General features: G+C 63.8%; 57 protein-coding genes (1 of these 57 cut by a window edge). 28 read left to right on the top strand and 29 right to left on the bottom strand.

Annotation, left to right across the window (positions count from 1 at the left end; genetic code table 11):
* The 4 genes from AC2FMN_RS03230 to trkA all read right to left on the bottom strand — a co-directional run.
* Window positions 1-318: HflX-like GTP-binding protein (locus tag AC2FMN_RS03230; RefSeq protein WP_496686223.1), on the bottom strand; the 318-nt coding region annotated here is incomplete at its 3' end.
* The gene (gene hfq / locus AC2FMN_RS03235) at window positions 318-557 is read right to left on the bottom strand and encodes an RNA chaperone Hfq (RefSeq protein ID WP_005982826.1); all 240 of its coding nucleotides are present in this window, start codon (window positions 555-557) and stop codon (window positions 318-320) included. The genes hfq and AC2FMN_RS03230, both read right to left, overlap by 1 nt.
* Window positions 558-679: 122 nt before the next feature.
* Window positions 680-2,218 (bottom strand): TrkH family potassium uptake protein, encoded by a 1,539-nt coding sequence (locus tag AC2FMN_RS03240; protein WP_496686224.1) that lies wholly within the window; start codon window positions 2,216-2,218, stop codon window positions 680-682.
* Window positions 2,218-3,594, bottom strand: a complete 1,377-nt coding sequence (gene trkA, locus AC2FMN_RS03245) for a Trk system potassium transporter TrkA (RefSeq protein WP_496678102.1) — start codon at window positions 3,592-3,594, stop codon at window positions 2,218-2,220. The genes AC2FMN_RS03240 and trkA overlap by 1 nt, the downstream gene beginning before the upstream one ends.
* A 96-nt stretch (window positions 3,595-3,690) precedes the next feature.
* Here trkA and AC2FMN_RS03250 point away from each other — a divergent pair, with 96 nt between their 5' ends.
* Window positions 3,691-4,158 carry a hypothetical protein gene (locus AC2FMN_RS03250; protein WP_496678100.1) on the top strand — a complete coding sequence of 156 codons (468 nt, stop codon included), beginning with the start codon at window positions 3,691-3,693 and terminating at the stop codon, window positions 4,156-4,158.
* A 63-nt stretch (window positions 4,159-4,221) separates the two neighbouring features.
* Here AC2FMN_RS03250 and ntrX read toward each other — a convergent pair whose 3' ends face one another.
* The 5 genes from ntrX to dusB all read right to left on the bottom strand — a co-directional run bounded on the left by ntrX (window position 4,222) and on the right by dusB (window position 11,459).
* Entirely contained in the window at window positions 4,222-5,631 is a 1,410-nt protein-coding gene (ntrX, locus tag AC2FMN_RS03255) for a nitrogen assimilation response regulator NtrX (protein WP_496678099.1), read from the bottom strand.
* Window positions 5,628-7,919, bottom strand: a complete 2,292-nt coding sequence (locus AC2FMN_RS03260; protein ID WP_496686225.1) for a sensor histidine kinase NtrY-like — start codon at window positions 7,917-7,919, stop codon at window positions 5,628-5,630. Before AC2FMN_RS03260 ends, ntrX begins: the two co-directional genes overlap by 4 nt.
* Window positions 7,920-8,015: 96 nt before the next feature.
* Complete coding sequence (locus tag AC2FMN_RS03265) at window positions 8,016-9,383, bottom strand: response regulator (RefSeq protein WP_496686227.1); 1,368 nt, start codon at window positions 9,381-9,383, stop codon at window positions 8,016-8,018.
* 16 nt (window positions 9,384-9,399) lie between these two features.
* Window positions 9,400-10,479 (bottom strand): two-component system sensor histidine kinase NtrB, encoded by a 1,080-nt coding sequence (locus tag AC2FMN_RS03270; RefSeq protein WP_496686228.1) that lies wholly within the window; start codon window positions 10,477-10,479, stop codon window positions 9,400-9,402.
* Window positions 10,476-11,459 carry a tRNA dihydrouridine synthase DusB gene (dusB, locus tag AC2FMN_RS03275; protein WP_496686230.1) on the bottom strand — a complete coding sequence of 328 codons (984 nt, stop codon included), beginning with the start codon at window positions 11,457-11,459 and terminating at the stop codon, window positions 10,476-10,478. Before dusB ends, AC2FMN_RS03270 begins: the two co-directional genes overlap by 4 nt.
* A 185-nt stretch (window positions 11,460-11,644) precedes the next feature.
* On the opposite strand from dusB, the gene AC2FMN_RS03280 reads away from it, so the two are divergent.
* The 17 genes from AC2FMN_RS03280 (at window position 11,645) to AC2FMN_RS03360 (ending at window position 27,511) form a co-directional block, all read left to right on the top strand.
* Window positions 11,645-12,775 (top strand): bifunctional 2-C-methyl-D-erythritol 4-phosphate cytidylyltransferase/2-C-methyl-D-erythritol 2,4-cyclodiphosphate synthase, encoded by a 1,131-nt coding sequence (locus AC2FMN_RS03280; RefSeq protein WP_496686232.1) that lies wholly within the window; start codon window positions 11,645-11,647, stop codon window positions 12,773-12,775.
* The gene (locus AC2FMN_RS03285) at window positions 12,772-13,269 is read left to right on the top strand and encodes a phosphatidylglycerophosphatase A family protein (protein ID WP_496686235.1); all 498 of its coding nucleotides are present in this window, start codon (window positions 12,772-12,774) and stop codon (window positions 13,267-13,269) included. Before AC2FMN_RS03280 ends, AC2FMN_RS03285 begins: the two co-directional genes overlap by 4 nt.
* Window positions 13,266-13,742 (top strand): CinA family protein, encoded by a 477-nt coding sequence (locus AC2FMN_RS03290; protein WP_496686238.1) that lies wholly within the window; start codon window positions 13,266-13,268, stop codon window positions 13,740-13,742. The genes AC2FMN_RS03285 and AC2FMN_RS03290 overlap by 4 nt, the downstream gene beginning before the upstream one ends.
* Window positions 13,743-13,923: 181 nt before the next feature.
* Window positions 13,924-15,105 (top strand): ammonium transporter, encoded by a 1,182-nt coding sequence (locus tag AC2FMN_RS03295; RefSeq protein WP_496686240.1) that lies wholly within the window; start codon window positions 13,924-13,926, stop codon window positions 15,103-15,105.
* A gap of 146 nt (window positions 15,106-15,251) precedes the next feature.
* Entirely contained in the window at window positions 15,252-15,932 is a 681-nt protein-coding gene (locus AC2FMN_RS03300; RefSeq protein ID WP_496686243.1) for an orotate phosphoribosyltransferase, read from the top strand.
* 225 nt (window positions 15,933-16,157) lie between these two features.
* Window positions 16,158-17,648 carry a replicative DNA helicase gene (locus AC2FMN_RS03305; RefSeq protein ID WP_496678081.1) on the top strand — a complete coding sequence of 497 codons (1,491 nt, stop codon included), beginning with the start codon at window positions 16,158-16,160 and terminating at the stop codon, window positions 17,646-17,648.
* A 198-nt stretch (window positions 17,649-17,846) separates the two neighbouring features.
* Window positions 17,847-18,881 (top strand): alanine racemase, encoded by a 1,035-nt coding sequence (alr, locus tag AC2FMN_RS03310; RefSeq protein ID WP_496686245.1) that lies wholly within the window; start codon window positions 17,847-17,849, stop codon window positions 18,879-18,881.
* Window positions 18,878-19,660: an MlaE family ABC transporter permease gene (locus AC2FMN_RS03315; RefSeq protein WP_149774500.1), complete on the top strand. Its 783-nt coding sequence runs from the start codon at window positions 18,878-18,880 to the stop codon at window positions 19,658-19,660. The genes alr and AC2FMN_RS03315 overlap by 4 nt, the downstream gene beginning before the upstream one ends.
* Complete coding sequence (locus AC2FMN_RS03320; protein ID WP_496678076.1) at window positions 19,657-20,403, top strand: ABC transporter ATP-binding protein; 747 nt, start codon at window positions 19,657-19,659, stop codon at window positions 20,401-20,403. Before AC2FMN_RS03315 ends, AC2FMN_RS03320 begins: the two co-directional genes overlap by 4 nt.
* Window positions 20,400-20,960 (top strand): HEPN domain-containing protein, encoded by a 561-nt coding sequence (locus AC2FMN_RS03325; protein WP_496686248.1) that lies wholly within the window; start codon window positions 20,400-20,402, stop codon window positions 20,958-20,960. The genes AC2FMN_RS03320 and AC2FMN_RS03325 overlap by 4 nt, the downstream gene beginning before the upstream one ends.
* Complete coding sequence (locus AC2FMN_RS03330; protein WP_496678072.1) at window positions 20,957-21,409, top strand: paraquat-inducible protein A; 453 nt, start codon at window positions 20,957-20,959, stop codon at window positions 21,407-21,409. Before AC2FMN_RS03325 ends, AC2FMN_RS03330 begins: the two co-directional genes overlap by 4 nt.
* A 150-nt stretch (window positions 21,410-21,559) precedes the next feature.
* Window positions 21,560-22,339 (top strand): DNA repair protein, encoded by a 780-nt coding sequence (locus AC2FMN_RS03335; RefSeq protein WP_496686251.1) that lies wholly within the window; start codon window positions 21,560-21,562, stop codon window positions 22,337-22,339.
* A gap of 129 nt (window positions 22,340-22,468) precedes the next feature.
* Window positions 22,469-23,833, top strand: coding sequence for a DNA repair protein RadA (gene radA, locus AC2FMN_RS03340; protein ID WP_496686254.1), 1,365 nt, complete (start codon window positions 22,469-22,471; stop codon window positions 23,831-23,833).
* Window positions 23,834-23,874: 41 nt separating this feature from the next.
* Window positions 23,875-24,444 (top strand): CvpA family protein, encoded by a 570-nt coding sequence (locus AC2FMN_RS03345; RefSeq protein ID WP_496678068.1) that lies wholly within the window; start codon window positions 23,875-23,877, stop codon window positions 24,442-24,444.
* Between the two features lie 482 nt (window positions 24,445-24,926).
* Window positions 24,927-26,387, top strand: coding sequence for an amidophosphoribosyltransferase (gene purF / locus AC2FMN_RS03350; protein WP_496678066.1), 1,461 nt, complete (start codon window positions 24,927-24,929; stop codon window positions 26,385-26,387).
* Between the two features lie 185 nt (window positions 26,388-26,572).
* Window positions 26,573-26,821, top strand: coding sequence for a hypothetical protein (locus tag AC2FMN_RS03355; RefSeq protein ID WP_496678064.1), 249 nt, complete (start codon window positions 26,573-26,575; stop codon window positions 26,819-26,821).
* Window positions 26,822-26,863: 42 nt separating this feature from the next.
* On the top strand, window positions 26,864-27,511 hold the full coding sequence (locus tag AC2FMN_RS03360) for an SDR family NAD(P)-dependent oxidoreductase (RefSeq protein WP_496678062.1): 648 nt from the start codon (window positions 26,864-26,866) through the stop codon (window positions 27,509-27,511).
* A 58-nt stretch (window positions 27,512-27,569) separates the two neighbouring features.
* On the opposite strand, the gene AC2FMN_RS03365 is transcribed toward AC2FMN_RS03360, so the two are convergent.
* From AC2FMN_RS03365 to AC2FMN_RS03380, 4 genes are all read right to left on the bottom strand, one after another.
* Complete coding sequence (locus AC2FMN_RS03365) at window positions 27,570-28,412, bottom strand: ATP-binding protein (RefSeq protein WP_496686256.1); 843 nt, start codon at window positions 28,410-28,412, stop codon at window positions 27,570-27,572.
* A 115-nt stretch (window positions 28,413-28,527) separates the two neighbouring features.
* Window positions 28,528-29,409, bottom strand: coding sequence for a twin-arginine translocase subunit TatC (tatC, locus tag AC2FMN_RS03370; RefSeq protein ID WP_496686259.1), 882 nt, complete (start codon window positions 29,407-29,409; stop codon window positions 28,528-28,530).
* Window positions 29,406-29,864, bottom strand: coding sequence for a Sec-independent protein translocase protein TatB (gene tatB / locus AC2FMN_RS03375; protein WP_149774519.1), 459 nt, complete (start codon window positions 29,862-29,864; stop codon window positions 29,406-29,408). The genes tatC and tatB overlap by 4 nt, the downstream gene beginning before the upstream one ends.
* Window positions 29,865-29,870: 6 nt before the next feature.
* Window positions 29,871-30,086 (bottom strand): twin-arginine translocase TatA/TatE family subunit, encoded by a 216-nt coding sequence (locus tag AC2FMN_RS03380; RefSeq protein WP_496678054.1) that lies wholly within the window; start codon window positions 30,084-30,086, stop codon window positions 29,871-29,873.
* Window positions 30,087-30,305: 219 nt separating this feature from the next.
* Here AC2FMN_RS03380 and AC2FMN_RS03385 point away from each other — a divergent pair, with 219 nt between their 5' ends.
* Together AC2FMN_RS03385 and AC2FMN_RS03390 are read left to right on the top strand one after the other, a co-directional pair.
* A complete protein-coding gene (locus AC2FMN_RS03385) occupies window positions 30,306-30,611 on the top strand; it encodes a hypothetical protein (RefSeq protein ID WP_480753377.1) in 306 nt (101 codons plus the stop codon).
* Between the two features lie 21 nt (window positions 30,612-30,632).
* Window positions 30,633-31,304, top strand: coding sequence for a helix-turn-helix transcriptional regulator (locus AC2FMN_RS03390; protein WP_496686262.1), 672 nt, complete (start codon window positions 30,633-30,635; stop codon window positions 31,302-31,304).
* 33 nt (window positions 31,305-31,337) lie between these two features.
* On the opposite strand, the gene AC2FMN_RS03395 is transcribed toward AC2FMN_RS03390, so the two are convergent.
* The 7 genes from AC2FMN_RS03395 to AC2FMN_RS03425 all read right to left on the bottom strand — a co-directional run bounded on the left by AC2FMN_RS03395 (window position 31,338) and on the right by AC2FMN_RS03425 (window position 37,608).
* A complete protein-coding gene (locus AC2FMN_RS03395; RefSeq protein ID WP_496678046.1) occupies window positions 31,338-32,489 on the bottom strand; it encodes a peptidoglycan DD-metalloendopeptidase family protein in 1,152 nt (383 codons plus the stop codon).
* Between the two features lie 62 nt (window positions 32,490-32,551).
* Window positions 32,552-33,202 carry a protein-L-isoaspartate(D-aspartate) O-methyltransferase gene (locus AC2FMN_RS03400; protein ID WP_496686264.1) on the bottom strand — a complete coding sequence of 217 codons (651 nt, stop codon included), beginning with the start codon at window positions 33,200-33,202 and terminating at the stop codon, window positions 32,552-32,554.
* The gene (gene surE / locus AC2FMN_RS03405; protein ID WP_496686266.1) at window positions 33,199-33,981 is read right to left on the bottom strand and encodes a 5'/3'-nucleotidase SurE; all 783 of its coding nucleotides are present in this window, start codon (window positions 33,979-33,981) and stop codon (window positions 33,199-33,201) included. Before surE ends, AC2FMN_RS03400 begins: the two co-directional genes overlap by 4 nt.
* A gap of 123 nt (window positions 33,982-34,104) precedes the next feature.
* Complete coding sequence (locus AC2FMN_RS03410) at window positions 34,105-35,190, bottom strand: ABC transporter ATP-binding protein (RefSeq protein WP_496678042.1); 1,086 nt, start codon at window positions 35,188-35,190, stop codon at window positions 34,105-34,107.
* Window positions 35,191-35,275: 85 nt separating this feature from the next.
* On the bottom strand, window positions 35,276-36,388 hold the full coding sequence (locus AC2FMN_RS03415) for a YhaZ family DNA alkylation repair protein (RefSeq protein ID WP_496678355.1): 1,113 nt from the start codon (window positions 36,386-36,388) through the stop codon (window positions 35,276-35,278).
* Between the two features lie 2 nt (window positions 36,389-36,390).
* Complete coding sequence (locus AC2FMN_RS03420; protein WP_496686269.1) at window positions 36,391-37,170, bottom strand: SDR family oxidoreductase; 780 nt, start codon at window positions 37,168-37,170, stop codon at window positions 36,391-36,393.
* Window positions 37,171-37,245: 75 nt separating this feature from the next.
* Entirely contained in the window at window positions 37,246-37,608 is a 363-nt protein-coding gene (locus AC2FMN_RS03425; RefSeq protein ID WP_496678040.1) for a nuclear transport factor 2 family protein, read from the bottom strand.
* Window positions 37,609-37,717: 109 nt separating this feature from the next.
* On the opposite strand from AC2FMN_RS03425, the gene AC2FMN_RS03430 reads away from it, so the two are divergent.
* The 3 genes from AC2FMN_RS03430 to AC2FMN_RS03440 all read left to right on the top strand — a co-directional run bounded on the left by AC2FMN_RS03430 (window position 37,718) and on the right by AC2FMN_RS03440 (window position 42,019).
* Window positions 37,718-39,325: a peptide chain release factor 3 gene (locus AC2FMN_RS03430; RefSeq protein ID WP_496686271.1), complete on the top strand. Its 1,608-nt coding sequence runs from the start codon at window positions 37,718-37,720 to the stop codon at window positions 39,323-39,325.
* A gap of 76 nt (window positions 39,326-39,401) precedes the next feature.
* Window positions 39,402-40,178, top strand: a complete 777-nt coding sequence (locus AC2FMN_RS03435) for a YiiX/YebB-like N1pC/P60 family cysteine hydrolase (RefSeq protein ID WP_496678035.1) — start codon at window positions 39,402-39,404, stop codon at window positions 40,176-40,178.
* Between the two features lie 452 nt (window positions 40,179-40,630).
* Complete coding sequence (locus AC2FMN_RS03440) at window positions 40,631-42,019, top strand: DEAD/DEAH box helicase (protein ID WP_496686644.1); 1,389 nt, start codon at window positions 40,631-40,633, stop codon at window positions 42,017-42,019.
* Between the two features lie 59 nt (window positions 42,020-42,078).
* Here the strand turns inward: AC2FMN_RS03440 and AC2FMN_RS03445 are convergent, their stop codons facing one another.
* From AC2FMN_RS03445 to AC2FMN_RS03455, 3 genes are read right to left on the bottom strand one after another with little or no spacing between them, the layout of a single operon-like run.
* Window positions 42,079-42,981 carry an EamA family transporter gene (locus AC2FMN_RS03445; RefSeq protein WP_496678033.1) on the bottom strand — a complete coding sequence of 301 codons (903 nt, stop codon included), beginning with the start codon at window positions 42,979-42,981 and terminating at the stop codon, window positions 42,079-42,081.
* A 21-nt stretch (window positions 42,982-43,002) separates the two neighbouring features.
* Window positions 43,003-43,905, bottom strand: coding sequence for a fatty acid desaturase (locus tag AC2FMN_RS03450; protein ID WP_496686273.1), 903 nt, complete (start codon window positions 43,903-43,905; stop codon window positions 43,003-43,005).
* Window positions 43,898-44,101: a DUF2061 domain-containing protein gene (locus tag AC2FMN_RS03455; protein ID WP_496686276.1), complete on the bottom strand. Its 204-nt coding sequence runs from the start codon at window positions 44,099-44,101 to the stop codon at window positions 43,898-43,900. Before AC2FMN_RS03455 ends, AC2FMN_RS03450 begins: the two co-directional genes overlap by 8 nt.
* 110 nt (window positions 44,102-44,211) lie before the next feature.
* On the opposite strand from AC2FMN_RS03455, the gene AC2FMN_RS03460 reads away from it, so the two are divergent.
* Window positions 44,212-45,078 carry a helix-turn-helix domain-containing protein gene (locus AC2FMN_RS03460; RefSeq protein ID WP_496686278.1) on the top strand — a complete coding sequence of 289 codons (867 nt, stop codon included), beginning with the start codon at window positions 44,212-44,214 and terminating at the stop codon, window positions 45,076-45,078.
* 90 nt (window positions 45,079-45,168) lie between these two features.
* Complete coding sequence (locus AC2FMN_RS03465; RefSeq protein WP_496686281.1) at window positions 45,169-45,351, top strand: hypothetical protein; 183 nt, start codon at window positions 45,169-45,171, stop codon at window positions 45,349-45,351.
* On the opposite strand, the gene AC2FMN_RS03470 is transcribed toward AC2FMN_RS03465, so the two are convergent.
* From AC2FMN_RS03470 to bcoG, 3 genes are all read right to left on the bottom strand, one after another.
* On the bottom strand, window positions 45,348-46,109 hold the full coding sequence (locus AC2FMN_RS03470; protein ID WP_496686283.1) for an SDR family oxidoreductase: 762 nt from the start codon (window positions 46,107-46,109) through the stop codon (window positions 45,348-45,350). The genes AC2FMN_RS03465 and AC2FMN_RS03470 overlap by 4 nt on opposite strands.
* A complete protein-coding gene (locus tag AC2FMN_RS03475) occupies window positions 46,106-47,569 on the bottom strand; it encodes a carnitine 3-dehydrogenase (protein WP_496686285.1) in 1,464 nt (487 codons plus the stop codon). Before AC2FMN_RS03475 ends, AC2FMN_RS03470 begins: the two co-directional genes overlap by 4 nt.
* A gap of 81 nt (window positions 47,570-47,650) precedes the next feature.
* On the bottom strand, window positions 47,651-48,565 hold the full coding sequence (gene bcoG / locus AC2FMN_RS03480; RefSeq protein WP_496686287.1) for a 3-dehydrocarnitine:acetyl-CoA trimethylamine transferase BcoG: 915 nt from the start codon (window positions 48,563-48,565) through the stop codon (window positions 47,651-47,653).
* A gap of 133 nt (window positions 48,566-48,698) precedes the next feature.
* Here bcoG and AC2FMN_RS03485 point away from each other — a divergent pair, with 133 nt between their 5' ends.
* A complete protein-coding gene (locus AC2FMN_RS03485) occupies window positions 48,699-49,685 on the top strand; it encodes a GlxA family transcriptional regulator (RefSeq protein WP_496686289.1) in 987 nt (328 codons plus the stop codon).
* A 75-nt stretch (window positions 49,686-49,760) separates the two neighbouring features.
* Here the strand turns inward: AC2FMN_RS03485 and AC2FMN_RS03490 are convergent, their stop codons facing one another.
* Genes AC2FMN_RS03490 through AC2FMN_RS03500 form a run of 3 tightly spaced genes read right to left on the bottom strand, consistent with a single transcriptional unit; the run spans window position 49,761 to window position 52,793 of the window.
* Window positions 49,761-50,807, bottom strand: coding sequence for an aldo/keto reductase (locus AC2FMN_RS03490; RefSeq protein ID WP_496686292.1), 1,047 nt, complete (start codon window positions 50,805-50,807; stop codon window positions 49,761-49,763).
* Between the two features lie 47 nt (window positions 50,808-50,854).
* The gene (locus AC2FMN_RS03495) at window positions 50,855-51,316 is read right to left on the bottom strand and encodes a DNA polymerase III subunit chi (RefSeq protein ID WP_496678018.1); all 462 of its coding nucleotides are present in this window, start codon (window positions 51,314-51,316) and stop codon (window positions 50,855-50,857) included.
* A gap of 4 nt (window positions 51,317-51,320) precedes the next feature.
* The gene (locus AC2FMN_RS03500; protein WP_496686295.1) at window positions 51,321-52,793 is read right to left on the bottom strand and encodes a leucyl aminopeptidase; all 1,473 of its coding nucleotides are present in this window, start codon (window positions 52,791-52,793) and stop codon (window positions 51,321-51,323) included.
* Window positions 52,794-53,008: 215 nt separating this feature from the next.
* Between AC2FMN_RS03500 and lptG the strand changes: the two genes are divergently transcribed.
* Both lptG and AC2FMN_RS03510 read left to right on the top strand, forming a co-directional pair.
* Window positions 53,009-54,109: an LPS export ABC transporter permease LptG gene (gene lptG / locus AC2FMN_RS03505; protein ID WP_496686298.1), complete on the top strand. Its 1,101-nt coding sequence runs from the start codon at window positions 53,009-53,011 to the stop codon at window positions 54,107-54,109.
* A protein-coding gene (locus AC2FMN_RS03510; protein WP_496686300.1) for an LPS-assembly protein LptD crosses the window boundary here: on the top strand, window positions 54,109-55,672 show its 5' portion. 593 nt of this gene lie beyond the right edge of the window; only the first 1,564 of its 2,157 coding nucleotides appear in the window; it begins with the start codon at window positions 54,109-54,111; its stop codon lies off the right edge, out of view. The genes lptG and AC2FMN_RS03510 overlap by 1 nt, the downstream gene beginning before the upstream one ends.

Genomic DNA, 55,672 nt, shown 5'->3' on the forward strand with positions numbered 1-55,672 from the left:
GTCGAGAATCTTGACCTTCCAAGCCTTCTCCAGATTGCGCTGCTGAACCGGCGTGACCGGCCCGTCGATCAGGACCAGCTCGATTTCGTTTTCAGCAAAACGCGCGCCCAGTTCCTCGATCTTGCCGCTGCCGAACAGCAGGCCGGGCTGCGCCCGCGGCAGGCGAACGATCTCGGACCCGATCACATCCAGATCGGGCAAAGCGGCAGCCAGTGCCACCGCCTCTTCCAGCGCCGGACCGGGATCGCGGCGCTGGTCATCTGACTTGATATCGGGATGCAGCACCCAAGCCCGGGTGCGCCTCCGGTCATGTTCCATCAAGAGGCGTCTTCGCCCTCATACAGGTTGATCGGCTGTGAGGGCATGATGGTCGAGATCGCGTGCTTGTAGACAAGCTGCGACTGTCCGTCGCGGCGCAGCAGCACGCAGAAATTGTCGAACCAGGTGATGACACCCTGCAATTTCACGCCGTTGATCAGGAAAATCGTAACGGGAACCTTTGCTTTCCGTACATTGTTCAGGAAGGCATCCTGAAGATTCTGTCTGTCCGAAGCCATATTTTGTTATCTCGCCGTTGTTCTTGCTTACGCGCTGCGGACCAACGCGCTCCCTCCGCGCGAGTATGGAGTGACACGAACAGATATTCCAGATGAAAAATCAGGCAGTAACCCGAAGCGCTTCAATCGCGCCACAGGCTGGGCGTGATCAGCGCGATGATCGCCAGCGTTTCCAGCCGCCCGATCACCATCGCGGCACACAGTGACAGTTTGGCCCCCGCCGACAGATCGATCAGCCGCAACGGCACGTCCGTTGCCAGTTCGATCAGCGGGCCCGTCGTGCTCAGCGCGGCGACGCTCAGAACCATGGCCTGCTCGAAGCCCACCCCTTCGGCGGCCAGCAGAACGTCGAAGACCGCCAGCGCCAAGGCAAAGATCATCAGGAAGATCCACGCGATGTAAGCGCCCTGGCTTTGGATGCGGCGATTGCCCGCCCCCGCGCCGCTGACCGAAGACGGATGGATCAGGCGGTCCAACTCGCGCGCGCCGTTCAGATACAGCGCATAGACCCGCAACAGCTTGACCCCGCCCGCAGTCGTGGCCACACCGCCACCGATCAGCGCCAGCCCCATCAAAACCAGCCCCGGCGTCCCCAGGCCCGACAACTGCTGTGCATCGTTCCAATAGGAACTTTCGAACCCGGCGGTCGTCAGGAAGGACAGCACCGTGAACAGCATGCCCCAGATCACGTTCAAAACCTGCAACCCGGTGGCCTGGCCTCCTATCTCGGCCATGCCGGCCAAGGCCCGGAACACCAGCAAGGCCGCGACCGCAACCACGATCAGCAGGCCAATGCGGAACTCGGGGTCCTTGTCGAGACGGCTATGACCGGAAACCGCCGTATCGGTCGAAAAGGTCAACCGCGACAGAGCGAAAAACAGAAACAGGAACAGGATGGCCTCGCCCGTGATCCCCGCGGTTGATCCTTCCAGGCCACCAACGGGTGAAATCCCCGACGTCGCCATGATTGACATCGCATGGCAAATCGCCGTCAGACCCTGTTCGTCCGCGATCAGCAGCAGGATCCAAATCACGGCCGTCAGCCCCGCATAAACGGGTGTCAGGGTCCGAGCCACGCGAAACAGCCGGCCGCGGGGATCGGCCAGTTCGCTCTGCGCCACGCCCGAGACCGGCCGCCCCGGTTCACCGCGTGCGGTGATCTCGAACCCGCCCAGAGACAGAGGTGCAAGGATGGCCGCCGCAGAGACCCACATCAGCAGCCCGCCCATCCAGCCGACCAGCGCACGCCACAGATGCACCGGGGCCGACAGGCGGCCGGGATCACTGAAAAGATCGGCTCCGGTGGTCGTCACGGCACTGACCATGTCGAAATAGGCATTCAGAAAGCGCGTGTTCCCCAGCGCGTCATGCATCGGCACCGCCAGAAAGACCGGCAGCACGGTCAGCGTGGCCAACAGCACCGCCAGTTGGCCCAACGTGCCCCTGCGCGGCCGCCGATTGGACAGGGCCAATCCGATGATCGACACCAGAAACACCCCGATCAGGCCGGAATAGAAAAAGGACTGAGACGTATGATGGTCGTTCAGTGCCAACGCATAGATCGCCGGAATCCACATCGCCAGCGACGCGACACCCCAGATCAGCAGGAACAGGGGCAAGCGTTGAAAAACGCCGATCCGTCCGGTGCGCGCGACAGCCATCAGAAGAAATCGATCGACACCTGCAACAGGCGTTCGACCTCGGGTACGTCACTGGCCATGGCAAAAATCGCAAGCACATCCTTTTCCTCGATCCGCAGAGCGCCGGACGGCCGCAGCACCTCGTCGCCGCGGCGCAAAGCGCCGACCAGTACACCTTCGGGGAAAGCGATGTCGCGCAGTTTCTGCCCGGCAAGCGGCGAGGTCGACAGGACCTCGGCCTCAATCACCTCGGCCTCGGCGTCGCCGATCGAATAGACCTGCCGCACGCGGCCATGCCGGATGTGGCGCAGGATCGAACTGACCGTGGTTGCGCGCGGGTTGATATAGGCGTCGATCCCCAACGGGCCGGTCAAGGCCGCCATGCTGGGATCGTTGATCAGCGCAATCGCCAGCGGACAACCCTCGGCCTTGGCTCGCACCGCCGACAACATGTTGGTCCGGTCGTCATCGGTGACGGCCAGCATGGCGTCGGCCCGCTCGATCCCGGCCTCGCGCAGCAACGCGGCATCCAGACCGTCGCCATTCAGAACGATCGTGCGCTCCAACGCCTCGGCGGCCTTCTCGGCGCAGCGCCGATCGCGCTCGATCACCTTGGCCCGGATCCGACCCTCGCGCTCTTCCAGCGTGCGCGCAACCTCGAGCCCGACATTGCCGCCACCGACGATGACCACGCGGTCCTGCTTTTTCTGCGTTTTGCCGAAGACCTCCATCGTGCGGTCGACGTCCTTGACGTGGGTAAAGACGTAGCATTCGTCGCCCACGAACAGCTGATCTTCAGATTCCGGCGCAAACAGCGTGCCGTCGCGCCGCACCCCCACCACAATCGCGCTGAGAGTCGAGAACAGATCGGTCAACTGACGCAAAGGGGTGTTCACGATGGGGCAGTCTTCATCCAGCCGGATGCCCAGCAGTTGCGCCATGCCGTCCATGAACAGCTCGGTGTCGAAGGCTGCCGGCGCCGACAGGCGCCGCATGGCCGCGGCGGCCACTTCGCGCTCGGGGCTGATCACCACGTCGATGGGCAGATGGTCGCGCCGGTACAGATCGCGGTGAATCGCTTCGAGATAGGATTTCGCACGCAGCCGAGCAATCTTGCGCTGGATCGAGAACACCGAATGCGCCATCTGGCAGGTGACCATGTTCACCTCGTCCGAATGGGTGGCGGCGATGATCATGTCGGCGTCCCGCGCCCCGGCCTGCTCGAGTATGTCGGGATAGCTGGCGAAGCCCGAGACACCCTGCACGTCCAGCGTCTCGATCGCCCGGCGCACCAAATCCGGATTGTTGTCCACGACGGTTACGTCGTTTAATTCGCCCGACAGGTGCCGCGCAATCTGCCAGCCGACCTGGCCGGCGCCGCAAATGATGACCTTCATTCCCTTGGCCCTTCTGCCTGAGCGTTTTGAATGACAGATGCCCCGAATACGGTCAATTGAATTGTCATGACCTTATCCGTGATGCAAGATCGAGGCATGAAGACCGTCTTGCTCAGCTGTCTGATCCTGCTTGCCGTGGCCGCCTGCGGTCCCCTGTCGATGTATTATCGCGAAGGCGCGAGCGTGACGCGTATGCAGGCCGATACCACCGAATGCCAGGTCGCGGCGCTGAACAAGGTGCCCGTGGCCAACCAGGTGCGTCAATCTCCGCCGGTCTACTGGCCGGGCCAGACCTATTGCGATGGCCGCGGACGTTGCTATCGCTCGGCCGGCTGGTGGGAGCCGGGGCGGGTCTACACCGTGGATGCAAACAAGGGCCTACGCGACACGGTCGAGGCGCAATGCATGGCGCGCAACGGATACCGGCCGGTCAGCCTGCCGCCCTGCAAGCAGAGCCAGAAACGCGGAGTTGCACCCCAGCGGACTACCACCCTGCCACCGCTGACCGGCAGCGCCTGCTATGTCAAATTCGACGACGGATCCTTCCAGATCATCACGCCCTGACAGGGACGACACCGGTTCGCGCATGCGCCGCAGGGGCATTCACCCCCGCAGGCAAGCCGCCCGTCACTCGGCCGGTTCGGGTTCATCCACCCGTGCCACCCGGGCGCCGGATTTGCTTGAGGTGACCACACCCAGCGACTTCAGCTTGCGGTGCAGCGCGCTGCGCTCCATCCCCACAAAGCTGGCCGTGCGGCTGATATTGCCGCCGAACCGGTTGATCTGGGTCAGCAGGTATTCACGTTCGAACGCCTCGCGCGCCTCGCGCAGGGGCAAGGTTGCCAGCGCGCCCGACAGCACCACGCGGCCCGGCTCTTCGCTCTTGTCTTCGTCGCTGGGCAGTTCGCGCGCCTCGATGGGACCGCTGCCATCACCCAGGATCAACACTCGCTCGACCAGGTTTTTCAGCTGTCGCACGTTTCCGGGCCAGCTCATGGTCTGCAGCAGCGCCACCGCCTCGTCCGACAACTCGCGAACGGGCAGGCCCTGGGTCTCGTTGCAGATCTGGATGAAATGACGGGCCAGAACCGGGATATCCTCCCGCCGATCTTCCAGCGACGGCACCGCGATCGGAACCACGTTCAGACGGTGGTACAGCTCTTCGCGGAACCGCTCGGCCGCGATCTCGGCCTCGAGGTCGCGGTTGGTCGACGAGATCACCCGAAGATCGACCCGCACCTTGTCGCTGCCGCCGACGCGCTGGAACTGCTGATCCACCAGCACCCGCAGAATCTTGGACTGCGTGCCCAAAGGCATGTCGGCGACTTCGTCGAAATAGATCACACCGCCATGCGCCTGTTCGAGAAGACCGGATTCGATGCCGCGTTCCGGCGACTCGCGGCCGAACAGAACCTCTTCCACGCGCTCGGGTTCGATCCCGGCACAATTCACGGTCACGAAGGGGGCGTTGGCGCGATTGGAATGAGCGTGGATGTAGCGCGCGGCGATCTCCTTGCCCGACCCGGCCGGGCCGCGCAGCATCACCCGACCGTTCGACTTGGTCACCTTGTCCAACTGGGCCACCATAGCGCGGAACGCGGCCGAACTGCCGATCATCTCGGAACTGCTGACCTCATTGCGCTTGAGCGAGGCGTTCTCGCGGCGCAGGCGCGAGGTCTCCATGGCACGGCGGATAACCACCATCAACTGGTCGATGTTGAAGGGCTTTTCGATGAAGTCATAAGCGCCCTGCTTGATCGCGGCGACGGCGATTTCGATGTTGCCGTGCCCCGAGATGATAACCACCGGAATGTCGGGATTGTCGCGCCTGACCGCCTTCAGGATGTCGATGCCGTCCATCCGGCTGTCCTTGAGCCAGATATCCAGGATCAACAAACCCGGCGGCTCGGCGTTGATTGCGTTCATGCATTCGTCCGAGTTTGCGGCCAGCCGGGTGGTGTATCCTTCGTCCTCCAGAATGTCGGACACAAGTTCGCGAATATCGCGTTCGTCATCTACGATCAGAATGTCGCTCATCTTTGGCCTGCTTTCAGTGAGTTGGTTATTATTGCCTGTTTCTGCGGCGCTGCGCCTGGGACCGCGTCGGTCAACGGCAAGCGGATCACGGCCATCGCGCCAAAATGGTCCTGTCCGGCGAACACGGGGGCATCCTCGAGGGTCAGCGAACCGCCGTGTTCTTCAATGATCTTTTTGACGATGGGCAGGCCCAGACCCGTCCCCTCGTCGCGGGTGGTCACATAGGGTTCGAAAAGCTTGGCCCGATCCTCGGGCAGACCGATCCCGTTGTCCGCGATGGTGATCTGAACCCCGTCATCAACCGTTAGCACCACGACTCGGATCTGCGGCATCAGGTTCTCGGGGGCCCCTTTTTCTTTCAGTGTTTCAATCGCTTCGCCGGCATTCTTGATCAGGTTCGTCAAGGCCTGGCTAAGCATGGTCGCATCGACGTCGGCCAGCACCGGCTGATCCGGCAGATCGGCCGTGATCTCGACATCCGGCTGCCCGGCCTGTTGCAGCAAGACCGCCTCGCTGACCAAGTTGACGACATCCTCCTGGCGCCGGTCCGGTTCGGGCATCCGCGCGAACTTCGAGAACTCGTCCACGATCCGGCGCAGGTCGTTGGTCTGGCGCACGATCACGTCGGTCATGGATTCCAGCGTGGCGCTGTCCTCGGGCTCCAGCTTGCGGGCAAACTTGCGTTTGATGCGCTCGGCACTCAGCTGGATTGGGGTCAGCGGGTTCTTGATCTCATGCGCGATCCGACGGGCCACGTCGCCCCAGGCCGCCATCCGCTGAGCGCTGACCAGGTCAGTCACGTCGTCGAACGCAACCACATACCCTTCAAGGCGGCCATCCTCGCCCCGACGCGTGGCCATGCGCACCAACAGGTTCTCCAACCGCCCCTTGCGGATCACCTTGACCTCGCCCTGAACGGCCTCCTGCGCGCCTTCCTTCAATTTCTCAAACAATGGCAGAAATTCAGGCACGGCAATGCCGATCTGCGGATGCTGGTCGCTGCCGGACCAGTCCAGCAGCCGTTCGGCCGACCGGTTCACGAATGTAACCCGCCCGTCAGAATCGACCCCGACGACACCCGACGTGACCGAGCTGAGTACCGAATCGAACAACCGCCGTCTGCTTTCGATCTGGCGGGTGTTTTCCAGCAACGTGTCGCGCTGCGCCTTCAACTGCCTGGTCATCTGGTTGAAATAGCGGCCCAGCATGGAAATCTCGTCATCGCTGGACTCTTCGATGACCTGCACGTCCAGATCACCGGCCCCGACCCGTTGCGCGGCGGTGGTCAGCCGCCCGACAGGCCGCGACAGACGTTCGGCAAACCACATGCCCAGCGACACCGCCGCCAGGATCAGGATCAACGCAAAGCCCAGATACAGCAAGCCAAACTCGAACAGAACCCGGCCCCGCTCGCGTTCGAGCTGTTGGTAGAACTGGGCGGTTTCCTTGGTGTCGTCCAGCAGCGTCAACAACCGTCCGTCCACCGCGCGGCTAACATACAGGTACCGGTCGGGGAAGGCCTCCAACGGGACCAGCGCGCGGAACTCGTTGTTGGGCCAGTCGGCGATGACCAGATGGCCCTGCGCGCGCGCCTGGTCGAACTGCTGCGGAGTCGGTCGTTCATAATTGAACAGATAGGACCGGTCGCCCCGAGCCCGGATCTCGCCGCTGCCGTCGATGACATAAGCTTCGCGTAGGCCGCGTTGGATCTGGGCCTGCCCCTGCGCCAATACCTCGCGCAGTTCGCCATCCGAGATGAAGAAATCCAGCGACCGCGCATTGTCCAGAAACCGGGCCAGCACAAGCGCATCCTGCGTCAGGCCCTGTCGGTGCTCCTGCTCATAGGCTTCGGCCGCCGCCAGCGACGAGCCCACCACCTGCCGCACCCGGTCCGAGAACCAGCCCTCGAGCCCGATATTCACCGTCAAGCCGGCAAAGATCGCCACGATCACCGTAGGCACGAGCGCAAGCAGCGTGAAGGCGCCGATCAGCCGCAGGTGCAGGCGGGACCCCGCCGATTTCGCACGCCGAGCGGCGACCAAGCGGCCCAACTGGCTGAGCACCAGGGCCGCCACGACAAGAACGTACACCAGATCTGCCAGAAGGATCAGCCGCAGCGACGGAGCGGTCGCGCCCAGATCGAACGGCCCGATCACCAGATAGGTCGCCAAGGCCAGGGCCGGCCCCAGAACCACCAAGCCCAACGTGCCGAAATTGCGCAACTTTCGGGACTTCCGCCACCGATCTAGGACAATCATCGGCCGGTTCTGTGCCCGGGTTGCCACCATCTGCCCTCATCCTGATGTGCCGCTTGCGCGACTTACCGCCATATGTCGTGGTCCTTGCCGGGCGCATGCCCGGATGCCACGGTTTGTGTGGCGATATTACATCAGTTTACGGCGACGTGTCACCTGAATATCGAGATCGGTGATTTTTTTGCGCAGCGTATTCCGGTTGATCCCCAAAAGATCGGCGCATTTCGCCTGGTTTCCGCCCGTTGCCTCCAGCGCGATTTCGATCAGCGGCGCCTCGACCTCGCGCAGGATGCGCTGGTACAGGCCCGGCGGCGGAAGCATGTTCCCGTGCAGGTCGAAATACCGCCGCAGATGGCGCGCGACCGACGACGACAGCTTTTCGCGCTCTCCCCCGCCCAACAGAGGCTCGGCCTCGGGCTGGCTGCCTAGAACCGCCTCGACCTCGGCCTTGGTGATCTCGTCAGACCGGCTGGTCAGGCTCAGCCGTCGGATGGCGTTTTCCAGCTGTCGCACGTTGCCCGGCCAGGAATAGCGGCGCACCAGTTCAACCGCCTCGGGCCCAAGCCAGCGTTTCACACCAGTGTCTCGCTCGTCCCGAGCCAGAAAATGCTCGGCCAGCAGCGGGATGTCGTCGACGCGCTCGCGCAGGGCGGGCACTTGGATCGTGGCCCCGCACAGGCGGTAATACAAGTCCTGCCGGATCTGGCCGCGTTCCATCGCCTCAGTCAGGTCGGTCTGGCTGGTGGCCATGAAACGCGGAACGTGATCGCCGGGCGTATCCATCATCCGCACGATACGGGCTTGGATCTCGTCGTCCAGATCGCCGATCTCGTCGAACAGAAGGGTCCCGCCGCGTACCCGCGCCATGACGCGCGCGGGGCCTTCAAGGTCGCTCAGATCCGCGGCGGCAGCCGTTACAAAGGGCAGCGTGCGCCGGTCCGAGAAATCGTGAATAGCCCGCGCGATCAACGATTTGCCGGTGCCGCTCTCGCCCGAGATCAGCACCGACAGATCCGTATTCATCACCCGCGCGACCAGACGGTACAGCGCCTGCATCGCCGGGGTACGACCGACCAGCGGCAAATCGTCGGGGCGCTCTTCGCTCGGCGTATCCGGCTCGGACCGTGCGCGCTGCTTCCGCTCGAGCGCGCGGGCGGTGCGCTTCATCAGGTCCGGCAGGTCGAACGGCTTGGGCAGATAGTCATAGGCATCCGCCTCGGCCGCCTGGATCGCCGTCATGATCGTGTTCTGAGCCGAGATCACGATCACCGGCAGGCCCGGCCGGTCCTGCGCGATCTTGGGCAGCATTTCCAGCCCGTTGCCATCAGGCATGACCACATCCGAGATCACCACGTCGCCCTTGCCCTCGCCGACCCAACGCATCAGCGTTGTCAGGGACGAGGTCGCATGCACCTTGCAGCCCGCCCGCGTCAGGGCCTGGGTCAGAACCGTCCGGATCGTTCTGTCATCATCTGCAACCAGTACCGTGCCATCCATCTGGTGTTCTCCTTGATTATTCTTTGTCCTGCCCTGCCTCGCGCGGCGCGCGGCGCAGCGACAGCCGGAAGACCGTCCGCCCCGGCACCGACTCGGCCGTGATCCAACCGTCGTGGTCGGACACGATCTTGCTGACCAGCGCCAAACCCAGCCCGGTCCCGTTTTCCTTGCCGGATACGAACGGGTCGAAAATGTCGCTGCGGATGTCCTCGGGCAGGCCCGGGCCATCATCGATGATCTCGATCTGCAGCGGCAGCGAGTGGCCCGACCCATCACTGCGCCGCAGACGGAAGGAATGTTCGAAATAAGTGTGCAGGCGGATCGTCCCGCCCTCGGGACCGGCCGCCTCGGACGCGTTCTTGAGCAGGTTCAGAACCACCTGCAGCAACTGATCCGGGTCACCATAAGCCAGTGGCAAGGAGGGGTCGTAATCCTCGATGATGGTCATGTCGGCTCCAAAGCCCAGCAGCGCCGAGCGGCGCGCGCGGTCCAGAACATCGTGGATGTTGACCGGCTTGAAGTCGGGGCGCGAGAGGTTTCCGAACTGCTCGACCTGTTCGAGGAGCTTTACGATCCGGCGGCTTTCAGCCACGATAAGATCTGTAAGTTCAAGGTCTTGTGAGCCGATATTCATGCTCAACAACTGCGCAGCACCGGTGATCCCGGCCAGCGGGTTCTTGATTTCGTGGGCCAGCATCTCGGCCATGCCGATCGCCGACTGTGCCGCCGATTTGACCGTGTTGCCGCGGGTCATGCGGCTGGCCAGTTCGCGCGGCGAGACGATCATGATCATGGACCCCGGATGCCCCAGCAACGGCGCGATCTGCAACGCGCATTGCAGCGGCGCGCGATTGCCCGAACCCACGTCCACATCATTCACGAACAGCGGCGTGCCCTGCTGGCGGGCGCGCGTGAAAGCCTCTTCCAACGGCGCGTCCACGGCGATCTGGTCCCAGACCGGATGCCCGACCACCGATTTGCGTGAGGCGTTCAGGAACCCCTCACCCGAGGAATTGATATCGGCGATGCGATCCTCGGGGTCGATAATGAAGGCCGGAACCGGCAGAGAAGCCCAGATGACCTGATCCGAAATCATGCTGCCACCTCGGCATTTTCCGTCAACGCGTCGCCGATCAGCCGCAGAACCTCGGCCGGATCGCGCGAGGTCAGAACCGCGCGGCGCAGCGACGCCGGCGTTCTGGCCTCGTCCATGTACCAGCCCAGATGCTTGCGCGCGACGCGCAGCCCCAGATCGGCGCCATAGAACCCCAGCATCGCCTCGTAATGCGCCCGCACCATGTCGGCCAGATCGTCACCTTCGGGAACCTCTGGCGCCGGTGTCCCCCACAGCTCGTGCGCGATCTGCGCAAGCAGCCACGGTTTGCCCTGCGCTCCACGGCCCACCATGACGCCATCCGCACCCGACCGCTCCAGCGCTGTCTGCGCACGTCTGGGGCTGGTGATGTCGCCATTGGCCACAACCGGAATGCTGACAGACTCTTTGACCGCGCGGATCGCGGCCCAATCCGCCTCGCCCTTGTAGAACTGACAGCGCGTGCGCCCGTGGATCGTCACCATCTGAACGCCGGCCTCCTGCGCCCGCCGCGCCACGTCCGGCGCGTTCAGCAGCGTGTCGTCCCACCCCAGCCGGGTCTTGAGAGTCACCGGAACGTCCACCGCGCCCACGACCGCCTCGATAAGGGTCAGGGCGTGGTCGGGCGTCTTCAGCAGGGCCGAGCCGGAATAGCCGTTCGTCACCTTCTTGGCCGGGCAGCCCATGTTGATGTCGATCACCCGCGCGCCCCGATCGGCGACCTGCCGCGCGGCCTCGGCCATCCAATAGGCGTCGCGCCCGGCCAGCTGTACGGCAGTGTTTTCCACATCAGCCGACAGCTCGGCCCGTTCGCGCACGCCCGGCTTGGCCTGCACCATCTCCTGGCTGGCGACCATCTCGCTGACCACCATCCCGGCGCCGAACCGCATGACGAGGTCGCGAAAGGGCCGGTCGGTGATTCCGGCCATCGGCGCCAGCAGAACCGGCGGGGTCACAATTTTCTCGGCAATGCGCAGCGTCAACGTGCCTAATCCTTAAGCATTTGCGGTTTTCATATCGAATCCGGCCCGTATGAACAACAAAACCACGGCCCGCAAGCCCGCAAAATCATCATGTGCCCAATTATTAACCAGATTACCGCGAGTGATTGCCTCTGCTTTCACCGCCGCCTAAACACGGGAGCTAAGCGAAGTTCGGAAACACAAACATGACAACCGCCGCCATCATCGTCGCCGCCGGGCGCGGCCTGCGCGCCGGAGGAGGCCTGCCCAAGCAATGGCGCCCTTTGGCCGGGCGGCGTGTGGCCGACTGGACGATCGAACGGATCAAGGCGCAGGTGTCACTGGTCGTGCTGGTCCTGTCTCCCGACGACCCCGCGGCCTGGACGGAATTCGCCGACAGCGGCCTGATCCTTGCGCCCGGCGGCGCCGACCGGGCCGAATCCGTGCGCAACGGCTTGCAAGCACTGGCTGATCGCAGCGTCAGCAAGGTTCTCATCCATGACGTGGCCCGGCCCTGTGTCAGCGCGCGGGTCATTGGTGACGTGCTGGCGGCCCTCGACACCCACGCCGCCGCGGCACCTGGGCTGCCGGTGACCGATGCGCTGTGGACCGGGGCCGACGACCAAGTGACGGGTACCCGAGATCGCGCGGGCCTGTTTGCTGCGCAGACGCCGCAGGGGTTCCGCTATGACGCCATCGTGACCGCGCATGCGGCGCACTCCGGCGGGGCCGCTGATGATGTCGAGGTTGCCCGGGCCGCCGGGATCAACGTGGCCATCGTGCCGGGCGACGCGGACAATCTGAAAATCACACGGCCCGAGGATTTTGCCCGGGCTGAACGGATATTGAGGTCAGACATGGATGTAAGGCTGGGCAACGGATATGACGTGCACCGGTTCGGGCCGGGCGATCACGTTATCCTGTGCGGCGTCGAGGTCCCGCATGATCGGGGGCTGCAGGGCCATTCCGACGCGGATGTTGGCATGCACGCCGTCACCGACGCGATCTATGGCGCACTGGCGCAGGGCGATATCGGCCAGCACTTCCCCCCATCCGACCCGCAATGGAAGGGTGCCGCCAGCGAGATCTTTCTGCGCCATGCGGTGGATCTGGCCACGCGCATGGGCTTTCGCATCTCGAACATCGACTGCACGCTGGTCTGCGAATACCCCAAGATCGGCCCGCACGCCGCGGCGATGCGGCAGAAAATGAGCGAAATCATGGGGCTGGAGGCCGACCGCGTGTCGATCAAAGCCACCACGTCCGAGCGGCTGGGCTTTACCGGCCGCAAGGAAGGCATCGCTGCTATCGCAACCGCCTGTCTGGTGAAACCATGACCTTGGCGCGCCTGATCGGAACCGTCGGCGGGGTCGGATATCTGCGCCCTGCCCCTGGCACCTGGGGCTCGCTGGCCGCACTGCCTTTGGCCTTGGCGCTGCACCTGCTGGGTGGCTTCCCGCTGCTGGCCGTCGCAACCGTCGCCGTCTTTGTGGCCGGCACCTGGGCCACCAGCGTCATGACCGCCGGGCAGGACGATCACGACCCCTCGGAGATCGTCATCGACGAGGTCGCCGGCCAGTTCATCGCAATCTGGGCCGTATCCTATCCGGCTTGGGCACATGACATCGCGGTCACCGCCCTGTGGCCGGGCTGGATCGCCGCGTTTTTGTTGTTCCGCCTATTCGACATCACCAAACCCGGCCCCATCGGCTGGGCCGACCGGCGCGGCGACCCCTTGGGCGTGATGCTGGACGACGTGTTCGCGGGCGTGTTCGCGGCCGTGGGCGTTCTGATCCTGGCCGGGGTCGCACACGGAGTACTGGGCCTATGACAGTCGCCGACCTGCTCGACCGCGCCAAGGCGCTGAACGTCATGATCGCCACCGCCGAAAGCTGCACGGGCGGTATGGTCGCCGCCGCGCTGACCGACATTCCCGGAAGTTCGGCCGTGGTTGACCGAGGCTTCGTCACCTATACCAACGCCGCCAAACAGGACATGCTGGGCGTGCGCGCCGAGACCTTGGCGGCCCATGGTGCCGTCTCTGAAGAGGTCGCCCGCGAGATGGTCGAGGGTGCGCTGGCGCATTCCCAGGCGCAGCTTGCGGTCTCGATCACCGGCATCGCGGGGCCCGGCGGGTCCGAGTTCAAGCCCGAGGGCCGGGTCTGTTTCGGCCTTGCCCTCACAGGCCGCCCTACCCTGACCGAAACCGTAGAGTTCGGCGCCGCAGGCCGCGCCAATGTCCGACGCTCGGCGCGGGATCATGCGCTGAAACTGCTGGAAAACGGCCTTTCCGAACTCGCCTAAATTTTTTGCACTCGCCCGGATACGGCGCACTTTTTGTCACCAATTGGAAAAAGGACGCCAAAACAGGCACCTTTTTCGCACCCTGCCTCTTTTTTCCTCGACGTCCGTTCGGTTGAACCCACGGCACGTCACTCACACCGCGCCCCCTTGGCGCAGCTTCAGGAAAGAGGAGAACGGCCCAATGAACGGAGCCGATACCGCCTGGATCATCGTCGCGACGGCGCTGGTCCTGTTCATGACCTTGCCGGGCCTGGCCCTGTTCTATGGCGGGCTGGTGCGCGCCCGCAACGTGCTGAGCGTTTTCATGCACTGCTTCGCGATCGCCTGCCTGATGAGCATCCTGTGGCTGGTCGCGGGTTACTCGATCGCCTTCGGCGACGGCGGTTCGGGCCTGTGGGGCGGGCTGGGCAAGGCGTTTTTGAACGGCGTCGATGCCGACAGCCTGTCGGGCACCCTGCCCGAGGTGCTGTTCTTTGCCTTCCAGATGACCTTTGCCATCATAACCCCGGCCCTGATCGTCGGCGCCTATGTGGAGCGCGTGGGCTTTGGCTTCGTGCTAGTCTTCTCGGGCCTGTGGATGCTGCTGTGCTATGCGCCGGTGGTTCATTGGATCTGGGGCGGAGGCATCCTGACCGATGGCGGCATTCTGGGTGAAATCGGCGTGCGCGATTTCGCCGGTGGAATCGTGGTGCACGAAACCGCCGGTCTGGCCGCTCTGATCATCGCTTGGGTCCTGGGGCCGCGTAAGAACCGCACAACCCCGCCGCACAACCCCGGATTCGTCATGATCGGGGCCGCGATGCTGTGGGTCGGCTGGTTCGGCTTCAACGGCGGCTCGCAACTGGCCGCGGATGGCGGCGCGGCCATGGCGCTGACGGTCACCCATATCTCGGCCGCCACCGCATCGCTCAGCTGGGCGCTGTGGGAGCGGATCAAGTATGGCAAGGCCTCGCTGGTCGGTCTGGTCACCGGGACCATCGCGGGTCTGGCCTCGATCACTCCGGCCTCGGGTTATGTCGATCCGGTTCAGGCGCTGATCATCGGCGCGGTCGCCGGCATCCTGTGCCAAGAGGCGGTGAACGTGGTCCGCAACGTGCTGAACATCGACGATACGCTGGACGTGTTCGCCGTGCATGGCGTGGGCGGCATTTTCGGCACCATCATGATCGCCGTCTTCGGCCTGGGCGCTTGGACCGCACAGCTGGGCGGGCTGGTGATCGTGGGTGCCTTTACGGCAGTTGTCACATTTGTGCTGATCAAGGTGGTTGCGCTTGTCACCCCGCTTCGCGTAGACGCCGAGACCGAGACGAACGGGCTCGACCTGTCGGTCCACGGCGAACGGGCCTATGACATGAGCAGCTAAGCCCACCTTGGCTGCCTCAACTGCCCATCCGGGCATCAAGCGGACCTCTTGCGAGGTCCGCTTTTCTTTTGCCCCAACCCCTCTCGACATCGGGCCGGTCGGCAGGCTATCAGCCCGCAACGTCATTTCAGCACCGAGGTCCCGCCATGATCCCCAGTTCCTTTCCCGACAGCACGGAAATCGCCCGCCTGACCGCGCGGATGCTGCTGGAGATCAAGGCGGTGCATTTCAACGCACGCGAACCGTTCACGCTGGCCAGTGGCCTGCCCAGCCCCACCTATATCGATTGCCGCAAGCTGATCTCGTACCCGCGCATCCGGTCGACCCTGATGGATTTCCTGACGGTCACAGTCATGCGGAATGCCGGGTTCGAAGCCTTCGACAACATCGCCGGCGGTGAAACCGCGGGCATCCCCTTCGCCGCGATGGTGGCCGAACGCATGGCCCTGCCGATGACCTATGTGCGCAAGAAGCCCAAGGGCTATGGCCGCAACGCCCGGATCGAAGGGACCATGACCGAAGGCCAGCGCGTGCTGCTGGTCGAGGACCTGACCACCGATGGCGGCTCGAAACTGTCCTTCGTGGACGCGATCCGCGAAACCGGCGCCACCTGCGCACATACGGCGGTGATCTTCTATTATGGCATCTTTCCCGAAACCGAAAAGACGCTGGGCGATCACGGCGTGCAGTTGCACCACCTGTGCACCTGGTGGGACGTTCTGGCCGAGGCCAAGGCGCAGCAAGCCTTTGATGCGGAAACACTTGACGGGGTCGAAGCCTTCCTGAACGACCCGCGCGGCTGGCAGGAGGCCAACAAACAGTCTTAGGTCAAATGTGGATGAGATGGGGATAACTGTGAGGGAATCAGACCAGTCACCCCGATATCTGGTGACTTTTTCACCGTTTCCTACATAATAGGCGACAATCAAGATAACATCCAAACGGTCTGGAAAGTTATCCCATGGCTTTACCCGCAGTTAGCCACAGGTATTTCCAGATAGCTTGAACAGCGGGTCTGCGTGTAGAACCTCGGGACAGGCAGCGGGGACGAAATGAACGAAATCAGCAGTATCGAGCAGGCAGCGGCGCAGATTCAGAACGCCGAGACCATGCCGCATTCCATCGAAGCCGAACAGCAGCTTCTTGGCGCGATCCTGACCAACAACGACCTGTATGACAGGGTCGCCTCGATCATCGGGCCCGAGCATTTCTATGACCCGGTCCATGCCCGTATTTATGAAGTCGCCGCCGCGCGCATCGCCAAGAACGCACTGGCCTCGCCGGTGACGCTGAAATCCTTTCTGGCCGAGGACGAAGGCCTTAAGGAGCTGGGCGGTCCGGCCTATCTGGTCAAGCTGGCCGGCGCCTCGATCAGCGCCTTTGCCGTGCATGACTATGCCCAGATGATCTATGACCTGGCGATCCGGCGCGAGCTGATCCGGCTGGGTCGCGACATCTCGGACAAGGCGGCGCGGGTCGATGTGGCCAGCGAACCCAAGGAACAGATCGTCGAAGCCGAGCAGAAGCTGTACCAGCTGTCCGAACAGGGCCAGACCGAACAAGGGTTCAAGTCGTTCCTCAAGGCCGTGACCGAGGCGGTGAACGTCACCAACGAAGCCTATCAGCGCGGCGGCGGCATGGCCGGGATTTCGACCGGGCTGATCGATCTGGACAAGCAGCTGGGCGGGTTGCATCCGTCCGACCTGATCATCCTTGCGGGGCGGCCGTCGATGGGAAAAACCTCGCTGGCGACCAACATCGCCTTCAACGTGGCCAAGGCCTACAAGCGCGGCATCCGTGCCGATGGCACCGAAGGGGCGGTCGATGGCGGCGTCGTCGGCTTCTTCTCGCTGGAAATGAGCGCCGAGCAGCTGGCGGGGCGGATCCTGGCCGAAGCGTCCGAGATTTCCAGCCACAAGATCCGCCAGGGCGACATGACCGAGGACGAGTTCCGCCGTTTCGTCGACGCCGCCAAGGCGCTGGAGGCCTGCCCGCTGTTCATCGACGACACGCCGGCTCTGCCGATCAGCCAGCTGGCGGCGCGCGCGCGTCGGCTCAAGCGAACGCATGGGCTGGACCTGTTGGTCATCGACTATCTGCAGCTGTGCCGCGGCATGTCCGACAATCGCGTGAACGAGATCGCCGAGATCTCGATGGGCATGAAGGCCATCGCCAAGGAACTGAACATCCCCGTCATCGCCCTGTCGCAGTTATCGCGTCAGGTGGAAAACCGTGACGACAAGCGCCCGCAGTTGTCCGACCTGCGCGAATCCGGCTCGATCGAGCAGGACGCCGACGTGGTGATGTTCGTGTTCCGCGAAGAGTACTACAAAGAGCGCGAAAAGCCCGGCGATCACGAGCTGGAGAAGATGGAAGAATGGAAGCAGGCGATGGAGCGCCTGCACGGCAAGGCCGAGGTCATCGTCGGCAAACAGCGCCACGGCCCCATCGGCACGGTCGAGCTGTCCTTCGAGGCGCAGTTCACCCGGTTCGGCAACCTTGTCAAACCCTGGCAGCAGGGCGCCCAGATCGAGGGTTACTGACCCCCTCTACTCAGTCGACCATGTGAACGATCGGGGTCATTCGCTGGCTTTGACCCTGATGGGGGAACAATGCGGGTGGCCGTCGAACGCGCCCCCTTTGGGAGCGGCCCGGCCACATGCTGCCCAAGTCGCGGAGATTCCGCTCATTTGTGGCGCATTCCCCCTTGACCTCGTGCGGCGCGATGTCATGAACGGATCATGAGTACCGCACGTTTGACGATCAACCTTCACGCGCTGGCCGGAAACTGGCGAGCGCTGGACGCCAAAACCGATGCCGAGACCGGCGCCGTGGTCAAGGCCGACGCCTACGGTCTGGGTGCCGGCCCCGTTGCCAGCACGCTGGCCGAGGAAGGCGTCCGCAAGTTTTTTGTTGCCGTGGCCGAGGAAGGCGCCGCCGTGCGCCGGGCGATCGGTCCCGGGCCTCTGATCTTCGTTTTTTCCGGCCACATGGAAGGCGATGCGGATCTGCTGCGCGATCACGACCTGGTGCCGCTGCTCAACTCGCCCGAACAATTCCAGCGCCACATCCAGGCGCTGCCGGTGCATCCGTTCGGCCTGCAACTGGACACGGGCATGAACCGCCTGGGGCTGGAGCCCGCCGACTGGTCCGCCCTGCGCAACCGGGCCGAGGCACTGAACCCGGTGCTGGTCATGTCGCACCTGGCCTGCGCAGACGAACCCGACCACCCGATGAACCGCCAGCAACTCGAGGCATTCCGGGGCATGACCGAGGGCGTCTCGGCCCCCCGGTCGCTGGCCGCCACCGGTGGCATGCTACTGGGCCCTGAATACCATTTCGACCTGTGCCGCCCGGGCATCGGCCTGTATGGCGGCCTGCCCTTCGCTGCGGCCAGGCCGGTCGTCACCGTCGATCTTCCGGTAATCCAGGTGCGCGATCTGGCCGTCGGAGAAACCGTCGGCTATGGCAATACCTGGAAGGCCCGCCGCCCGTCGCGCATCGCCACGGTGGCCGCGGGCTATGCCGACGGGCTCCACCGCGCCATCGGCGGCGGCATCGACACCTTCGCCGGTGACCTGCCCTGCCCGGTCGTGGGACGCATCTCGATGGATCTGATCACCGTTGACGTGACCGACCTGCCGCACACGCCGGAACGTCTGCGCATTCTCAACGGCCACCAGACGGTGGACGACCTGGCCGAGGCCGCGGGCACCATCGGGTACGAGATCCTGACCTCACTCGGCAGCCGCTATTCGCGGGGCTACGTCGAATGAACCCGATCGCATGGCTTGGCGAACTGGGCCGCGCGGTCCTGAACCTGCTGGCCGCCTTCGGCCGCGTGGCGCTGTTTGCTCTGGATGCGGTGTCGCACATCTTTCGCCCGCCCTTCTACCCGCGTGAATTCGGCGTGGCCCTGCTGAACATCGGCTGGCTGTCCTTGCCGGTCGTTGGGCTGACCACCATCTTCACCGGCGGGGCACTGGCGCTGCAGATCTATGCCGGCGGCGCGCGTTTCAATGCCGAGGCCGTGGTGCCCCAGATCGTCGCGATCGGCATGGTGCGCGAGCTGGGTCCTGTCATGGTCGGCCTGATGATCGCGGCGCGCGTCACCTCGTCGATCGCGGCCGAGATTGCCACGATGAAAGTGACCGAGCAGATCGACGCGCTGGTCACCCTGTCGACCCACCCGATGAAATACCTGACCGCCCCGCGCGTTCTGGCCGCACTGATCACCCTGCCGGTACTGGTGGCGGTGGGTGACATCATCGGCATCGCGGGCGGCTATGCCGTGGCCACGCAGAACCTGGGCTTCAACCCGGCGGCCTATCTGAAGAATACGGTCGATTTTCTGGAACCGCTCGACATTCTGTCGTCGCTGGTCAAAGGGGCGGCCTTCGGGGTAATCGCCGCCATCATGGGCTGCTACTACGGCATGCACTCAGGCCGTGGCGCCCAGGGCGTGGGCCGCGCGACCAAAAGCTCGGTCGAGGCCGCGGCCGTGCTGATCCTGGCCGCCAACTTCGTTCTGACAGGGGTGTTCTTCTCGCTATGATCCGGTTGGAGAACGTACACAAGGCCTTTGGCGACAACCATGTTCTGCGGGGCGTGAACCTGGAAATTCCCACGGGCACCTCAATGGTCATCATCGGGGGGTCGGGCACCGGAAAATCGGTGGCGCTGAAATGCATCCTGGGCCTGATCAAGCCCGACAGCGGCAAGATCTATGTCGATGGTCAGGATGCCGAAACCGGCGACCGCGATGCCTTTCTGGCTCGGTTTGGAATGCTGTTCCAGGGCGGCGCTCTGTTCGATTCCCTGCCCGTCTGGCAGAACGTGGCCTTTCGTCTGCTGCGCGGCTCGCTCAAGCGCCCGGCACACGAGGCCCGCGAGATCGCCATCGACAAGCTGCGCCGCGTTGGCCTGCGCGCCAATGTGGCCGATCTGTACCCCTCCGAGCTGTCGGGCGGCATGCAGAAACGCGTGGGCCTGGCCCGCGCCATCGCCGCCGAGCCCGAGATCATCTTTTTCGACGAGCCCACCACGGGGCTGGACCCGATCATGTCGGGCGTCATTAACGATCTGATCCGCGAAATCGTGACCGAGATGGGCGCCACCGCAATGACCATCACCCACGACATGAGTTCCGTCCGCGCGATCGCCGACAACGTGGCGATGCTGCATGACGGGGTGATCCAGTGGACCGGTCCGGTCAGCCAGATGGATTCCTCGGGTGATCCTTTTGTCGAGCAGTTCATCAGTGGGAGTGCGGAAGGGCCGATTGAGGCGGTGCGGTGACTGAGCTGGGGAAGAACCGCGAGTCGACGAGCCCTATCCTTTTTGCTGCTATATCTGAGAAGTATCTGCAGGCAGCAAAAATTCTGTGGGAATCCGAATTCGAAAACAAGAACCGATTCCATTGGGACCTAGCACTAATTTTTCATCCGCTTTCGCAATTGCTGGGCGTAGCTCTTGAAACTTCATTGAAGGGTTTGATTGCTTGTCGTTCAACAGTTCCACCTAAAACTCACAGCATTTCAAAACTCTTTCTGAAACTAGACGACTACGACCTAGAAAAGCGCATCGAAGCCCAACTGCAAAATCTAAGTGTTCCAAAAGAAATCCAGGAAGCAAACAACTCCATGGACATCCAGGAGTTAGCAGAAGCTTATCGGCGGCATCACATTCATGTGGACTTATTTGACCGTGTCTACGATCGACCGTTTATGTCCAGATACCCCATACTCGGCGGCCACAGCCTACCTGACGCAATCGCACTTATCGCTATTGCCGATACTGTTTTGTCCAAGTTGAATGTCGAAAAAAGACGTTGGCAACCGAAGACGAACGAATGACCCTCCGCCTCGCCACCCTCTCGCTGCTGATCCTCTACCCCATCGCGTGGTTCGCCCCGCTGATGCGCGCGGGCCTGCTGCCGATCTTCGGCCTCAGCGAGATCAGCGTCATCACCGGCCTTCAATCCCTCTGGAAATCAGACATCTTCCTCGCGCTGGTCGTTACCGTCTTTGCCCTGTTCGCCCCGTACATCAAAACCATCGGCACCGCGCTGGTCCAATGGGACCTGCTGGACCCACGTGTCCAACCCGCGCTGAACATCATGGGCAAGCTGGCCATGGCCGATATCTTCCTCATCGCGCTTTACATCACCTTGGCCAAGGGCATTTCCTACGCAACGATCGAAACAGCGTGGGGTCTGTACCTGTTCACTGGCTGCATCCTTGCCTCAATCGCGCTGGGCTACGTTACCGAAGTGAAACGTGGTTCACGAAATCCCCGGACCTGATTGATTGAAAACGCATTTCTGGCTATGATGGCCAGCATTCGAGCAGCCAAGTCGTTTTTTGTTTCAGGGTCCGACGCGGACCGTCTTGCACGTTTGATGGATACTCCGCCCGGGCCCGGTTTTGCCGGTTTCAAAAGGAGTAGGACTGCCATGGCCGCCCTCAATTCGATTTCAATTCATTTCCAAAACGTATTCCTTCGACTGACTTTTTTCCTGATCTGCGCCGCCGCCCTGTTTGCCGTATCCGCCACCATGCTTGCCGCCGTGAATGTCTGGCCTTGGCTGACGATGCAGGCTGGATTGGGCGGACAGGACATCCCGAACGCAGGCGCCTACATCCAGATCGGCCTGACCGCTCTGGTTCTGATGCTCGCTTTCTATCTGCCCTCCAGCGCGCGCATGATGGCGTTGGAAAATGCGCATCGGAAGTTCTCGCTGCAGATGCAAGACGTGGTCGATGCCTATCAGATCGCCCATGCCGCCGACCGCAGCGGCGTGTTTGCGCTGGCCTCGGAATTCGACGCGGTCAAGGAACGCATGGCTTTCCTGCGCGACCATCCCGACCTGCAAACGCTCGAGCCCGAAGTCCTGGAACTGGCTGCACAGATGAGCCAGGTCAGCCACGAACTGGCCGAGACCTATGGCGCGGCCAAGGTCGCGCGGGCGCGGGCGTTCCTGCAACAGCGGCAGGAAGAGGTCGCGCAGTTCCAGCAGCGGATCGAAGAGGCCCAGACGATCCAGCACGAGCTGCGCCAGTGGACGCGCGACATCGAGATCGAGGAATCGATAGCCAAGTCCCAGTTGACCCGCCTGCGCGACGAATTGTTCGAACTCCTGCCCGAGCTGTCCGCCCAATTGCAGACCCCACCCGACGACAGCGACCCGACTGCCACGAGTGTCATCGCCATGCCCCCGCGGGCTGCTGAATAGAACGCCCCCCAAGTGCACCAGCACCCGCCGTGAAGGATGGCCCGCCGGGCCTGACGCCGCGGCTCGCCCGTTCGGCTTTCGGGCCACGGGGGCTTGAAGAACCTTCCATCCTCGGGCACCAAAGGTTCCATGGCAAAGATGACGACGTTTACCTGCTCGGCCTGTGGCGCCTCGCATACCCGCTGGTCCGGGCGCTGCGACGGCTGTGGCGAGTGGAACACCATTGTCCAGGAAACCCCGCTGTCGGCTGGCCCAGCCAAAAAATCTCTGGGCGGCAAGCGCGGCCAAGCTGTAACCCTGACTGACCTCTCTACCGAGGAGGCCCCGCCCCCCCGCACAGTCTGCGGTGTCGAGGAACTGGACCGTGTCTTGGGCGGCGGGCTGGTCCCGGCCTCGGCACTGCTGGTGGGCGGCGATCCGGGCATCGGCAAATCCACCCTGCTGCTGCAGGCTGCCGCGCGCTTTGCCCGGTCGGGGCTGAAAACCATTTATGTCTCGGGCGAGGAAGCCAGTGCGCAGGTCCGCATGCGCGCGCGCCGTCTGGGGCTTGAAGACGCGCCGGTGCAACTGGCCGCCGAGACCAACCTGCGCAACATCCTGACCACGCTTGAGGCCGAGAAACCCGGCCTTGCCATCATCGACTCGATCCAGACCATGTGGGCGGACAATGTCGACAGCGCGCCTGGATCGGTCAGCCAGGTCCGCGCCGCCGCGCATGAACTGACCAGCTTTGCCAAGCGCCACGGCGTATCCATCATCATGGTCGGCCACGTCACCAAGGAAGGCCAGATCGCCGGCCCCCGCGTGGTCGAACACATGGTCGATACCGTCCTCTATTTCGAGGGCGAGCGCGGCCACCAGTTCCGTATCCTGCGCGCGGTCAAGAACCGATTTGGCCCCGCTGACGAGATCGGCGTATTCGAGATGACTGGGAAAGGTCTGGCGCAGGTCACCAACCCTTCGGCCCTTTTCCTATCGGAACGCGGCACGCCCAGCCCCGGCTCGGCCGTTTTCGCAGGCATCGAGGGCACCCGGCCGGTTCTGGTCGAACTGCAGGCGCTGGTCGCGCCCTCGCCCCACTCACAGCCCCGCCGCACCGTCGTCGGCTGGGATAGCGGACGGCTTGCGATGATCCTCGCCGTGCTCGAAGCGCGCTGCGGCATCCCCTTTGCGGGGCTCGACGTCTATCTGAACGTGGCCGGGGGCCTGAAGATCAGCGAGCCCGCAGCCGACCTCGCCGTGGCAGCCGCTCTGCTGAGCGCGCGCGAGGACACCCCCCTGCCCGCCGACACCGTGGTTTTCGGAGAAATCTCTCTATCCGGGGCACTTAGACCCGCACCGCAAACCGAAAACAGGTTGAAAGAAGCGCAAAAACTTGGTTTCACATCGGCAATTGCTCCGGCAGGTGGCAAAACCGGCACTGTGGCAGGTCTGACACTCACCCGACCCTCTGATCTGGCCGGGTTTGTTGGCGAAACCTTCGGAGCAGGTTAAGCTCGCGCCACGAGGGGCAGAAAAACGAACAGGCGAGGGCCATGGAAGGTTTTACAATCATTGACGGGGTCGTTGCCCTGATCGTCGTGCTGTCGGGCATCCTGGCCTATTCACGCGGGTTCATGCGCGAGGTGATGGCCATCGCCGGATGGGTTGCCGCGGCCGTACTGGCCTTCATCTTTGCGCCGCAGGCGGTGCCGCTGGTCAAGGAAATCCCGGTGGTCGGGGATTTCCTGCGCGACAGCTGCGAGTTGTCGGTCATCACCGGTTTCGCCGCCGTGTTCGCCGTGGCCCTGATCGTGGTCAGTATCTTTACCCCACTGTTTTCGTCGCTGGTGCAGCGGTCGGCGCTGGGAGGGCTGGATCAGGCGCTGGGGTTCTTCTTCGGCATCGCGCGCGGTATCCTGCTGGTGGCCATTGCCTTTTTTGTCTATGACACCGTCATGACCGGTCAGTCCTACACGATCGTGGATGAAAGCCGCTCGGCCAAGGTGTTCGAACAGTTCAGCGACAAGATCGAAGAGCAGAACCCCGAGGCCGCTCTGGGCTGGGTCACCACGCAATACGAACAACTGGTGGCAACGTGCACCGCGGATTCGCAGGGTCAATAACGGCTACCCGGAATTGCAGACCAAGCCCGGCCCTGGCCGGGCTTTTTCTTTTTGCCGGTCAGACGAACCCTTCGCCACCACAAACCGAACAGCGCGATGTCTTCAGGCCGAAACAGCCATCGCAACGACTGAATTGCGGCCGACCGAGGTGATCGCGGCCTTTCAGAACCTCACCTTTGCCCATGCAGATCTGACAAGGCGCGCGTCCCATTCCGCGGCACCGATGACACCTTCGCTTGACGCGTTCTTCCTTCTTGGGTCCGGGTCGGCCTTGCCACATGCCCACCTCCATCTTGGCTTGGGACCGCAGGCCAGCACTCCTCGGAACACCTGCGGTGGCGATATTTCCGCACATCATTGAACCCCAAAACCGCGCTGCGGCAAAACGATTTGTGATCCTTTGATGACATGCGCGGGTTTAGGCATTATGTGAGGGCCAACCCGCAACGGAATCGGAGCTGCCCGTCTTGCCAAGCCCGCAGATGCCCCCCGCCCACCCGTTCGATGACGACAAACTCCGCGAGGAATGCGGGATCTTCGGTGTCGTCGGCGTCCAGGATGCCGCAAGTTTCATCGCTTTGGGGCTGCACGCCCTGCAGCATCGTGGGCAAGAGGCCGGCGGGATCGTCACCCACGACCCGCAGCTTGGCTTCAACTCGGCCCGCCGGTTTGGCTATGTGCGCGACAATTTCACCTCGTCCGACATCATCGAAAGCCTGCCCGGTCCGATCGGCATCGGGCATGTGCGCTATTCCACGGCCGGGTCCAAGGGCCAGACCGCAATCCGCGACGTTCAACCGTTTTTCGGCGAGTTCGCCATGGGCGGCGCTGCGATTGCGCACAATGGCAACATCACCAACGCCAACGCCCTGCGGCGCGAGTTGATCGAGCGCGGCTCGATCTTCCAGAGCTCGTCCGACAGCGAATGCATCATCCACCTGATGGCGCGGTCGTTGCAGCGCAACATCCCAGAACGGATGGAGGACGCGCTGCGCCGGGTCGAGGGCGCCTTCTCGGTCGTGGCCATGACCCGCACCAAGCTGATCGGGGTACGCGACCCCCTGGGTGTACGCCCGCTGGTTTTGGGCAAAATCGGCGATGGCTGGTGCCTGGCTTCGGAAACCTGCGCGCTGGACATCATCGGTGCTGAATTCCTGCGTGAGATTGAGCCCGGCGAAATGGTGGTTATCAATGCCCAGAACGGCGTTGAAAGCCACTTCCCGTTCCGCCGACAACCCAGCAAGTTCTGTATCTTCGAGCATGTCTACTTCTCGCGCCCAGACTCGATTCTGGGTGGACGCTCGGTCTATGAGACCCGCGAGGCCATCGGACGCGAGCTGGCCAAGGAAAGCCCGGTCGAGGCGGATCTGGTCTGCCCCGTGCCCGACAGCGGCACACCAGCGGCCATTGGGTACTCGCTGGAGTCCGGCATCCCCTATGCAATGGGTATCATCCGCAATCAGTACATGGGCCGCACCTTCATCGAACCCACCGAGCAAATCCGCAACATGGGCGTGCGGCTCAAGCTGAACGTGAACCGCGCCCTGATCGAGGGCAAGCGGGTGATTCTGGTCGACGACTCGGTGGTGCGCGGCACAACCAGCCGCAAGATCAAGGAAATGATCCTGGATGCCGGTGCGAAAGAGGTGCATTTCCGCATCGCCTCGCCTCCCACGGCCTGGCCCTGTTTCTACGGCGTGGACACGCCACAGCGCGAAAAGCTGTTGGCCGCCACGATGACCGAGGAAGAGATGACCAAGCATTTGGCGGTCGACAGCCTCCGGTTCATCTCGCTGGACGGGTTGTACCGGGCGGTCGGCGAATCGCAGGGTCGCAGCAAAGAATGCCCACAATACTGCGATGCATGCTTCTCGGGCGAGTATCCCGTCACTCCGGCGGATATGGTTGAACAAGGGTTCAAGATGCAACCGGCGGCCGAATAAGGCCGGAATTCAGAGACTTCTCCAAGGGGCCGCAGGGCCCCTTTTTTTCATGGCCCCGGTCCGCGTGGCAAAAGATGGCCGAAAGCTGCTGCACCGGCTTTTCCTTCCCCTTTGGCTCTGCTAGCCAGCCGGCTGCTCACTCACGCAACCACACGGAGGCCGGGCCACCGGGCCGGCCAGTTCACATGGCAAATCCCCGAGTCGACAGCGCGGCCACGCAGAAGGGCGCGCTCAGCAAGAATGGTACGACCGTCCTGGGCGTCTTTGGCCCGCAGAACGACATGCGCGCCCTGATGCGCTCATCGTCGGGACGGGTTAAAGAGGTCAAGACAGGCAGCCGCTTTGGTTCGGGCACGATCGTGGCCATCGACAAGGACGGCATCATACTGCGACAAAGCGGCCGGACCCAGCGCATCGCCATCCCCGGAAGCTGATCCGGGCTTGACGGGCTGCGCGCTTGGGTTCAAACCCCGCGCATGACCGATCAGACCAAAATTGCCCTTGTTACCGGCGCGTCGCGTGGGCTGGGAGCCGCCCTGGCCGAGGCGCTGGCACCCGAATACCACATCGTCGCCGTTGCCCGCACCACAGGCGGGCTGGAAGATCTGGATGACCGCATCAAGTCCCAAGGAGGCGCGGCCACCCTGGCGCCGATGGATATCGCCGACCCCAATGCCATGGCCACACTGTGCCGCGGCATCCATGACCGCTGGGGCAAGCTGGACCTGTGGCTGCACACGGCCATCCACACCGCACCGCTGACGCCTGCGAATTTCATCGACCCCAAGGATTGGCAGAAATCCGTGGACGTGAACGCCTCCGCGACTTCGGTTCTGATTCCCTATGTCGCGCCCCTGTTGGGTGAGGCTGGACAGGCGGTGTTCTTTGACGACCCGCGTGCCGGCGAGAAGTTCTGCGCCACCTATGGCGCAACCAAGGCTGCGCAGATTGCCATGGCGCGCAGCTGGGCCGCCGAAACCGTGCGCACCGGGCCAAAGGTTCATGTTCTGCAGCCCAGGCCTATGGCCACAGCCCTGCGCGCGCGTTTCTTCCCGGGTGAGGATCGGTCGAAGCTGGCCAGCCCCTCGGACGAGGCCGCGCGCCTGCTATCCATGCTGGGCTGAGACCGTTCGGCCAGATCCCTTGCAAGTTGCAGCGGCGCCCCCATGACGGGCGCCGTTTTCATTCGATATGGACGCCCTGCCGGCCCGCCAGATCGACAAAGAACTGCCACGCCACCCGGCCCGAACGCGCGCCGCGCGTGGCCTGCCATTCGATCGCCTCGGCCCGCAGAGCGTCGGCATCGACGCTGACGCCATAAGCCGCGCAATACCGGTCGATCATCGCAAGGTATTCGTCCTGATCGCAGGGGTGAAACCCCAGCCACAAGCCGAACCGGTCGGACAGCGAAACCTTTTCCTCGACTGCCTCGGACGGGTTGATCGCGCTCGAGCGTTCGTTCTCGATCATGTCGCGCGGCATCAGGTGGCGGCGGTTCGACGTGGCATAGAACACCACGTTTTCGGGCCGACCCTCGATCCCGCCATCCAGTACGGCCTTCAGCGACTTGTAGTGCTGATCGTCATGGCTGAACGACAAGTCGTCGCAGAACAGGATGAACCGGAAAGGTGCAGCGCGCAGGTGGTTCAGCAACCGCGCGACCGAGCCCATGTCCTCGCGCTGAAGCTCAACCAGCTTCAGGTCGGGAAACTCGGGCTGAAGGGTGCCGTGCACCGCCTTGACAAGGCTGGACTTGCCCATACCGCGGGCACCCCACAACAGCGCGTTGTTTGCCTTGTACCCGGCCGCGAAGCGGCGCGTGTTGTCCAACAGCGTATCGCGCGACCGGTTGATGCCCACCAGCAGGTCAAGATCGACGCGGTTGACATGGTGCACCGGCTCCAGCCGGTCGGGCGCAATGTGCCAGACAAAAGCGGGGGCGGCCGAGAAATCAGGCGCAGCCAGCGGCGCCGGGGCCATGCGTTCCAATGCGTCGGCAATGCGGTTCAGGGCTTGGTCGTCCATGGGTCCTCCGAAGTCTTGCGGCCGATTTCAACCACGTTCATGGGCCGCCAACAAGACCCGGATGAAGAAAGGGCGCACCCGTCAAGGCGCGCCCTTCCCCATTCACTGCTCGGGTTTACTTGTCGTCTTCGGCCTCAAACTCTGCCATCAGCTCGTCATCGGCTGCTTCTTCATCGTCATAATAGCCGTCGGCCCGCAGCTGTTCTTCGCGCTTTTTCTCGACCCGGGCCACCAGGAAGATCGAAATCTCGTACAGGCCGTAGACCACAACGAACAGAATGATCTGGGTGATCACGTCCGGCGGGGTCACGATGGCGGCCAGAACCAGAATGCCCACCACGGCATATTTGCGCACCGCGCCCAAACCTTCGGCGCTGACCAGCCCGGCCTTGCCCATCAGGGTCAACAAAACCGGAAGCTGGAAGCACAGACCGAAGGCCACGATGAACTTGATCGTCAGGTTCAGATATTCCTGCGCCGAACCTTGGAACACCACGCTCAGCGGCGCGGATGCGCCTTCGGCGACAGCCTCACCCTCGGCCCCGAATTGCTGGAATCCAAGGAAGAAGTCATAGGCCAGCGGGGTGACCACGTAAAAGGCAAAGCTCGCGCCCAGCAGGAACATGAAGGGCGAGGCCAGCAGGAATGGCAGGAAGGCGTTCTTCTCGGACCGGTAGAGCCCCGGCGCCACGAACCGCCACATCTGCATGCCGATATACGGAAAGGCCAGAATGAACCCACCCAGGAGCGAGACCTTGATCGCCACGAAGAAGCCCTCCTGCGGCGAAATGAAGATCAGGTCGCAGTCCTGTCCGCGCTCGGACAGAACATCGCACAGGGGCTGGGTCAGAAAGTTGAAAATCGGCGTGGCAACCGTGAAACAGATGATCATACCGATCAAAAACGCCACGACGCTGTGGATCAGACGCGTGCGCAACTCGGCCAGATGCTCGATCAGGGGGGCCGAGGTATCCTCGATCTCGTCGGTCTTGCTCATGTCTTGCCTTCGGTTTTCAGCGCGGCTTCGGCCTCTTCGGCCTTGGCCAGGGCCTCGGCGGCTTCTTTCGCCTTGCGCTCGGCGGCGGCACGGGCGGTGGCAGCCTGGATCTTCTTGGCCTGCTCGGCCCGTTCAGCGGCCAGTTTGCCGGTTTCGCTGTCAGGGTCGAACTTGGTCGGGTCCATGCTCTTGGCCATGTCCTGCGCGGCCTGCTTGACGCCATCCATCGCACTGCCCACCGGGTTGGTGGCCGCGTCCAGACCTTTCTTTATATCGTTCACGCCCGCCTGGTCGGCCGCCTCGTTCATGGCGCTTGAAAATTCGCGCGCCATGCCACGGGCCTTGCCGATGAACCGTCCGACATTGCGGAACAGAACCGGCAGGTCCTTGGGCCCCACGACGATCAGGGCAACGATGCCGATGACCAGCAGCTCGGTCCAGCCCAGATCAAACATGGGCGATCAGACCTTGTCTTTGTCGGTCTCGGGCGTGACGTCCTTGGCCAGCTCAGACGCGTCCTGTTCGATCTCCTCGCCGCCTTCCTTTACGCCTTTCTTGAATGCGGTGATGCCTTTGCCCACCTCACCCATCAACGAGCTGATCTTGCCGCGGCCAAACAGCACCAGCACCACGACGGCGATCAGCAGGAGGCCGGGAAGGCCGATATTGTTGAGCATGTCTCTTCTCCTTCTACGTCGGCGCAACGCGCCGGGAATGTGATCTGACTTCGTGTCTACGCCCACCGGGCCATCGAAAAAAGTGACGCAAGTCAAATCCGCGTTCAAATCCGGGCCGCTCATGTGGTTTTTGCGGGCTGGCAATTTTCAACTGACAGGTTTATGTCAGTTGCAGACGACTAGGAACAGGGCATCGAAACCTGGTCAACGGAGACTCACATGACCCATGTTGCTGAAATCGTCACCTTCACCCTCGCTGATGGCACCACGCCGGAAGAGTTCGTCAGGCTCAGCCAGACGACCGAGGCCTTCGTGCGCGCGGCTCGCGGCTTTGCCCACCGACAGTTGAGCCAGGGCGAGGATGGCCGCTGGACCGATTATGTCATCTGGACCGACATGAAGGCCGCACAGGACGCCGCAGCGCAGTTCCCACAGCAGGATTTTGCCGCCGGTCTGATGGCGGCGATCGACCCCGCCAGCATCCAGATGCGCCATGAGAAAGTGCTATGGAACATGACCGCCTGATCGCGGTCCGGACGGCGTGTCATGCGCCGCACTGACCGCCTGTTCGACATCATCCAGATCCTGCGCGACGGCAAACTGCACCGCGCGCAGGACATCGCGGACCGGCTCGAGGTTTCGGTCCGCACGATCTATCGCGATATGGACACACTGGTGGCTTCGGGCGTTCCCGTCCAGGGCGAACGCGGTGTGGGTTACATGGTGCGCGAGCAGATCACCCTGCCCCCGCTGAACCTCAGCCCGGCCGAGCTTGAGGCCCTGAACCTCGGCATGGCGATCGTGGCCGAGGCCGCCGACCCCGACCTGAAGGCCGCCGCCGAGTCGTTGGCCGCCAAGATCGACGCAGTACTGCCCACCCAGGTGGTGGCCGAGGCGGATGCGTGGAAATTCGCCGTCTATCCCTTTGCCGATGCCGCGCGCGGGCTGGCGCATATGGCGCCGATCCGAGCGGCCATCAAATCGCGCCAGAAACTGCGGCTGACCTACCGGCGCATCGACGGAACCCTGACCGAACGCACAATCCGCCCCTTGCACATGGAATACTGGGGCAGGGTCTGGACCCTGACCGCCTGGTGCGAGCTGCGCGATGCCTTCCGCGTGTTCCGCATTGACCTAATCGAAAGCGTCACGCCCTTGCCCGAGATCTTTGCCGATGAGCCCGGAAAGCGGCTGGCCGATTACGACCCGACCGCCTGATGCCCGTCAGCCCCGAAAGATCACGCCGAATTTTCAGCGCAGATAGGTTTCCGGATCCACCGACTCAAAGCCTTCGCGCACCTCGAAATGCACATAGGCGTTTTCGCCGCCGCGCAGCTTGGCAATGCTCTGGCCGCGGCTGACCCGGTCGCCTTTCTTAACCGAGATCCCCTCGACATTCGCATAGACCGTCAGCAGATCGTTGCTGTGCTTGACCACGATGATCGGGATCTGGTCGGCATCGGCCGTGATCGCGGCCACGGTGCCGGCCTCGGCGGCCTTGACCGGTGTGCCGGGGCTGCCGGCAATATCGATCCCCTCGTTCTTGCCCTTGGCATAGGGCCGGATGATCTTGCCGGTGACCGGCATCGCCAGGGCCGAAGCGCTGGTCTGGGTCGGCGCCTCGGCGGTCACGTCCGGCGCGGGGGCCGGCGGTGCGATCTTTTCATCCGGCAGGGGCTGGGTGGCACTGGGCGGCGTGGGTGTCGGAGACCCCTGCCCCGGCTCGGTCACCGCCGTTGCCGCGGGCACGGCCGCTTGTCGCGGCGCGGCCTGGTCCTTGACTGGAATCAGCAGGTATTGCCCCTCGCGCACGGTGAAATCGGGGCCCAGGCCGTTCCATTCGGCCAGCGCATCCACCGGCACCTGGTACAGGCGGGAAATGGTATAGGCCGTCTCGCCGCGCTTGACCTTGTGGCGGATCGGCTCGTCCGTCGAGGTGACCGGCGCAGGTTTGACCGGTTCCAGCGTCGAGACACGCACGCCGCCGGTATCCGGCGCCTGATCGATGGCCGTCGTTGCGATCGAGGCGATATCGACATTGCCCGCCCCGGCCCCGACCGACCGGGGCAAGGCCAGAACCTCGCCCTCGCGCAGTTGGTCGCTGGGCAGCAATCCGTTGAACCGGGCCAGTTCGGCCTCGGGCAGGCCAACCCGCGCCGCGACCGTGCCGACCGTATCGCCCCGCCGGGCCACCGCCACCTGGTAGGTGGGATAGGTGATCACCCCGCGCGCATCGGGCGCCGGGCGGTCTGCTGTGGCCGACAAGGCGGCCGGGGTGGTCGAAAACCCGCCGACCTGACCCCGCAAATCGTAATCCAGCGGCCCCTCGCACCCGGCAAGCACCGCCACCGTGGCCAGCGCCGACGCGCCACGACCCAAGACTGACCTGGAAACTGCTCTCATGTCTCTGTCCTCAACACCTGCCCCTGTTTGCCGGGGTTCTGGCGCCCTTTTTGCTACGGCTTCTACGCTTCGTCCCTGCCAAGCCCCTCCAACAAGGGCACGAATCGGACGGGCAACAATTCGTCATAGTCGAAGCCGGACTCGGTTCTGGTGACCCGGATCAGGGCCTGCACCGCATCCGACTGCCCCACGGGCAACACCATGATACCGCCGATTTTCAACTGCGCCAAGAGCGGCCCGGGCGGGTCCTCGGCGGCGGCGGTCACGATGATCCGGTCAAAGGGGGCCTGTTCGGGCAATCCAAAGGATCCGTCCGAATGCATCGCGGTAATGTTGGTCAGCCCCAACTCGCGAAACAGTTCTCCGGTTTCGCGCACCAGGCGCTTGTGGCGCTCGACCGTGTAGACCCGGCGTGCCAGCTTGGCCAAAACCGCCGCCTGATAGCCCGACCCGGTGCCCACCTCGAGCACCTTGTCGCGCGGCGTGACCTGCAGCGCCTGCGTCATTAGCCCAACGACCGAGGGCTGGCTGATCGTCTGACCGCAGGCAATCGGCAGCGGCGTGTCCTCATAGGCCCGTTCCGCGAACAGGCCGCGGACGAACCTGCCACGGTCGATCTGCTCCATCGCGTCCAGAACGCGCGCATCCGTCACCCCGCGCGAGCGCAGGGCAAACAGGAACTGCATCTTGGTTTCCGGGTCCGGTCCAGTCATTCGATTGTCTTCAAAGCGTCAAGCGCGTCATGCGCCGTCAGATCGGCCCGCATCGGCGTGACCGAGATGTAACCTTCCAGATTGGCCGCCGCGTCGGTGCCGGGCGCGGTGGGGTTGTGCTGATAGCCGCCCTTGATCCACAGGAACCGCCGCCCCGAAGGCGAGGTGTGCGGCTCGACCGAGAAATGCGTGTCGCGCCGAAAGCCCTGGCGCACGACGCGGGTACCCAGCACCTCGTCGGCGGGAACGGGCGGGAAATTCACGTTGTAGAACAGCCGGTAGTCTTCCTGCTCGGGCGGCGTGGCCGCAAGGATGCGCCGCACCAGGTCGGCGCCGTGACGCGCCGCGGCCTGGAACGGATCCTCGAGCCCTAGATTGCGCGGCCCGAAATACTGCGACAGGGCAATCGCGGGTATGCCCTGCAAGGCGGCCTCCATCGCGCCGCCGATGGTGCCGGAATACAACGTGTTCTCGGCCGAATTGTTGCCCCGGTTCACCCCGGACAGGACCAGATCGGGCCGGGCGTCCTTCATCACCTCGTGCAGCCCGGCCAGAACACAGTCGGCGGGCGAGCCCTCGGCGGCGAACCGACGCTCGCCTAGCTTGGCGATCATCATCGGATGGGTATAGCTGATGCAATGGCCCACCCCCGACTGCTCGAAAGCAGGCGCCACGACCCAGACCTCGCCCTCGGGCCCGGCCAGATCTGCAGCGATCGCCTCCAGCGTCATCAGCCCCGGCGCGTTTATCCCGTCATCATTCGTCAGAAGTATGCGCATCTGCCTGCTGTGCCCCCGCGTTTGGCCCTTGATAGACGCAGCCACCGAACGCGGCAAGCGACGCCTCGGCCCTTTCTGCGGCATTCGCGCACCACTTGCGGGGAAATCGACGGCGCAGGGCGGTCAGGCCGGAAAAACGAAACACTTGTCGCGGCGGATGGTCAGCCACATCACCCGACCCGGATTGGGCACGAACACGTTGGGCACGGTGACCTTCAGGATCGAACCGTCATAGTCCATGCGAAACTCGATCAGGCTTTCGTTGCCCAGGAACCGCGCCCGCTCGACCACGCCGCGGGCCGGAACGCCGTCGGTGGCGGTGGGCAGCGGCCCCTTGCCGTTGCGGTCGAAATCCAGCCGCACATGCTGCGGGCGGAACACGATCTCGACATTGGTGCCGTCGGGGATGCCCGGCGCCAGGAACTGTCCGAATGGCGTTTCCGCCAGCGCCCCATTCACCTGTGACCGCAACACGTTGACATCGCTGAAGAATGCCACCGCCGCCTTGTCGACCGGCCGGGTATACACGTTGTAGGGCGCGCCCTGCTGCACGATCCTGCCGCGCCGCATCAGTGCAATCTCGTCCGCCATGCGCATGGCCTCTTCGGGCTCGTGCGTGACCAGCAGCACGGCGGCGTCCTCTTCCTTGAGGATGGCCAGCGTCTCGTCGCGGATGCCATCGCGCAGACGGTTGTCGAGGCCCGAGAACGGCTCGTCCATCAGCATGATCCGGGGACGCGGCGCCAGCGCACGGGCCAGCGCGACCCGCTGTTGCTCGCCCCCCGACAACTGATGAGGAAACCCGTCGACATAGCGCAGCAGGTCCACCTTGCCCAACAACTCCTCGACGCGGGCGCGTTTCTCGTCCTTGCCGCCCTTCAGGCCGAAGGCCACGTTGTCGGCCACGCTCAGGTGCGGGAACAGGGCGAAGTCCTGGAACATCAGCCCGATCTCGCGCCGTTCGGGCGGCACACGGAACACGGTGTCGCAGATCAGCTTGCCGTCGACATAGATCTCGCCGGACTCCTGCATCTCGACCCCGGCGATCGCCCGCAACGTGGTGGATTTGCCGCAGCCCGACGGGCCCAGCAGACAGGTCACCTGCCCCGCCTGAACGGTCAGCGAGACATCATCCACCACCGTGCGCCCGCCGAACCGGCAGACCAGATTGCGGATTTCCAATCGCGGAGGAGCTGTGTTGATTGCCACCGACGGACCCCAATTGCCTTTTCCCGATCAAATTCATCGGGCTTGCGTCGGGATAACAACCCGGCCCATCGGGCGCAAGAGAGGCCTATGCCAGCAGCTCGAACGACACGCCCGCGCGGACACGGCCGTTGACTTGAACCTCAAGCCTGTGCGGCCCCGGGACCAGCCGAAACGTGGTGGCGTCGCCCTTGAGCTTGTGCCGCTTGCTCAGCTGCAGGCGGCCATCTGACAGATTGGCTTGCTTGAGCTTGTGAACCTTGGGTGAGATTTTTCCCCCAGATCGCTGAAAATGAACGATATAGTCGATCAATACCGGTTGATCATCGGGGCCTGAAACCGAGACGGTGAACTCCAGAACGCCGCCGATACGGGCGTCGCCATTCACCGCAACATCCACCTCCAGCGGCGCGTCGGGATCATAGCCCAGCAGCGCCATCGCCCCGCCATGGCCGGACTTGACCAGCCCGCGCAGCGCATGTGCGGTGATCCACCGCATCTCGTCAGTGTCTTGCGCGCCCGAGGCATGCCACGCCTTCAGGCGGTTCAGCGCCAGGTCAGGGTCTTTCTTGGTGATGTCGTTGAGATGGTTCGCTACCGACCGCGTGACATAGCGCGTCGGGTCCGAATGCAACCGATCCAGCAGCGGCAGTGGGTCGGTCAGGTCCAGCCCGACCGCCTGCCCCCAAGGCAGCCGCGGGCGCGTGCCTTCGGAGACCAGCCGCCGGACGTGATAGCTGGAATGCCTACACCAGTCCTGCATCCGGTCCAGCACCAGATCGGGATGGCTGTTCAGAAAGGGCCGGATTGCCCATTCCATCGAGAACCGCTGGGTCAGCTCCGCAAGGACATCCAGTGCCAGGTCGGGATGGTCCGCGCCGACCTGCGCCACCCAGTCACCCAGCGGGGCGAAGATGAAGTCACCGAAATCGTCATCGCTAAGGGACGGATCCAGAGGCGGCGGCAAGGCGCGCAGGATCACCGGGGCTACGTCGGGCAGCGCGCCGGGAAAGGCCGCATGCAAACAATCGGCAATCCACGCGATCCGCTGCTTCAGCTCCAGCTCCGGCAGGCGCGACATGACCCGCGCGTGGAACGCGTCGCCGTCAAAACCGGCGTCGGCCTGCGTGAACAGGCCGGCCAGGTAACGGGTCTTTTCCGCGTTGAACAGTTGATCCTTCAGCGAAAACCCCTGCGCCACGGTCACATCGTCAGGTTGGTCGCCCCGCCGTCCAGCAGGATGTTCTGCCCCACGATGAACCCGGCATGTTGCGAGCACAGAAACGCGCAGGTCGCGCCGAATTCCTGCCGCGCGCCATAGCGCCGCGCCGGGATCGTGGCCGCGCGTTCGGCCCGTGCCTCGTCCAGCGAGATTCCCTTTTGCTGCGCGACGCCACTATCCAGCGAATCCGCACGGTCGGTGGCGTGGATGCCCGGCAGCAGGTTGTTGATCGTCACGCCATAGGGCGCCACCTGCCGCGCGGTTCCGGCCACATAGCCGGTCAGCCCGGTGCGCGCCGCGTTCGACAGACCCAGCACCGCGATCGGCGCCCGCACGGATTGCGAGGTGATGTTGACCACGCGGCCCCAACCCTTGTCCATCATCGACGGCAACAGCGCCTTCATGAAGGCGATCGGCGTCAGCATGTTGGCATCCAGCGCCTTGATGAAATCCTCGCGGTCCCAGTCCGACCACAGACCAGGCGGCGGGCCACCGGCGTTTGTCACAAGGATATCAACGCCCTGCGCGGCCTCGATCACCTGCGCCTGACCGTCGGGCGTGGTCACATCGCAGGCCACGGTCTGCACCTCGACGCCATGTTCGGCGCGCAACCGGTCGGCCTGGGCCTCCAGCGCGTCAGGCCCGCGCGCGTTCATCACCAGATCGACGCCCTCGGCCGCCAGCGCCTCGGCGCAGCCCAGCCCCAAGCCCTTGCTGCTGGCACAGACCAGCGCGCGTTTTCCTTTGATTCCCAGATCCATCTGATCCCCCCTGTTTGTTGTTGCCCGCATGTCTAGCACCGGCTAGGCAAGGAAGACCAGATTGGCAGCGGCAAATCAGTAGAAGAACTCTTCGCGTACGATCTTTCCATCTGCCACGTGATAGACGCCGACCTCCTTCATATCAAAGACTTCACCGGTTTCCTTCACTTTGCCCTGAACCTCGAAGATCACGGCGAAGCGGTCTTCGCCGTGCAGGAACGGCTCGCTGACCGACGCGCCCGACACCTCGTGCGCGCCTTCCCACCAGTCGTGCTTGCCTCGGATGCCTTCAATGCCGTGGGTCTCGCGGCCCATGCCCTGCATGTCCATCGCTTCGACCGAAACGGCATCGGGCGCATACAGTTTTTCCAAATTCTCCTTGGCGCGGTCCTCGCGGCAGCCGGCCACCAGCTCCTGAGCGATTTCTTTCAAATTCATTGGTCCACTCCATTATTTGTTCACTATATGTTCTTAGTCGCACATCCACCCGATTCGAACCACCCCCTTTGTCTTGCCTCGGCAGGATTCCCCGCCTATACGCGCGGTCATGCTTGATACCGCCTCGAACCAACCCACCCTGCCGCCCGAGATCGCCCGGCGCCGAACCTTTGCCATCATCTCGCACCCGGATGCGGGCAAGACGACCCTGACCGAAAAGTTTCTTCTGTATGGCGGCGCCATCCAGATGGCCGGACAGGTGCGCGCCAAGGGCGAGGCACGGCGCACGCGGTCGGACTTCATGCAGATGGAAAAGGACCGGGGCATTTCGGTCTCGGCCTCGGCCATGTCGTTTGACTATGGCCCCTACCGGTTCAACCTGGTCGATACGCCCGGCCACTCGGACTTCTCCGAAGACACCTATCGCACCCTGACCGCCGTTGACGCCGCGGTCATGGTGATCGACGGGGCCAAGGGTGTGGAAAGCCAGACGCAGAAGCTGTTCGAGGTCTGCCGCCTGCGCGATCTGCCCATCCTGACCTTCTGCAACAAGATGGACCGCGAAAGCCGCGATACGTTCGAGATCATCGACGAGATCCAGGAAATGCTGGCCATCGACGTGACCCCAGCCAGCTGGCCCATCGGCATGGGGCGCGACTTCATCGGCTGCTATGACATGCTGCGCGACCGACTGGAGCTGATGGACCGCGCCGACCGCAACAAGGTGGCCGAAAGCATCGAGATCAACGGGCTTGACGACCCCAAACTGGCCGAGCATGTGCCCGCGCATCTGCTGGACAAGCTGCTGGAAGAGGTCGAGATGGCGCGCGAATTGTTGCCCGCGCTGGACCCGCAGGCGGTTCTTGAAGGCCACATGACCCCGATCTGGTTCGGATCGGCCATCAACTCTTTCGGCGTCAAGGAACTGATGGAGGGTATCGGCCAATATGGCCCGCAGCCGCAGGTGCAATCGGCCGAACCGCGCCAGATTTCGCCGGACGAAAAGAAGGTGGCGGGCTTTGTCTTCAAGGTGCAGGCCAACATGGACCCCAAGCACCGCGACCGGGTGGCCTTTGTCCGCATGGCCAGCGGCCATTTCAAGCGCGGCATGAAGCTGACCCATGTGCGCACCAAGAAGCCCATGGCGGTGTCGAACCCGGTGCTGTTCCTCGCATCCGACCGGGAACTGGCCGAAGAGGCTTGGGCCGGCGACATCATCGGCATCCCCAACCACGGACAGTTGCGCATCGGCGACACTCTGACCGAGGGCGAGGCGATCCGCGTGACCGGCATCCCGTCCTTCGCGCCCGAACTGCTGCAGGGCGTGCGCGCCGGTGACCCGATGAAGGCCAAGCACCTGGAAAAGGCACTGATGCAGTTTGCCGAGGAAGGCGCGGCCAAGGTTTTCAAGCCGTCGATCGGCTCGGGCTTCATCGTCGGCGTGGTGGGGGCGTTGCAATTCGAAGTGCTGGCCAGCCGGATCGAGCTGGAATACGGCCTGCCCGTCCGGTTCGAGGCCTCGCAATTCACCAGTGCGCGCTGGGTGTCGGGCGACAAGGCCGAGATCGAGAGGTTCGTCAATGCCAACAAGCAGCACATCGCCCATGACCACGATGGCGACATCGTTTATCTGACCCGGCTTCAGTGGGACATCGACCGCGTGGTGCGCGACTATCCCAAACTGTCCTTGACCGCGACCAAGGAGATGATGACGTAATATCAACGGGTTTGTGATCCGGCCCGGACCGGATTGGGCGGTATACTGCCGTCGGACACAGCGCGGAGGATGCGGCATGAACAGGCTTCTGGGCACGGTTGGACGCGCACTGTCGCGGTTCATCGAAAAGCCGCTCAAAGGGTATCAGAGCTTTTCGACCACCACGCCCGAACGCCTGCGCCGCACCCTGCGGCCCTGCGACGTGCTGCTGGTCGAGGGCAACAGCCGGGTCGCCTCGGCGATCAAGTATCTCACCAACTCGACCTGGTCGCATGTGGCCTTCTACGCCGGGGGCGACGACCCCGACACCCAGATGATCGAGGCCGACCTGCAAGAGGGCGTGCGCGCGGTTCCGGTTTCACATTTCGCCCATCTCAATACTCGTATCTGCCGCCCCATCGGCCTGACCCCGGAAGACGAGGCGCAGATCATCGCCTTCATGCGCGGCAGTATCGGCAAGACCTATGACCTGAAGAACATCTTCGACCTGCTGCGGTATCTGCTTCCGAACCCGCCGGTTCCGGCCCGTTTTCGCCGCAAGATGCTGGAACTGGGCTCGGGTGACCCGACCCGCGCCATCTGCTCGACCCTGATCGCCGAGGCGTTCCAGAGCGTACGCTATCCGATCCTGCCGGTCCTGACCGAAGACTGCGACGCCGGCCAGGCCCGCGAGATCCTCAGCATCCGGCACCATTCGCTGTTCGCCCCGCGCGACTTTGACCTGTCGCCCTATTTCCGCATCGTGAAACCGACGATCGAATACGGGTTCGACTATCGCACCCTGACCTGGTCGGACCGGCCGCCCGGGCTCGATGCTCTGCCATCCGAACCCAACCGCAGCGCCGTGACATGACGACTGCGCCCGACCGGGCCTCGCCGCCTCGGGGGATGCCGTCGATGGTCGCCGGTCCACTTCCGACATCCTCGTCCGTGTCGCCCCTCATCTGAATGCGGGGCGTGCCACATCCACCTCGATGAGCACGCCCGTAAGACCTTTCGCACTCTGCGCAGCTTTTTCGACGAACCCGGCCGTGCCGACCCGAAGGTGTGCGGGGCATGATCCTGCACAGGCCGCTGGAACTCTAGGCGAAACCACTGAAAAACTTCCCCGGAAGTTGCTGAATTGTCGCGCCAAAAGCCCAATCACAGATGACGGCCACACATGAAGGCGACTTCATTTGACCCTGCCACACCTTTTTGTTATGTCCGCACCCAAGCCGAAACGCGCATGGTGCGCATGGCCATCCGGGCCCGGCATTTTTCATACGCGCGGGCCAGGTCAGTGTCCGCATGAACCGGACATACATGACGAAATTCACCGATCTGAACCTGAACCCGAAGGTCCTCAAAGCTATTGAGGAAGCCGGCTACGAAACCCCGACCCCAATCCAGGAAGGTGCCATTCCACCGGCGCTGGAAGGGCGAGACGTTCTGGGTATCGCCCAAACCGGCACAGGCAAGACCGCCAGCTTCACCCTGCCGATGATCACCCTGCTGGCGCGCGGCCGCGCCCGGGCGCGGATGCCGCGTTCGCTGGTGCTGTGCCCGACGCGGGAACTGGCGGCGCAGGTGGCGGAAAACTTCGACACCTACACCAAGCACCTGAAGCTGACCAAAGCGCTGCTGATCGGCGGCGTCAGCTTCAAAGAACAAGAGGCCCTGATCGACCGTGGCGTCGACGTTCTGATCGCCACGCCCGGCCGTCTGCTGGACCATTTCGAACGCGGCAAGCTGCTGCTGACCGGCGTGCAGATCATGGTCGTGGACGAGGCTGACCGGATGCTGGACATGGGGTTCATTCCCGATATCGAACGCATCTTCTCGCTGACGCCCTTTACCCGTCAGACGCTGTTCTTCTCGGCCACCATGGCGCCCGAGATCGAGCGGATTACCGACACTTTCCTGTCGGCCCCGGCACGGATCGAAGTGGCTCGTCAGGCCACCGCGTCCGAAACCATCGAACAGGGTGTCGTGATGGTCAAGGGCGGCCGCCGTGACCGCGAGGGCAGCACCAAGCGCAAAGTCCTGCGCGCACTGATCGATGCCGAAGGTGACAAATGCACCAACGCCATCATCTTCTGCAACCGCAAGACCGATGTTGATATCACCGCGAAATCGCTCAAGAAATATGGTTACAACGCCGCGCCGATCCACGGCGATCTGGACCAGTCGCAGCGGATGAAAACGCTGGACGGGTTACGCGAGGGCTCAGTACGTTTGCTGGTGGCGTCTGACGTGGCCGCGCGCGGGCTCGACATTCCGTCGGTCAGCCATGTGTTCAACTTCGACGTGCCCAGCCACCCCGAGGATTATGTGCACCGCATCGGCCGCACCGGCCGCGCCGGGCGCGAGGGCAAGGCGATCACCATCTGCTCGGCCCGCGATGAAAAGGCGCTGGATGCGATCGAGAAGCTGATCCAGAAAGAAATCCCACGTCTGGACAATCCGGTTCAGGCCGAACCGGCCGAGGCCGAGGACAAAAAGCCCGAAAAGAAATCGCGCGCCTCGACCCGCAAGGATGAGGGCAAGAAAGACAAGCCCGCCAAGGACGCCGCCCCGAACGACAAACCTGCCAAGGAAAAACGTAGCAAAGGACGTGGGCGCCGCGACGATGGCGGAACGGCCGTCGTGGGCATGGGCGATCACCTGCCCAGCTTCATCGCTCTCAGCTTTGACGAACGCCGCGCGGGCTGACCGGCCTGCATGGCAAAAAGATCAGAAGGCGCACGGACCTCCGTGCGCCTTTTTACATCTCAGATCGCTGCGACCAGGATCAGGATCGAGAGGCCCAGCAGGACCATCCCCGCAATCTCGCGCCGTGTCACCGTCTCGCGGAAGACCAGGACTGAGGCCATGAGGCTGAAAATCAGCTCCACCTGCCCCAGCGCCTTGACGTAGGCCGCGTTCTGCAGGCTGAAAGCCCAGAACCAGCAGAACGACCCGCCCAGGCTGGTCAGCCCGACGAAGATGCCGGTGCGCCGCGTGTCCCACACCGCGCGCAGCTCGGCCCGGTCGCGCCAAACCAGCCACAGCGCCATCGACAGGAATTGGATCGAGACCACGACCGCCAGCGTCACCAGCGCCCGGAACCAGGCCTCGCCATCGCCCAGTTGCAGCGACGCGCCGCGATAGCTGACCGCAGAAAAGGCGAACAAGACGCCCGACCCCAACCCCAGTTGCGAGGCGCGGTTGGTCAGGTGACGCCACCACGCCCCACTGCCGCCCGGCGTTTTCGACAACAGCAGAACCGCCAGCAGCCCCAGCAGGATGGCCCCGAACGCACCGGCCGAGACCCGGTCTCCCAGCACGATGAAACCGACGATGGCGGTCTGGATCACCTCGGTTTTCTTGAAGGTGATGCCGACGGCAAAGTTGCGCTGCTTGAACAGCGCCACGACGCAGATCGTAGCGAGGATCTGAGACACCCCACCGATGGCGGCATAGAGCCAGAACAGAGGCGGCAGCGCCGGCAGCGGCAGACCGCTGAGCCGCATCGCCCCCGCCAACCCCAGCAGCACCAGAGGCATCGAATAGGCAAAGCGCGCAAAGGTCGCGCCGGTCGCCGACAGCTTCACGCTGCTCAGCGATTTCTGCAGCATGAAGCGCACCGTCTGAAAGGTGGCGGCGGCCAAGGTCACGGGAATCCACAAACTCATGGATTCCCTTCTGTCGTCAAATCAAGGTTTTGGCCAGAGCGGATGCGCCACCGGATCCTTGGCGCGCCAGAAATACTGCCGGAAAACCTGCCCGTACGAGCGATAGACATAGGCCTCGTTGCAGGCCAGATAGCGCTCTTTCCCTCGGCGATAGAGCGCGGGCAGTCTATACCATGGCGCCGCCGGGTTCATGTGATGAACGACATGCAAGTTGTTGTTCAGAAACAGAAAGGCAAGCGGTCCGCGGTCTTCGACGATAACCGTGCGGGCACGCGATTTCTCGTGCGCTCGATGTTCCAGAAAGGTGCGGATCTTGACCAGCGCCAGCCCCAGATAGGCCGCCAGAACAAAGGCCCAGACAGGCATCGCTGATTGCGCCACGATCCACAGAACCACCGCCGCACCCGGCAGATGCAGGGCCCAGGCGAGCCAGATGTCGCGGTCCCCGCTTACCGCGCCGCGCCAGTCGTCGCGCATAAAGGCCAACTGGCCGATGATCGGACCCAGCACCATGCGCCCCAACAGCGTGTTGTTCGCCTGATAGACCCACCGCTGCCATCGCGGCAGCCTGATCCAGACCGCCGGGTCCAGATAGTTGGATTCCGGATCGTCGTAAGGGTCGGTCAGGTTGGCATCCTGATGGTGCGCCAGATGCAGATCGCGGAAGCGGTTGTAGGGGATGAACAGGGTCAGCGGCAGCGCCATCAGCGCCTCGTTCAGCCACTTTGCGCGGAACGGATGGCCGTGCAACGCCTCATGCGTAAGGGATGAGTGCAGCGCCGCGACACCACCCATCATCGGCACCGCCAGCCAGAGCGACCACGCCGCCACACCGAAAATCGCGATCAGCCAAAGGGCATAGCAGGCAACGATCAGCGCAAAGGTCGGCCATTCGGGGGACTTGGGAGTGGTCGCCTCAGCCATGCCGTCCCCAGGAGATTCCGGCCCAGATGCGTTCGTAAATCACGTAGAGCTTCAGGCCGATGGCCGTGTTCACCACCGCCAATGCGCCGCCGACAGCGGCCGAGCCGGTGGCGATCAGCCCCACCACGGTCATGACCGCAAGGCCCATCGCATTCCAAATGATTGCTTTCACGACAGATCTTCGCCGCGTTTCCATTCCGGTCCCCAGTCTTTTTTGCTTTTCACCAAAGCGTTACCTGCCAGTGGCGCTGTCGAGAATTCCGAATATGATTAACAAATCTCAGCGTCCGTGATATTTATCATCAAATGCAGGAAAATTTCGACAAACGAGACCGCGCCGCGCAGTTCCGCCTGCGCCTGGCCCGAGCGATGGCGCAGCGGAACATGAGCCAAAGCGCGCTGGCGCGCACCATCGGGGTCGATCGCTCGACCGTTTCCCAGTTGCTGACCGACACTGGCGCACGCCTGCCCAACGCCCATGTGGTGGGCAGTTGCGCCACGGCTCTGGGGGTGTCGGCGGATTGGCTGCTCAGCCTCTCGGACCGCCCTGAAAGCGCGGCCGAGCTGCTGGCCAGCTCGCTGACCATGACCGAGGCACCCCGCGCGCTGGTCGATGAGCGCATCTTTGAATGGCACCAGCAGGCCGCGGGTTACAAGATCCGCTATGTTCCGGCCACTCTGCCCGACATGCTGAAAACCCGCGCCGTGCTGGAATGGGAATACGCGCCGCATCTGGGCCGAACCGCCGACCAGGCCATCGGCGCCTCCGAGGACCGCCTGACCTGGATGCGCGGTGCCCAGTCCGATTATGAAATCGCTATGCCGCTGTATGAGATTCACAGCTTTGCCCATGGCACCGGCTATTACGATGGACTGCCCCTGCAGGCGCGGCTGGACCAGATCGATCACATGCTCGAGCTGTGCGAGCAGCTGTATCCGCGTATGCGCATCTACCTGTTCGATGCCAAGCGGCTCTATTCCGCGCCGGTTACCATCTTTGGTCCGCTGCTATGCGTGTTCTATGTCGGCAGCCACTACATGGCCTTTCGCGACCGGGACCGGATCGAGGTTTTTACGCGGCATTTCGATACCTTGGTCCGCGAAGCCGATCTGACCGCCCGGCATTTCCCGACCCATCTGCGCCAACTGCGCGCCGCCATTTCGGCGGGGTGACACCAGTCCACAGGTGCAATTTCCCACCCGATCCCCTATAGTGAGGTGCGCGAAAATCCGAACGATCCGACCCAAAGGAGGATATCAGGAATGGACGCTCTCAAAACCGCTCAATACGCGCGCGCCCTCTACTCGGCGCATGGCGACAAGGCCGAGGCCGAAGCCGCCCAGAAAGCCCGCGAATTCGAAGCCGCCGGAAACGTGGAAGAGGCACAGAACTGGCAGGCCGTTCGCGCCTCGATCCGCCAGATGCGCGGCCCCAACCAGGACTAGAGCTTGGGGTCGGGGTTCACGGTATGCCCATCGACGGCAATGACCTGGCCCGACACCAACCGTGCCGCATCCGAGGCCAGGAACACCGCCATGGCGGCAATGTCATGGGCTTCGACGAAGCGGCCCATCGAAGTGCCCGCCGCATAGCCCTGATAGACCTGATCGCGGGTCATGCCCTTGGCGGCCGCTTCGCGCTGCAGCACGCCCTCCATCCGCGGGCCTTCCACCGCGCCGGGGCAGATCACGTTGCACCGTACGCCGTGCGGCCCCAGTTCCATCGCCAGGGTCTTGCCCAGTCCGATCACCGCCCATTTCGCCGCCGCATAGGGCGCACGGTTGGGATAGCCGTACTGCCCGGCGGTCGAGGATGTGATCAGCACCACGCCGCGTCCCTGCCGTTTGAGCATCCGCGCCGCGTATTTCGCGCACAGAAACGCCCCATCCAGATTGACGGAAATACATTTTTGCCAATCACTTAGCGCAACATCCTCGACCAATGCGGTCGGCCCCGCGATACCCGCATTCGCGCACAGAGCGTCCATACCGCCCCACTGCGCCGCGATCTCGCCGAACAGCGCTGCGACGGCGGCCTCATCCGACACATCGACCTGCGACCGCCCCCAGTGATCCGGGCAGGCCTGAAGCGCCTCGGCGTCCACATCCGCCACCCAGACCTGAGCGCCGGCGGCGTCGAACGCCTCAGCCATCGCGCGCCCCACGCCCGAGGCGCCGGCGGTGATCAGAACCCGCCCGGTCATACCGGTTTGCGGATCGCCGCCCCTGCGCCCTCGGGATAGGGCAACCCGGCCTGCGCTTCGGCGATGCGGGCCATCGCGGCTTCGATCTGCGGAGACGGCGCACAGGGCCGACGGGTTTCCAGGCTGACATGCAGCAGAAAGCTCTCGCCCGTGGCCAGCAATTTGTCGCCCTCGTACATGCTGTGGAACAGGTGCAGCTTCTTGCCCTCGCCCAACAACATCTGCGTGCGCACCTCGATTTTCGCCCCGGCATGGGCCTCGTCCAGATACCGGATGTGATTTTCAGCGGTGAAATAGCTGCCGCCCGAGGCGATGTAGTCGGCATCGCAGCCGATGATTTCCATGAAGCGGTCGGTCGCGGCAGCAAAGGCCTCGAGATATCGCGCCTCGTTCATGTGACCGTTGTAGTCGGTCCAGTCCAGCGGCACCGCGCGGGCCAGCGTCAGGATCGGCTGGCTCAGGTCTGCCTGATCCAGCGTCGGCAGGGCACCCGGCTTCAGCAGCGCGTCATACTGGTTCAGTACTGCCCCCGCGCCCCAGTCGCGCGCCTTCAACGCCCGCATCATGCCCACCAGATTGTTGTCACGAATCCGCTCCAGCTCGCGGATCGAGTGCATCCCCGATTGCGCGTCCGACTGGTCGGCGATCATGTCGACCAACGCGTCGGTGAACTCGGGCACGTCCATCAGCTTGGTCCAGGGCCATTTCAGCGCTGGCCCGAACTGGGCCATGAAATGCCGCATCCCGGCCTCGCCCCCAGCCACACGATAGGTTTCGAACAGGCCCATCTGCGCCCAACGGATGCCAAAGCCCATGCGGATCGCCTCGTCCACCTCCTCGGTCGTGGCCACGCCGTCCTTGACCAGCCACAGCGCCTCGCGCCAGACGGCCTCGAGGAACCGGTCGGCGATATGCGCGTCGATCTCCTTGCGGACCTGCAGCGGGAAGAATCCGACCGAGCGCAACACGTCCTTGGCCTGCGCGACCAGTTCGGGCGAGTTGGCGGCCGAGGGCACCAGCTCGACCAGCGGCAGCAGATAGACCGGGTTGAACGGGTGTGTCACCACGATCTGTTCGGGCCGCAACGCGCCTTCCTGCAGCTCGGACGGCTTGAACCCGCTGGTCGAGGACCCGATGATCGCCCCCGGATCGCAGGCCTCCTGCAGCCCCTTGTAAACCTTCAGCTTCAGGTCCAGCCGCTCGGGCACGCTCTCCTGTATCCAAGTGGCCCCCTGCACCGCGTCGGCCATGTCGCCGTGAAAGCTCAGCGCGCCCTCGGGCGGCAGCGGTACATCGCTCAGCCCGGGCAACGACCGCCGCGCGTTGTCCAGGACCTCGCCGATCTTGCGCTCGGCTTCGGGGTCCGGGTCGAACACCCGCACATTCCAGCCATTCAGCAGAAACCGCGCGGCCCATCCGCCGCCGATCACGCCACCACCGATGATCGCTGCCGTCTTCATCTTCTCTCCTTCGCCCCAAGCGTCCACACGGCATCTGGGGCCATCGTTGTTTGACAGAATTTCCGAGGGTCGCCCCGCTCGTCAGGTTGCCACAGGCGCCCGTTTGACCAATCCCAACTTCTCGCGCACTTCAGCCGGGCCGATCACCCGCGCGCCCATGTTCGCGATGATTGTTCCGGCGCGTTCGACCAGTTGCCAGTTTTCAGCCAGCACCCCCTTGTCCAGCCACAGGTTATCCTCGAGCCCCACGCGCACGTTGCCGCCAGCCAAAACCGAGGCCGCCACGTAGGCCATCTGATGCCGCCCCAGCGAGAACGCGCTGAAGGTCCAGTCGTCGGGCACGTTGTTCACCATCGCCATGAAGGTGTTCAGGTCATCCGGCGCGCCCCACGGGACGCCCATGCACAGCTGCACCAGCGCATTCGGGGCCAGAACGCCCTCTTTCACCAGTTGCTTGGCAAACCACAGATGGCCAGTGTCAAAGGCCTCGATCTCGGGCTTCACGCCCAGATCGGTCATCATCTGCCCCATCGCCCGCAACGCGCCGGGCGTGTTGGTCATCACATAGTCGGCCTCGGCAAAGTTCATGGTGCCGCAATCCAGGGTGCAGATTTCGGGCAGACACTCGGCCACATGCGCCACCCGTTCCGACGCACCGATCATGTCGGTCCCCTCGGCCACGGGAAACGGGGCTTCGACCCCGCCGAACACGATGTCGCCACCCATGCCGGCGGTCAGGTTCAGAACCACGTCCACCTCGGCATCGCGGATGCGGTCGGTCACCTCGCGATACAGGTCCAGACGGCGGCTGGGCGCGCCGGTTTCGGGGTCGCGCACATGGCAATGCACCACCGCCGCCCCGGCCTTGGCGGCCGCGATGGCGCTGTCGGCGATCTGCTTGGGTGAACGCGGCACATGCGGGCTGCGATCCTGCGTCCCGCCCGAGCCGGTCACGGCGCAGGTAATGAAAACTTCGCGGTTCATTTCCAAAGGCATGGTGTTATCCCCAGGTTATACCGGGCTTCGCCATGGGTTTTCCCCAGGCTTCTCCCCGGATTCCGATTTGCGTCTGGCCCCGACTCTGGCGCAGCCTTGAGCAGACAACTTGCCAGAATGCGAATCAGACTTGATGAAATCCGCAAAAAACATCCTCCAGCCCGAGCACCGCGCGCTGAAAACCGCCGTTCTGGTGCTGGACGAGTGCAACACGCTCAGCTTTGCCTCGGCGGTGGACCCGATGCGCGCCGCCAACCGGCTGGCCGACCGCCCAGCCTTCGACTGGGACTACGTGACCGCCACGCCCGAGCCGGCGATGCTGACCAGCGCATTGCAAGTGCCGGGCATCCCGCTCGCGCGTCTCGACCACTGCGACCTGATGATCGTGATCGCGGGGTTCAATCTGGTGCGCCACGCCACGCCCAGCCTTCTGGCCGGGCTGCGTCGCATCGCCAATACCGGTGCCACGATGGCGGGCATTGACGGAGGCCCATGGCTGCTGGCCGAAGCAGGGCTGCTTGACGGTCACGCCGCCACCACCCATTGGGAGGATCTCGAGACCTTCGCCACCCGTTTCCCCGAAGTCGACGTGCGCCCCGATCGGTTCACCGTGTCCGGCAACCGCCTGACCTCGGGCGGCGCAATCCCCGCGGTCGAGATGATGCTGCATGTCATCGCCGCCCGCCATGGCGCCGGCTTCGCGGCCCGGGTCTCGGGCCTGTTTCTTTACGAAGGTGCCCCCGAACCCGGCAGACCGCAGAGCCGCACTGGCGCACCGCACCGCCACAGCGCCCTGACCGCCCGCGCCAACGCGATCATGCAGGCCTCGCTAGATGACCCGCTGCCCCTGGCCGAGATCGCAAAGGCCCTGGGAACCAGCCCGCGCACCCTGCAGCAACAGTTCCGCCTGCGGCTGAATACCACGCCGCAGGACCACTACCTGCAACTGCGCCTGGCCGAGGCCCGCCGTCTGGTCACCGACACCGACATGCCGCTGATGGACGTGGCGCAAGCTTCGGGGTTCACGTCACAATCCAGCTTTGCGCGCGCGTTCCGCACCGCGCACGGGCAGTCCGCCCGTGACCTCAGACAAGACCGCACCCAGCCCACTCATCACTGACGCGCGCAAGCTTCATCTGGCAAAAAAATATCCCGGGAGAGTCGCCAAGGGCGACGGGGGCAGCGCCCCCATCGCTTAATACGGCATCGGATGCGCGCGATGGGCCGCGTTGATCTCGGCCAAAATCTCATCCGACAGCACGACATCCCGCCCCTCCAGGATCCGCTCCAGCTGCACCTGCGTGGTCGCGCCGAAGATGACCGAGGTCATGAAAGGCCGCGCCTGGCACCAGGCCAGCGCCATGTGCACCGGGTCCAGCCCGTGTTTCGCGGCAATCGCCAGATAGACTTCGACCGCGTCGAACACCCGGTCACCCTTGCGCCCGCCCATCTGCGGCACGATTGACATGCGCGATCCCTCGGGCACCGCCCCGCCCTGATACTTGCCGGTCAGAAATCCGGCGGCCAGAGGCGAGAAGGCCAGCAGACCAACATCCTCATAGGCACTCAGCTCGGCCATGTCGGTGTCATACAGGCGGCACAGCAGGGAATACTCGTTCTGGACCGACGCCACCCGTGGTGCCCCCAACTCGTCGGACAGGCGCAGCCACTGGGCGGTGCCCCAGGCGCTTTCATTCGACAGGCCGAAGGCGCGGATATTGCCCTTGTCCACCTGCGACTGCAGCGCCTCGAGGCATTCGCGCATGTTGTCCAGAACCGCCTGCCGATCACCGCCTGACGGGTCGTAGTCCCAATTCTGTCGGAACATGTAGCTGCCGCGGTTGGGCCAGTGGAACTGATAGAGGTCGATGTAATCGGTCCGCAGACGCCGCAGAGACCCCTCGATGGCGCCCGGGATGGTCGCAGCCGAGATCGGCGCACCATCCCGCACGGCGGCCAGGCCCTCCCCCGAATGCTTGGTCGCCAGAACATACTCGGCCCTCCGCGCCGGATGGGCGGCGTTCCAATTGCCCAGAATCTCCTCAGTGCGGCCGATCGTGTCCTTCGACACCGGGTTCACCGGGTACATTTCGGCGGTATCGACGAAATTGATCCCCGCCGCCAGTGCCGTGTCCATCTGCCGATGCGCGTCGGCCTCGGCGGTTTGTGTGCCGAAAGTCATCGTGCCCAGGCACAGGTCCGACACCTCGATCCCCGTGCGGCCCAAAGGCTTCAACTTCATTGCAATCTCTCCTGTCCTCGCGGGCGGTCGCACCGCCCGTGGCCGCATCACCCGGATTCGGCCTTTTTCTCCCAACGGCCCGACTCCTCGGACCAGTACTGGGCGGCGCAGCCCGCCCCGGTCAACGTCTTCCACTGCCCCCGCGCATGATCCAGCGCCTGCGGATCGTTCCCGTCGAACAGGATGCAGACCCGCTCCAACGCAGTCACCTCGTCGGCGGTCACATCGGCCCCGTCCACCGCCATCAGACAGGCCGGGTGGTTGGCGGCCTCGGGTCCGGTGGTCAGCAGGATGGGCTGCATCGCGTCATGCGGCCCGCCCGCGCGACCATGCGGCAGAAACGATTCCTCGGGGCCCAGCCACAGCCTTTCGTCCAGCCAGTCCATCCGCGCGGGGTCTGTGCCCCGCACGGCAATCCGCCACCCGGCCTGCCGCGCCTTGTCCAGCAGCACCGGCAAGGTGTGCTCCAACGGGTGACGGGTCAGGTGGTAGAAATAGACTGCGCCCATCGGCCTACTCGAAATTGTCCTGCACGAAGCGGTTCAGCGCCCGCACGCCCCATCCGGTCGCGCCTTTGGGCGCATACTTGGTTTCCTTCGCCACCGAGGCCACACCGGCGATGTCCAGATGGATCCAGGGCGTGTCTTCTTTGACGAAACGCTGCAGGAACTGCGCCGCGGTGATCGACCCGGCGGGCCGGCCGCCCACGTTCTTGATGTCGGCGATGCGGGACTCCAGCTGCTTGTCATAGGCCTCGCCCAGCGGCATCCGCCACGCGCCTTCGTCCTCGGCCCGGGCCGCCTTCAGGAACGCGTCGCAGAAGGTGTCGTTGTTGGAAAACACGCCTGCGTTTTCATGCCCCAGCCCAATGATGATGGCGCCGGTCAGGGTTGCCAGATCTATCATGCCCACCGGTTTGAACCGCTCCTGTGCGTACCACATTACGTCGCACAGCACCAATCGGCCCTCGGCGTCGGTGTTGATGATCTCGACCGTGTCGCCCTTCATCGACTTGACCACGTCGCCCGGGCGAATGGCATTGCCCGAGGGCATGTTCTCGACCAGCCCGACCAGACCCACAACATTGGCCTTGGCGTTGCGCTTGGCCAGCGCGCGCATGGTGCCGGCCACGACCCCGGCTCCGCCCATATCCATGGTCATGTCTTCCATCCCAGCCGCGGGCTTCAGGGAAATCCCGCCGGTGTCGAACACGACCCCCTTGCCCACCAGCGCCAGCGGCGCGTCATCGGCGTCGCCGCCGTTCCACTGCATCACCACCACCTTGGATGGGCTGTGCGACCCCTGTCCGACGCTCAGCAAGGTGCGCATGCCCAGCTTGGTCAGTTCGTCCTCGTCCAGCACTTCAACCTTGAGGCCCAGGTCTTCCATCTCTTTCAGACGGTCGGCAAATTCGGTGGTGGTCAGCACATTGGCCGGTTCATTGGTCAGGTCACGGGTCATGCGCACGCCATCGGCCACCGCATACAAGGGCGCGAACGCGGCCTCGGCATCGTCGGCTTTGACATGGCAGATGGTCACGGTGCCCTGCGCGTCATCCGCGTCGGCCTTGGTTTTGTGCGCATCGAACGCATAGCTGCGCAAAGCGATGCCCATGGCCAGATCCTCGACCCGCGCTTGGTTGCCCGCCATCACCAGCAGATCCTTGCCCGCGGCCAACTTGGCCAGCGCGGCGCCGCCTTTGCGCGCCTCGTCCGCGTCGGGGCGGCGCGGCAGGACCAGCACATCCAGCGCCTCGGCCGACATGCCGCAGGGCCAGGCCAACGAGATCACCTCGCCCGTCTTGGCCTTGCCGAACCGCGTGCTTTCAACCAGCCGGGCAATGGCCCCGCGGGTCAGCCGGTTGGCCCGGCGGGCGACGGGGTTCAACTTGCCATCGGCGGGGATGATGATGGCCACACGCCCCTCGGCCTGCGCCATCAGGTCCAGATCTTGGGATTGGAAGCGGATCGGTACCAGACTGCTCATTTCTTGCTCCTGAAAGACTCTGCCCCCAGACCTAGCCCGCAGGCGCGGCATTGACCAGATAGCAGTTTTCCCCGCCAACCAATTGCATTAAGGTCGCCCGAAAATGAACGGCAGGTCCGGGGGGACAATTTGGCACCAAACGGCAGGCACAGGCCGTCGCAGAAACGGACAGGCACAGGCGAATCCGTCAAAGAGGCCTGGTCGGAGGTGCGGACGTGATTCTCGACCGTTACTTCGCGCGGCGGTTTATACAGAGCTTTCTGGTCATCGGCGCCATCTTCCTGACCTTGATGATCCTGATTGACCTGATCGAACAGCTCCGGCGCTTTGGTGACGTCAATCTGTCCTTCGGCCAGTTGCTGCAACTGACGTTGCTGAACACGCCGGCGGCGATCTCGGAAATGCTGCCCCTGCTGATGATCCTGTCCACCATCGCGCTGTTCGTCGGACTGGCGCGCAGTTCCGAACTGGTGGTGACCCGCGCCATCGGTCGGTCGGGCATCCGTGCGCTGGCCGCACCGGCGATGGTGGCGCTGTTGGTCGGCTGTCTCGCCGTGGCCTTCCTGAATCCGATCGCGGCGGCCACGTCGGAAAAATACCGCAACATGTCAGACCTCTACAAGAACGGCGGCAGTTCGACCCTTTCGATCAGCCGCGACGGCCTGTGGCTGCGCCAGGGATCAGCTCAGGGACAGTCGGTGATCAACGCGCGCAGCACCACAAGCGGCGAAACCCTCGAGTTGCGCGACGTGACGATCATCACCTTCGGCCCCGAGGGTATTCCAAACCGCCAGATCGTCGCCCGCCGCGCCATGCTAGAGGACGGCAACTGGGTTCTGCGCGACGCCAAAGACTGGTCGCTGGCCGACGGCGAAAATCCCGAAACCCAGGCGACCAAACACCAGACCCTCAGGCTGGCCACGACGCTGACCCGCGATCGCATCCTCGACACGTTGGGCCAGCGGGATTCCGTTTCGGTCTATGACCTGCCGCAACTGATCCGCGATCTGCGCGAGGCCGGCTTTTCGACCAAGCAATACGAGGTCTGGATGCATGTTCAGCTCGCGCGTCCGCTGTTTTTGGTTTCGATGGTCCTGATTGGGGCGGCGTTTACCATGCGCCATGTCCGGTTCGGGGGCACCGGCATCGCGGTTCTCAGCGCCGTTCTGCTGGGCTTCGCCATCTATTTCATCCGCAACTTCGCACAGATCCTCGGAGAAAACGGACAATTGCCGATCTACCTCGCGGCCTGGGCGCCGCCCTTTGCCGCTATCCTGTTGTCGCTTGGCCTGCTTTTGCATGTGGAGGATGGCTGATGCGCCGGCTCGCGACCTTGCTGCTGACGGCTACGCTGGCCGCAGGCACCCCTTGGCTCGCCACCGCGCAGCCCAGCCAACCCGACACCGCCACACGGCAACAGCAGGACCCGCCCGCCCTGCTGGTGGCCGATAAGGTATTCGTCACCGCCGATGGAAAGCTGGTCGCGGAAGGCAATGTCGAGGCCTTCCAAGGCGATGTCCGTCTGACCGCGCAGCGCATTACCTATGACCGCGAGACGGGCGGCCTGACGCTGGAGGGTCCGATCCGCATCGACCAAGGTGGACAGGCCACCGTTCTGGCCGATTCGGCCGAGTTGGATGACGGTCTGCGCAACGGGCTGCTGACCGGCGCCCGCATGGTCTTTGACCAGCAAGTCCAGATCGCCGCCGTTCAGGCGACCCGCGCCGCTGGACGCTACACGCAGTTCAGCAAGGTCTCAGCGACCTCGTGCTACGTTTGCGCCGATGGTCGTCCGCCGCTGTGGCAGATCCGCGCACGCAAAGTGATCCACGACCAGGTGGAACGGCAGCTTTATTTCGAAGGCGCACAGTTCCGCGTGATGGACGTGCCGGTATTCTATTTCCCCACCCTGCGCCTGCCCGACCCCACGCTGGACAGGGCAACCGGGTTCTTGGTGCCATCCATCAGAACGACGTCGCAGCTGGGAACCGGGGTTCAGGTCCCGTATTTCTTCAAGCTCGGCGATCATCGCGACCTGACCGTCACGCCCTATGTGTCTTCCAAGACCCGCACGCTGGGCCTGCGCTATCGGCAGGCGTTCAAACGCGGACGCATTTCGTTCGAGGGGGCCTATACCCGCGACGACATCCTGCCGGGAGAAGGCCGCGGATATCTGTTCGGGTCCGGATGGTTCAACCTCAGGAACGATTTCCGCCTGACCTTCGACATCCAGGCCGCGTCAGATGACGGCTATTTGGCCGATTACGGCCTGCCCGACTATGACCGACTGCGCAGCGAACTCGCGCTGGAACGGATCAAGCGCGACACCGCGTTCCGTACCAGCTTCATTCACTACAAGACCTTGCGCGACAGCGAGAATCAGGACGAAATCCCTTCGCGCGTGTTCGACCTGTTCTACGAAAAGCGCTATTTCCCGACCACTCTGGGCGGTGAAGTCCGGTTGGGTTTCGAAACCCACTCCCATACCCGCACCAGCGACGCCGACATCACCGGCCGCGACGTCGCCCGCGCGAGTTTCGACGCCGAATGGCTGCGCAGTTGGACCTTCGCAACCGGCCTGCGCGCCGATGTCGAGATGGGCGCATCGGTCGATACGTTCGACATCCGCAACGACAGCGCCTATCCAGATCAGCTCAGCCGCGCGACCCCGCGGGCGGCGCTGACCCTGCGCTATCCCATGACTCGGCGCGAATCCACGGGGGCGACGCAATTCCTGGAACCTATCGCCCAGATCGGCTGGACCCACGTGTCCGACACGAACGTGCCCAACGACGAAAGCACTTTTCAGGAGTTCGACCAGGGCAACCTGCTGTCGATGTCCCGGTTCCCAGCCCCCGATCGGCGAGAGGATTCAACAA

The organism is Ruegeria sp. BHSC037, assembly GCF_059613045.1.

Excerpts from the sequence above, each read along its gene's own strand:
- hfq (WP_005982826.1), bottom strand. The coding sequence starts at position 557 with ATGGCTTCGGACAGACAGAATCTTCAGGATGCCTTCCTGAACAATGTA.
- AC2FMN_RS03240 (WP_496686224.1), bottom strand. The coding sequence starts at position 2,218 with ATGGCTGTCGCGCGCACCGGACGGATCGGCGTTTTTCAACGCTTGCCC.
- trkA (WP_496678102.1), bottom strand. The coding sequence starts at position 3,594 with ATGAAGGTCATCATTTGCGGCGCCGGCCAGGTCGGCTGGCAGATTGCG.
- AC2FMN_RS03250 (WP_496678100.1), top strand. The coding sequence starts at position 3,691 with ATGAAGACCGTCTTGCTCAGCTGTCTGATCCTGCTTGCCGTGGCCGCC.
- ntrX (WP_496678099.1), bottom strand. The coding sequence starts at position 5,631 with ATGAGCGACATTCTGATCGTAGATGACGAACGCGATATTCGCGAACTT.
- AC2FMN_RS03260 (WP_496686225.1), bottom strand. The coding sequence starts at position 7,919 with ATGGTGGCAACCCGGGCACAGAACCGGCCGATGATTGTCCTAGATCGG.
- AC2FMN_RS03265 (WP_496686227.1), bottom strand. The coding sequence starts at position 9,383 with ATGGATGGCACGGTACTGGTTGCAGATGATGACAGAACGATCCGGACG.
- AC2FMN_RS03270 (WP_496686228.1), bottom strand. The coding sequence starts at position 10,479 with ATGATTTCGGATCAGGTCATCTGGGCTTCTCTGCCGGTTCCGGCCTTC.
- AC2FMN_RS03280 (WP_496686232.1), top strand. The coding sequence starts at position 11,645 with ATGACAACCGCCGCCATCATCGTCGCCGCCGGGCGCGGCCTGCGCGCC.
- AC2FMN_RS03285 (WP_496686235.1), top strand. The coding sequence starts at position 12,772 with ATGACCTTGGCGCGCCTGATCGGAACCGTCGGCGGGGTCGGATATCTG.
- AC2FMN_RS03290 (WP_496686238.1), top strand. The coding sequence starts at position 13,266 with ATGACAGTCGCCGACCTGCTCGACCGCGCCAAGGCGCTGAACGTCATG.
- AC2FMN_RS03295 (WP_496686240.1), top strand. The coding sequence starts at position 13,924 with ATGAACGGAGCCGATACCGCCTGGATCATCGTCGCGACGGCGCTGGTC.
- AC2FMN_RS03300 (WP_496686243.1), top strand. The coding sequence starts at position 15,252 with ATGATCCCCAGTTCCTTTCCCGACAGCACGGAAATCGCCCGCCTGACC.
- AC2FMN_RS03305 (WP_496678081.1), top strand. The coding sequence starts at position 16,158 with ATGAACGAAATCAGCAGTATCGAGCAGGCAGCGGCGCAGATTCAGAAC.
- alr (WP_496686245.1), top strand. The coding sequence starts at position 17,847 with ATGAGTACCGCACGTTTGACGATCAACCTTCACGCGCTGGCCGGAAAC.
- AC2FMN_RS03315 (WP_149774500.1), top strand. The coding sequence starts at position 18,878 with ATGAACCCGATCGCATGGCTTGGCGAACTGGGCCGCGCGGTCCTGAAC.
- AC2FMN_RS03320 (WP_496678076.1), top strand. The coding sequence starts at position 19,657 with ATGATCCGGTTGGAGAACGTACACAAGGCCTTTGGCGACAACCATGTT.
- AC2FMN_RS03330 (WP_496678072.1), top strand. The coding sequence starts at position 20,957 with ATGACCCTCCGCCTCGCCACCCTCTCGCTGCTGATCCTCTACCCCATC.
- AC2FMN_RS03335 (WP_496686251.1), top strand. The coding sequence starts at position 21,560 with ATGGCCGCCCTCAATTCGATTTCAATTCATTTCCAAAACGTATTCCTT.
- radA (WP_496686254.1), top strand. The coding sequence starts at position 22,469 with ATGGCAAAGATGACGACGTTTACCTGCTCGGCCTGTGGCGCCTCGCAT.
- AC2FMN_RS03345 (WP_496678068.1), top strand. The coding sequence starts at position 23,875 with ATGGAAGGTTTTACAATCATTGACGGGGTCGTTGCCCTGATCGTCGTG.
- purF (WP_496678066.1), top strand. The coding sequence starts at position 24,927 with ATGCCCCCCGCCCACCCGTTCGATGACGACAAACTCCGCGAGGAATGC.
- AC2FMN_RS03355 (WP_496678064.1), top strand. The coding sequence starts at position 26,573 with ATGGCAAATCCCCGAGTCGACAGCGCGGCCACGCAGAAGGGCGCGCTC.
- AC2FMN_RS03360 (WP_496678062.1), top strand. The coding sequence starts at position 26,864 with ATGACCGATCAGACCAAAATTGCCCTTGTTACCGGCGCGTCGCGTGGG.
- AC2FMN_RS03365 (WP_496686256.1), bottom strand. The coding sequence starts at position 28,412 with ATGGACGACCAAGCCCTGAACCGCATTGCCGACGCATTGGAACGCATG.
- tatC (WP_496686259.1), bottom strand. The coding sequence starts at position 29,409 with ATGAGCAAGACCGACGAGATCGAGGATACCTCGGCCCCCCTGATCGAG.
- tatB (WP_149774519.1), bottom strand. The coding sequence starts at position 29,864 with ATGTTTGATCTGGGCTGGACCGAGCTGCTGGTCATCGGCATCGTTGCC.
- AC2FMN_RS03380 (WP_496678054.1), bottom strand. The coding sequence starts at position 30,086 with ATGCTCAACAATATCGGCCTTCCCGGCCTCCTGCTGATCGCCGTCGTG.
- AC2FMN_RS03385 (WP_480753377.1), top strand. The coding sequence starts at position 30,306 with ATGACCCATGTTGCTGAAATCGTCACCTTCACCCTCGCTGATGGCACC.
- AC2FMN_RS03390 (WP_496686262.1), top strand. The coding sequence starts at position 30,633 with ATGCGCCGCACTGACCGCCTGTTCGACATCATCCAGATCCTGCGCGAC.
- AC2FMN_RS03395 (WP_496678046.1), bottom strand. The coding sequence starts at position 32,489 with ATGAGAGCAGTTTCCAGGTCAGTCTTGGGTCGTGGCGCGTCGGCGCTG.
- AC2FMN_RS03400 (WP_496686264.1), bottom strand. The coding sequence starts at position 33,202 with ATGACTGGACCGGACCCGGAAACCAAGATGCAGTTCCTGTTTGCCCTG.
- surE (WP_496686266.1), bottom strand. The coding sequence starts at position 33,981 with ATGCGCATACTTCTGACGAATGATGACGGGATAAACGCGCCGGGGCTG.
- AC2FMN_RS03420 (WP_496686269.1), bottom strand. The coding sequence starts at position 37,170 with ATGGATCTGGGAATCAAAGGAAAACGCGCGCTGGTCTGTGCCAGCAGC.
- AC2FMN_RS03425 (WP_496678040.1), bottom strand. The coding sequence starts at position 37,608 with ATGAATTTGAAAGAAATCGCTCAGGAGCTGGTGGCCGGCTGCCGCGAG.
- AC2FMN_RS03430 (WP_496686271.1), top strand. The coding sequence starts at position 37,718 with ATGCTTGATACCGCCTCGAACCAACCCACCCTGCCGCCCGAGATCGCC.
- AC2FMN_RS03435 (WP_496678035.1), top strand. The coding sequence starts at position 39,402 with ATGAACAGGCTTCTGGGCACGGTTGGACGCGCACTGTCGCGGTTCATC.
- AC2FMN_RS03440 (WP_496686644.1), top strand. The coding sequence starts at position 40,631 with ATGACGAAATTCACCGATCTGAACCTGAACCCGAAGGTCCTCAAAGCT.
- AC2FMN_RS03445 (WP_496678033.1), bottom strand. The coding sequence starts at position 42,981 with ATGAGTTTGTGGATTCCCGTGACCTTGGCCGCCGCCACCTTTCAGACG.
- AC2FMN_RS03450 (WP_496686273.1), bottom strand. The coding sequence starts at position 43,905 with ATGGCTGAGGCGACCACTCCCAAGTCCCCCGAATGGCCGACCTTTGCG.
- AC2FMN_RS03455 (WP_496686276.1), bottom strand. The coding sequence starts at position 44,101 with ATGGAAACGCGGCGAAGATCTGTCGTGAAAGCAATCATTTGGAATGCG.
- AC2FMN_RS03460 (WP_496686278.1), top strand. The coding sequence starts at position 44,212 with ATGCAGGAAAATTTCGACAAACGAGACCGCGCCGCGCAGTTCCGCCTG.
- AC2FMN_RS03465 (WP_496686281.1), top strand. The coding sequence starts at position 45,169 with ATGGACGCTCTCAAAACCGCTCAATACGCGCGCGCCCTCTACTCGGCG.
- AC2FMN_RS03470 (WP_496686283.1), bottom strand. The coding sequence starts at position 46,109 with ATGACCGGGCGGGTTCTGATCACCGCCGGCGCCTCGGGCGTGGGGCGC.
- AC2FMN_RS03475 (WP_496686285.1), bottom strand. The coding sequence starts at position 47,569 with ATGAAGACGGCAGCGATCATCGGTGGTGGCGTGATCGGCGGCGGATGG.
- bcoG (WP_496686287.1), bottom strand. The coding sequence starts at position 48,565 with ATGCCTTTGGAAATGAACCGCGAAGTTTTCATTACCTGCGCCGTGACC.
- AC2FMN_RS03485 (WP_496686289.1), top strand. The coding sequence starts at position 48,699 with ATGAAATCCGCAAAAAACATCCTCCAGCCCGAGCACCGCGCGCTGAAA.
- AC2FMN_RS03490 (WP_496686292.1), bottom strand. The coding sequence starts at position 50,807 with ATGAAGTTGAAGCCTTTGGGCCGCACGGGGATCGAGGTGTCGGACCTG.
- AC2FMN_RS03495 (WP_496678018.1), bottom strand. The coding sequence starts at position 51,316 with ATGGGCGCAGTCTATTTCTACCACCTGACCCGTCACCCGTTGGAGCAC.
- AC2FMN_RS03500 (WP_496686295.1), bottom strand. The coding sequence starts at position 52,793 with ATGAGCAGTCTGGTACCGATCCGCTTCCAATCCCAAGATCTGGACCTG.